We start from the raw sequence: 56,962 nt of genomic DNA, 5'->3' as shown, positions 1-56,962 counted from the left end.
GCGGATCGAGCAGCGCCGCCGCACCCAGGCCCAGGCGCGGGCCCAGGGGCAGACGCAGCCCCAGGCACGGGCACAGGCGCAGACGCACGGGCAGGTCCAGGCGCAGACCCGGGGGCAGACCCCAGCGCGGGCGCAGGCGCAGACGCAGGCGCAGGGCAAGCGAGCGGAAGGGCAGAGCACGTGAGCAAGCCTGTGCGGGCGGCCGTGATGGGCACCGGTTCGTGGGGGACCGCCTTCGGCATGGTCCTCGCCGACGCGGGCTGCGAGGTGACCCTGTGGGCCCGCCGCCCGGAGCTGGCCGAGGCGGTCAACTCCACGCGGACCAACCCCGACTACCTGCCCGGAGTGGAACTCCCGGAAAACCTGCGCGCCACCGCCGACGCGGCCCGGGCCCTCGGGGACGCGGACTTCACCGTCCTCGCCGTCCCCTCCCAGACCCTGCGCGCCAACCTCGCCGAGTGGACCCCGCTGCTCGCGCCGGACACCGTCCTCGTCTCCCTGATGAAGGGCGTCGAACTCGGTTCCACCATGCGGATGAGCGAGGTCGTCGAGGACGTCGCCAAGGTCGGCACCGACCGGATCGCGGTCGTCACCGGGCCCAACCTGGCCCGCGAGATCGCCGCCCGGATGCCCGCCCTGGCCGTCGTGGCCTGCACCGACGAGCAGGTCGCCCAGCGGCTCCAGGCCGCCTGCCACACCCCGTACTTCCGGCCGTACACCAACACCGACGTGGTCGGCTGCGAACTCGCCGGCGCCGTCAAGAACGTCATCGGGCTCGCGGTCGGCATCGCCGACGGCATGGGACTCGGCGACAACGCCAAGGGCTCGCTCATCACGCGCGGCCTCGCCGAGACCACCCGGCTGGGCCTCGCCATGGGCGCCGACCCGCTGACGTTCTCCGGACTCGCGGGCCTGGGAGACCTGGTGGCCACCTGTTCCTCGCCGCTGTCCCGCAACCACACTTTCGGCACCAACCTCGGCAAGGGCATGACCCTCCAGGAGACCATCGCGGTCACCCGGCAGACCGCCGAGGGCGTCAAGTCCTGCGAGTCCGTGCTGGATCTGGCCCACCGGCACGACGTCGACATGCCCATCACCGAGACGGTCGTCAGCATCGTGCACGAGGGCAAGCCGCCGGTCGTCGCCCTCAAGGAGCTGATGGCCCGCAGCGCCAAGCCCGAACGGCGCTGAACCGCCCCCCACCCGGCTCCCGAAGGCCTCCCGCGCGACGCTGCGCGACCGTCCGTGCGACGCTGAGCGACGGCCCGGAGGCGCGCGCTGACGTTGCCGCCGCCTCCGGGTACTCTCAACCCGATATGAGCACCGAGAACCTTCCCCAGAGCCCTGAGCAGCCGTCGCGCAAGCCGCGCGTGGCGGTCGTGTTCGGCGGGCGCAGTTCCGAACACGGAATCTCCGTGGTCACCGCCGGCGCCGTCCTCAAGGCCATCGACCGGACGAAGTACGACGTCCTGCCGATCGGCATCACCTCGGACGGCCGTTGGGCCCTGACGGCCGACGAGCCGGAGCGGATGGCCATCACCGACCGCCGCACGCCCACCGTGGACGAGCTGGCGGAGTCCCACGAGGGCGGCGTGGTGCTCCCCGTCGACCCGGCGAACCGCGAGGTCGTCTACAGCGAGCCGGGCTCCGTGCCCAAGGCGCTCGGCGAGGTCGACGTGGTCTTCCCGGTGCTCCACGGCCCCTACGGCGAGGACGGCACCCTTCAGGGACTGCTGGAGCTGTCCGGGGTGCCGTACGTGGGAGCGGGGGTGCTCGCCTCGGCCGTCGGCCAGGACAAGGAGTACATGAAGCGGGTGTTCACCTCCTTCGGGCTCGCGGTGGGCCCGTACGTGGTGATCCGGCCCCGTGAGTGGGCGCAGGACGAGTCCGCCGCCCGCAAGAAGATCGTCGACTTCGCCGGCGAGCACGGCTGGCCGCTGTTCGTGAAGCCCGCGCGCGCGGGTTCGTCCATCGGCATCACCAAGGTCGACGACCTGTCCGGCCTGGACGAGGCCATCGCCGAGGCGCAGGCGCACGACCCTAAGATCCTGGTCGAGGCCGCGCTGCGCGGACGCGAGATCGAGTGCGGCGTCCTGGAGTTCGAGGACGGTCCGCGGGCCTCCGTCCCGGCCGAGATCCCGCCGCCGGACGCGCACGCCTACTACGACTTCGAAGCGAAGTACATCGACTCCACGCCCGGCATCGTCCCGGCCCCGCTCACCGGGGAGCAGACCGCCGAGGTGCGCCGGCTGGCGGTCGAGGCGTTCGAGGCGGCCTCCTGCGAGGGCCTGGTGCGCGCGGACTTCTTCCTCACCGAGGACGGCGAGTTCGTGATCAACGAGATCAACACCATGCCCGGCTTCACGCCGATCTCGATGTACCCGAAGATGTGGGAGGCCACGGGCGTGAGCTACCCCGAGCTGATCGACCGGCTGGTGGGGGCCGCGCTGCGCCGCCCGACCGGTCTGCGCTGATCCCGGGCCGGCTCAGCCCCGCATGGAGGCGAGTCCCTTCGGGATCGCCTTCTTCACCGCCGGCGCCAGATCCATGAGGACCTGCGCGCTGTCGTCGGGCCCGGACCACTTCTTCGGCAGTGTCACCTGCACGTAGGCACGGCGCTCGGACGTGGTGAACCGCCAGGTGCCGTCGCTCTCCTTCTCCATCAGCCAGTCGACGCCGTTGACCCCGCCGCCCATCGCGTCGGGGTCGTCGCCCAGCGCCACCTTCGGGTCCACCATCTTCGGCGGCCGGACGATGCCGCAGCGCAGTATGATCGCCGGGCTTCCCCAGCCCGCCGTGTAGACGGACCGGGGCTCGGGATCGGCGCGGGTCTGCCCGTTCACCTTCCGGGGCAGCACCCGGTCCAGGTCTCGGCACGCCGGCGCGGTCTTCGCGTCGGGGGTGGGAACCGCGACCGTGGTGCTGTCGTCCGCCGGGGAACAGGCCGCGGCCGCGAGCAGCAGGGCGGGCGCGAGCAGGGCGAGGGTCCGGTGACGGAAGATGTTCACCGGCCAAGCGTAGACGGGGGCTACAGATGCACGACCGGACAGGTCAGGGTGCGCGTGATGCCGTCCACCTGCTGGATCTTGGCGACCACCATGCGTCCGAGGTCGTCGACCGTCTCGGACCGGGCGCGCACGATGACGTCGTACGGTCCGGTCACGTCCTCGGCCTGGATCACTCCGGGGATCTTGCTGATCGTCTCGGCGACGGTCGACGCCTTGCCGACCTCCGTCTGGATCAGGATGTACGCCTGTACCACGGAACCTCCAGGGCGGCCACGAGGATCATGTGGGGGAAAGGAACGCCACGGTATCGCGTCGCCGCTCCCCGCGGGGAGACCCGCGGGAGCCGGGCTTGCGCGCCAGGGTGCAGGCACGACGGACGTTGACGGTCATCCGGACCGCGGATCGACGGTCACCACGGCCGTTCCCGGCGGCCGTGCCGATCGCGACGGCGGTCACCTCGACCGTATCGGGGACACTGAAGACGCGCGACCGGGCACGGCCAGGGAGAGAAGGGGAGCAAGGGACATGAAGGGCACTGTTGGTGAGCTCGGGGAGTTCGGGCTCATCAGGGAGCTCACCTCCCGTCTCACCACCACCCCGGCGGTCCGGGTCGGCCCCGGCGACGACGCCGCGGTGGTCGCCGCACCGGACCGCCGGGTCGTGGCGAGCACCGACGTCCTGCTGGAGGGGCGGCACTTCCGCCGCGACTGGTCCACGGCCTACGACGTCGGCCGCAAGGCCGCCGCGCAGAACCTGGCGGACATCGCCGCGATGGGCGCCGTACCGACCGCGCTGCTCCTCGGCCTGGTCGTCCCGGCCGAACTGCCGGTCACCTGGCCCAGCGAGCTGATGGACGGCCTGCGCGACGAGTGCCAGGTCGCCGGCGCCGCCGTGGTCGGCGGGGACGTCGTACGCGGCGACACGATCACGGTGGCGATCACCGCGCTCGGTGATCTGCGCAACCATGAGCCGGTCACCCGCGCGGGTGCCCAGCCCGGCGACCTCGTGGCCGTCACGGGCTGGCTGGGCTGGTCCGCGGCCGGCTACGCGGTGCTCTCCCGGGGCTTCCGCTCGCCGCGCGCCTTCGTGGAGGCCCACCGGCGGCCCGAGCCGCCGTACCACGCGGGCCCGGCCGCCGCCGGGCTCGGCGCCACCGCGATGTGCGACGTCAGCGACGGCCTGATCGCCGACCTCGGGCACATCGCCGAGGCCAGCAAGGTCCGGATCGACATCCGTTCCGGCGCCATCGACATCCCGACGCAGATGAACGACATCGGGCAGGCCGTCGGCGTCGACCCGCTCCAGTGGGTGCTGAGCGGGGGAGAGGATCACGCGATCGTGGCGACCTTCCCGGCGGACACCAAGCTCCCGGCCCGCTGGAAGGTGATCGGCGAGGTCCTCAACCCCTCCGCGCTGCCCCAGGTGACCGTCGACGGGGCACCCTGGACCAGCAAGGGCGGCTGGGACCACTTCGGGGACATCGAGTCATGATCCCCCGTGTGCTGACGGTGGCGGGGTCGGACTCCGGCGGGGGCGCGGGCATCCAGGCCGACCTGAAGACGATGCTGGCGCTCGGCGCGCACGGGATGAGCGTGCTCACCGCGGTGACCGCGCAGAACTCCCTGGGCGTGCAGGGCGCCTGGGAGCTGCCCGTGGCGGCGGTACGGGCCCAGTACCGCAGTGTCGTGGACGACATCGGCGTCCAGGCGGTCAAGACGGGCATGCTGTCCTCGGCCGAACTGGTCGAGGCGGTCGCCGAGTTGATCACCGGTACGGACGCGCCGGCCGTGGTGGACCCGGTCGGCGTCTCCAAGCACGGCGACCCGCTGCTGGCCGCTTCCGCACTGGACGCCGTACGGACGAAGCTGCTGCCGGCGGCGACCGTGGCCACCCCGAACCTGGACGAGGTCACGCAGCTCACCGGCGTGCGGGTCGAGTCGGAGGCCGACCTGCGGCGGGCCGCGGCGGCCGTGCTCGAGTACGGGCCGCGGTGGGTACTGATCAAGGGCGGGCACCTGGCGGACACGGACCAGGCGGTGGACCTGCTGACCGACGGCCGTGCCGAACACCTGCTCCGGGCACCGCGCCACGACAACCGGCACACCCACGGCACCGGCTGCACCCTCGCCTCCGCCATCGCGTGCGGCCTGGCGAAGGGGCGGTCCGTGCCGGAGGCGGTCGCGGCGGCCAAGGAGTACGTCACCGGCGCGATCGCCGCCGGGTTCTCCCTCGGCGCCGGGATCGGGCCCGTGGACCACGGGTGGGCCCTCGCGCGGGACACTCCCTGAGACCGGGCGGACGGCGCCGTCCCCGGCGGGCACCGGCGTCACCCGCGGGTACGGCAAAAAGCCGGCCCACCCGGAGGTGGACCGGCTCAGTGCACGAACCAGGCAGTGGCCGCGCGCTCAGCTGTAGCGTCAGCGCGAGACCTTGCCGGCCTTGATGCACGAGGTGCAAGCGTTCACGCGCTTCGGCGTCCCGCCGACCACGGTACGCACGCGCTGGATGTTGGGGTTCCAGCGACGGGGCGTACGGCGGTGCGAATGCGAGATGTTGTTGCCGAAGCCCGGGCCCTTGCCGCAGACGTCGCAGTTGGCAGCCACGGGTCACTCCAAAGACTTCAGATGCACTTACGGTTGATCCCGGCATGCCGGGATCGAGATCGTACGACCTGTGATCTGAGTGGCGCTGCCAGGGGGAATGGCCCGATCGGATCGGGCAACCGGAGCAGCATACAACGACTGCGTCCGTACAGCGAAACTACCATGGCAGCTCAGGCTCCCGCTCCCGGCCTCCCGCCGCAGGCCACCGCCGCGGGGTCTACGCTGCGTCCACGTCCAGCCAGCTCAGGGAGGCGCAGGTGGCGCAGGTGCCGCAGACGTTCTTCGATGCTCTCGCGGTGCGCACCTGGTGCGGTCTGGCGCTGCGCGCGCTCGGGCGGGCCCGCGAGGAGATCGACGCGATCAACGTCTACCCGGTGGCCGACGGCGACACGGGGACCAACCTGTATCTGACGCTGGAGTCGGCGGCGACGGCCGTGGAGGCCGTGTTCGCCGGGTATGCGACCGGCTCCGGGGAGCCCTCGCTGGCCGACGCCGTCCACGCGATGGCCCACGGGGCCCTCATCGGGGCCCGCGGCAACTCCGGGACGATCCTCGCGCAGCTGCTGCGGGGCATGGCACAGGTGCTCGCCGGGAACGGGGCCCCGTCCCGCGGCGACGGCAGGGAACTGCGGCTCGCCCTGCGCCGGGCCGCCGACTCCGCCCGCCAGGCCGTGGCCCACCCCGTGGAGGGCACGGTGCTCACGGTCGCCTCGGCCGCCGCCGACGCCGCGGCGGGGGCCGAGGGCGACTGCGGGAGCGTCGCGCGCGCCGCCTACGAGGGCGCGCGGGCGGCCCTGGCGGCCACTCCGGGCCAGCTGGCCGTGCTGGAGCGGGCCGGTGTGGTCGACGCGGGCGGCCGGGGTCTCGTGGCGGTGCTGGGAGCCCTGGTGGAGGCGTGCACCGGGGAGCCGGTACGAGAAATCCCCAAGCAGCCCGAAGCCGCCCCCCACGCGCGCGTGGCGGTCGTTTCCGGTGCGGGCCCGTGCGCGGAAGAGGCCGAAGCCGGTGCACACGCGTGCGCGGACGGTGTTCCCGGTGCCGGGCTGTGCGCCGACGCGGGCGCAGGGGGCGGCCCGGGGCCGGTGTCCGGGCCCGCGTTCGAGGTGATCTATCTGCTGGAGGCCGGCGACGCGGCCGTGGCCCGGCTGCGCGCCCGGCTCGACGCCCTCGGGGACTCCCTGGTCGTGGTCGGCGGCGACGGGCTGTGGAACGTCCATGTGCACGTGGACGACGCGGGCGCCGCCGTGGAGGCCGGCGTGGAGGCCGGGCGGCCCCACCGGATCCGGATCACCCACTTCGGGGCCGCCGACGTGCACACCGGCCGCGGGCGCCCGCCGCGTGAGCGCGCCCAGCGGGCCGTCGTCGCCGTCGTACCGGGCGAGGGACTGGCCGGGCTGTACGCCGAGGCCGGCGCCACCACCGTCCTCGCGCGCCCCGGGGAGCCACCCGCCAGCGGCGAGCTGGTGCAGGCGGTACGGCGGGCCCACGCGCGCGAGGTGGTGCTGCTGCCCAACGACGCCGAGCTGCGCCACACCGCCGCCGCGGCGGCCGAGCAGGCCCGCACCGAGGGCATCCGGGTGGCCCTGATCCCGACCCGCTCCGCGGTCCAGGGCATCGCCGCGCTCGCGGTGCACGCACCGGAGCGCCGTTTCGACGAGGACGTGGTCCAGATGACCTCCGCCGCGGGCGCCACCCGGTACGCGGAGGTCGTCGTCGCCGAGCACCGGTCGTGGACGACGGCCGGGATCTGCCAGGCCGGCGACGTGCTGGGCCTGATCGACGGTGACGTGGCGGTGATCGGCGACGACGTCACGGCCACCGCCGGGACCGTCCTGGACCGCATGCTCCAGGCCGGCGGCGAACTGGTCACCCTGGTCATCGGCGACGAGGCGTCCGAGACGGTCGCCGCCCACCTGGAGGCCCGGGTGCGGGACTCCTACCTGGCCGTGGACACGGTGGTGTACCGGGGCGGCCGACAGGGCGCACTGCTGCTCATCGGCGTGGAGTGACGCACCCCCGCGACGGGCTCCTCGCCCCCTTCGCCCGGGGCGGCTCGGCCCCGCGGTCCGGGTGGTGTGCCGGTGGGCTGCTCGCCGCCCTTCGCCCGGGGCGGCGCGGTCACACGATGCGTCGGGTGCGTCCGGTGGGATCCTTGCCGCCCTCGTGTCGAGTGACGCACCCCTGCGGTCCGGCCGGTGCGTCCCCCGTCTCCTCGGTCCCTTCATGCGGGGCCTCTCGGCCCCGGGGTGCGGCCGGTGCGCCCGTCGGGTCCTTGCCGCCTCCGCATGGGATCGCCCGGCCCGCTGCCCGGGCGGGTGCGGCCGTCGGTGCCTGCTCCTCCGGCGTGCAGTGACGCACCCCCGCGGCCCGGCCGGTGCCCCCGTCGGCGCTCCGCGGCCCCTTCGCGCGGGGGCGGCTGCCCGGCGGGGCGGGTCCGTGGGATCCCTGCCGCCCCTCGCCTCGCGCGACGCACCCCCCGCTGCCCGGCGGGTGCGCACGTCGGTTTCTTGCTCCTCCTGCGTGGAGTGGCTCAGGCCCGCGGGACGGTTGGCTGGTCCGGCGGCTCCTCGCCGCCCTCGTCCCGGGCCGCCTCCAGCATCTGTGCCGCCTCCGCCCGCCGGGCCCGGACGGTCTCGTCGGCGTCGTCGGCGCCCTCGTACATCGCGAGCACGGCACGCGCGTGCGCCGCCGCCCGCGCCGGACGGTTGAGGTCCGCCTCCAGCCAGCCGGCGCCCAGTTCCGCGCCGGTACGGCTGTGCAGCCCGGCCGCGCCGAGCGCGCCGAACACCGCCGCGGCCCGGGTCATCTGCTCCAGCGCCGCCTCGAAAGCGGCCCGGATCGCCGGATCCTCGGCTTCCTCGGACGCCGAGCGGGCCAGCAGCTCCGCGAACTGCCGGTGGGTCGCGCCGAGTTCGTCGATCAGCTCCTCCCGGTCCGCCGGGCCGGCCGCCGCCAGTGCCGCCTCGCACTCCCGCACCGCCCGCGCCATCAGCGCGCGGGCGTCCTGCGCACCGGACTCGCCGCGCAGCGCCAGCCAGGCGCGGGCGCGCAGCGCGCGGACCAGGAACGGCGCGTTGCCGAGCGCCCGCCACAGGTCACCCGCGCGTACGTAGGCCCGGTCCGCCTCGTCCGCCAGGCCGGCGGCGCCCAGCGACTCCGCGGCGAGGTGGGCGAGCGTGGCGTGGTCCTGCTGCTCGGGCCAGTGCCGGGCGATGTCGGCCGCCTTCAGCCGGTGTTCCGCCGCGGCCCGGTGTTCGCCCAGCTCGCCCAGGCAGTCCCCGAGCCACCACCGGGTCTGGACGACCGCCCCGTCGCCGTGCGTCTCGGCGCTCAGGTCGGCCAGCGCGGACTCCAGCACCTCGGCGGCCTCCGCGTACCGGGCCTCGCGCAGCAGGAAGCCGCCCAGCTGCTGCCGTGCCCAGGCGCCCAGCGTGCCGCTCTCGCCGGCCTCGTCGGCCCAGTGTGCGGCCTCCAGCGCGTGCTCGGCCGCCTCACCGGCCGCGTCCCGGCCGCCGAGCACCTCGGCGAGCTGGAGGTGCAGCCGAGCCCGGCCGACCGGCTCCACGTACGGCCCGCCGTGCTCCAGGGCCGCCCGCAGCGCCCGTTCGGTCTCGTCCAGGTCACCGGCATGGTGGGCCAGCGCGGCGACCTGCGCCTCGTACTCCACCGCGAACCACGGGAGCCCGGCGGCCACGTACGCGCCGGCGGCCCGCCGGAACAGCTCCGCCGCCCGCCCGGCGTCCCCGCGGAGCCCGGCGAGTTCGGCGAGCATCGCCCGTGCTTCCGCGGCCCGCGCGGCCGGCCGCACGTCGTCACCGCCGTGCCCCTCGACGAGCGCCAGAACCTCCCCCGCGGCCGCCTCGGCGTCCGCGACGGCGTCCTCACCGGTGCCCGCACCGACACCTCCGGCGCATCCGTGCACCCGCCGCATCAGGATCCGCGCCCGGCTCATCACCACCGACGCGGTCTGCCGTACGCCGGTGCCCTCGTCGGCGTACAGCGCGAGCACCTCGTCGTACAGACCCGTGACGGTGTCCAGGGCCGCGTCGACCTCGCCCGCCAGCGCGCGGACGTACGCCCCGCGCGCGCGTGCCGCCAGCGCCTCGCCGGGGTCGCCCGCCTCGGCGTACAGCTCCGCCGCCCGCTCGAACAGGGCGATGCCCTCGGCGCCGAGGGCCATCGCCTCGTGGTCGGCGATCTCCGCGCGGTCGCGCGGTTCCAGCGCGGCGCCGTCCCGAGCGGCCCGTGCCACCGCCGCCCACGCCTCGAGCGCGTGCGGCCGCAGGGTGTCCGACAGCCGCCGCGCCTCGGCGAGCAGAGCGGGCAGCCCGGCAGCCGTGGTCTCCTCGGTGGTCCGCTCACCGGTCCGCTCGGCCGCCTCCCCGGTGGTCCCTCCGGGGGGCGGGGGAGAGGCGGTCACCGGTGCCGTCGCGGGCCGTGCCGCCCGTACCCCGAGCGGCAGCCGCTCCACCAGCGGGGGCTGCGCCATACGCGCGCGGATCCGGTCGCCGACGCACGAGGTGCCGTTGCGCCGGTCGAACCGGCCGGCCAGCTCCGTCGCCTCCACGCGCGCGTGCCCGGCGAGTTCCCGGGCGGTCCAGGTCCGCCCGGCCGGCCCCGGCACCTGCCGCTCGCCCAGGCCCAGCCCGGTCAGCCGGTCCATGAGCAGGGTCACCACGGCCAGGAAGTCCAGCCGGCTGCGCGGATGCCCGGTGTCCGTGAAGTACGCCGGCCGCTCGGCCAGCAGCTCCAGAGCGCGGGCCTCGTTGCCGGTCAGCGCGCAGAACTCCACATGGTCGGCGTACGCGCCGCGCATGCTCTCCATGGGCCGCACCAGCCGGAAGCCGCGCAGATGGTGCGCGCGGGCCTCCTCGACGCGGCCGAGGCGCAGCAGCGGGCCCAGCGAGGCGGCGAGCACGGAGTGCGGCTCGTGCGCACAGGAGAACTCGCCGTCCAGCACCGGCCGCCACAGCTCCAGTGCTTGCGCGTCCCGGCCGCACCGCACCTGCCAGGCGCCCTGCGCGCCCAGCTCGCAGGCGTGGCAGTCGGCCATCTCGTCCCGGTCGGCGGCCAGCCACGCGGCGTACGCCCGCTGCGCGCGCGCGAGGTCCCCGACGTGCGCGGCCACACGGAACTCGGCGCTGCGCACGGCCCGTTCGGAGTGCCCGGCGAGCCGGTAGCGGTGCTCCATCTCGCCGAGCCACTTCTCGACCGAGGCGAGCGGGATGTGCGGCTGGTCCAGCATCCCTGCCGACATCCACTTGAAGAACCAGTGCAGCGAGTGCGTCTCGTCCTCGTCGAAGTCCCCGGGCCGTTCGTCCCACATGCGCAGCAGCCGCGCGAACGGGACGAACATCCGGTCCTTCTCGGAGCTGTAGTTGTAGACCCTCAGCAGGTGCCCGAGCGCCTCGATCACGGCGAGCGGGACGTCCAGCCGCTCGGCCTCGGCGAGCAGCTGCTCCGCGCGCGCGTTGCGGGCCGGGCCCTCCGGTTGCCCGGAGTTCTCCGCCAGTTCCCGGCGCAGCGCGTCGAGGTCCGTGACACCGCTCATCGTCCGTCACCCTCTCCACGGGTCGCCCACGCGAGCAGCCCGATGAACGCCCGGTTCAGCAGCGCCGAGTCCGCCGGCCGCAGCGGACGCTGCGCCATCAGCAGCGCCTGCCCGTACAGCGACTCGGTGGCGGTGCCGATCAGTTCCCGGTCCCCGAGCGCGGCGATCCGCCGGACCAGCGGGTTGAGATGGTTGAGCACCAGACGCGCGCGCGGGGCGCTGCCGCGCAGCGAGCCCAGGATGCCCGCCCACAGGTCGTCGGCCCGGTCCTCGGCCGCCGCGCGGGCCTGCTCGTGCCGGGCGTCCCGGTCGTCCAGGTGCAGCGCGGGCACGGACAGCGGATGGAACGACCGGAGCACGACGTCGCAGCCCAGCGGATCCAGCGTGGCCCGCGCGGCGGCCAGGAACCCGGACAGCGCCAGCTCCTCACCCGGGTCGACCGCGTCCAGGTGCGCGGTCACGGTCTCCGCGTCCAGTTCGGCGACCACCGCCCCCGGCAGCACCTGCGGCAGCGCCTGCACCAGCTCGGCGTCGTACGTGTAGCCGCCGTTGACGACCCCGACGCCCTGCGCCGAGGCGATCGGCGCGACCTGCCGGAACTCCTCCACCGTCCGCGTGAAGTGCACCACCGGGTGCCGGCGCGCGAACTCCGCCAGGGACAGCTGCCCGTCGGTCGTCTCGAACGGCAGCCACGGCAGCATCGTGCGCAGCATGTCCCGGTCGTGCCGGGCCAGCGACTTCACGCCCAGGTGGTGCACGGCCAGGAACGCCGCCAGCCGCTCCGGGTCACCGGCGGCGAGCCCGGTCAGCCAGGACCGGATCCGTTCACCGAGCGCCTCCCGTACGGCGGCGAGGGTCTCGTCCTCGTACAGCGACTCGCGCGAGGCGGTGGGCCGCAGACTGTCGGTGTCCAGCACACAGCGCACGAAGAACGCCCAGTCCGGCAGCAGCTGTTCGGCCCGCTCGGTGAGCAGCATGCCCTTCAGGTGCACGCGGTGCGTCGCCCGCTGGGCCGGGCTGACCGCCGACGGCAGCACGTACGCCACCCCGCGGATCCCGGCCAGCGGCACGTCCAGGTCGATCGAGTCCAGCGGGGTGAAACCGAACAGCTCGCGGCAGTGCCGGGCCAGCGCCGCCCGCCGGCCGGCGGGACTCGGATACGCGCGGTCCCAGGGCGCGGGCAGCTCCGTGACCGGCTCGTCGCCGACCCGGACGTCGTACGGCAGCAGCGCGCCGAAGTCCCGGGCCAGGGCGAGGACCCGCTCGGGCGCCAGCCACTCGGCCGCCCCGGCCCGCGCCGTCAGGTACACCGTCGTGCCCGGCTCGCTCCGCTCGGTCCCGGGCAGGGTGCGCACGGTGTACGAGCCGTCGTCGCTCGCCGTCCACTCCACCGGCGGCGCCTGCGGCGTGCGGGCGCTGCGGCTGACCACCCGGATCCGTTCGGCGACCACGAAGCAGGCCAGCAGGCCGATGCCGAACTGGCCGAGGAACTCCGAGCGCGTCTCCTGGAGGCCCTCGGCCCGCTTGGAGCTGCGGCCGATGGTCGCCAGCAGGCTGTGCACGTCCGACTCGGTGAGCCCGACGCCGCTGTCCTCGACCCGCAGTGTGCCGTCCGCCGCGTACAGCCGGACCCGCGCCGGGGCGTCCGGTTCCGCGACCCGCCGGGCGGTGATGGCGTCCACGGCGTTCTGGAGCAGCTCGCGCAGATAGACCTTCGGACCGGAGTACAGGTGATGGGAGAGCAGGTCCACCAGGCCGCGCAGGTCGACCTGGAAGGTGTGAGGTGGGTGGGGCGACTGGGATGCCGGGGAGGGCTGCGAGGTCTGGGAGTCCATCGTCACTGCGCCGGAGGGGGAGGGTGTGCGGCGCGGGGTCGGGCGGTCCCGGAGGGGTCGGTGACCGCGAAGGATGGCCGGAGCGGGCCATCCTAGAGCCGAACAGCCCACCTGACCAGGGGTTTCCCGGACGAGTGCGACCTGTCGGGAGGAATCCCCGGGGCAGCGGCTCGGCATTGTCAGTGCCGTGGTGTGCAATGGATCTCGTGCCCGCACTGGAAGAACCACTGAAGCAGCCCCTGAAGTCAGTGCTCGGCCCCGCCACCGCGAAGGTGATGGCCGAGCACCTCGGCCTGCACACCGTCGGCGACCTCCTCCACCACTACCCGCGCAGATACGAGGAGCGCGGTCAGCTCACGCACCTCGCCGACCTCCCCATGGACGAGCACGTCACGGTGGTCGCCCAGGTCGCCGACGCCCGCCTGCACACCTTCGCCTCCGCCAGGGCGCCCCGTGGCAAGGGCCAGCGCCTGGAGGTCACGATCACCGACGGCAGCGGCCGGCTCCAGCTGGTCTTCTTCGGCAACGGCGTCCACAAGCCCCACAAGGAACTGCTGCCGGGCACCCGCGCGCTGTTCGCCGGCAAGGTCTCCGTCTTCAACCGCCGCCTCCAGCTCGCCCACCCCGCCTACGAGTTGCTCCGGGGCGACGGCGAGGAAGGCGAGGAAGCGGTCGAGACCTGGGCCGGCGCCCTCATCCCGCTGTATCCGGCCACCGCCAAACTGGAGTCCTGGAAGATCGGCAAGGCGGTGCAGACGGTCCTGCCCAGCGCCCAGGAGGCCCTCGACCCGCTCCCGGACACCCTGCGCGCCGGCCGAGGTCTGCTGCCGCTGCCCGAGGCCCTGCTCAAGATCCACCGCCCGCACACCAGGGCCGACGTCGCCGACGCCCGCGCCCGCCTGAAATGGGACGAGGCCTTCGTCCTCCAGGTCGCCCTGGCCCGCCGCCGCCACGCCGACAGCCAGCTCGCCGCCGTGCCCCGTCTCCCCCGGCCGGACGGCATCCTCGCCGCCTTCGACGACCGCCTGCCCTTCACCCTCACCGAGGGCCAGCTGAAGGTCTCCCAGGAGATCTTCGCCGACCTCGCCACCGACCACCCGATGCACCGGCTGCTGCAAGGCGAGGTCGGCAGCGGCAAGACGATGGTCGCCCTGCGGGCCATGCTCGCGGTGGTCGACGCCGGCGGCCAGGCGGCCCTGCTCGCGCCCACCGAGGTCCTGGCCCAGCAGCACCACCGCTCGATCACCGAGATGATGGGCGAGCTGGCCGAGGGCGGCATGCTGGGCGGCTCCGACCAGGCCACCAAGGTGGTCGTGCTCACCGGCTCCATGGGCACGGCGGCCCGCCGCCGGGCCCTGCTCGACCTGGCCACCGGTGAGGCCGGCATCGTCATCGGCACGCACGCCCTCATCGAGGACCGGGTCCAGTTCCACGACCTCGGCCTGGTCGTGGTGGACGAACAGCACCGCTTCGGCGTGGAACAGCGCGACGCCCTGCGCGGCAAGGGCAAGCAGCCCCCGCACCTCCTCGTCATGACGGCCACCCCCATCCCCCGCACGGTCGCCATGACGGTCTTCGGCGACCTGGAGACCTCGGTCCTCGACCAGCTCCCGGCCGGCCGCTCCCCGATCGCCACCCATGTCGTCCCCGCCGCCGACAAGCCCCATTTCCTGTCCCGCGCCTGGGAACGCGTCCGCGAGGAGGTGGCGGGCGGCCACCAGGCCTACGTCGTCTGCCCCCGCATCGGCGACGACGAGGAGGCGGCGGGCAGCAAGAAGGGCGGCGGGAAGAAGTCCCCCGAGGACGAGGCCGACAAGCGCCCGCCGCTCGCCGTCCTGGACGTGGCCGGCGAGCTGGCCCGCGGTCCCCTCCAGGGCCTGGCCGTGGAGGTCCTGCACGGCCGTATGCACCCGGACGACAAGGATGCGGTGATGCGCCGCTTCGCCGCCGGCGAGACGGACGTCCTGGTCGCCACCACCGTCATCGAGGTCGGCGTCAACGTCCCCAACGCCACGGCCATGGTGATCATGGACGCCGACCGCTTCGGCGTCTCCCAGCTGCACCAGCTGCGCGGCCGGGTCGGCCGCGGCTCCGCGCCGGGCCTGTGCCTCCTGGTCACCGAGATGCCCGAGGCCGCCGCCGCCCGCCAGCGCCTCGACGCGGTCGCCTCCACCCTCGACGGCTTCGAGCTCTCCCGTATCGACCTCGAACAGCGCCGGGAGGGCGACGTCCTCGGCCAGGCCCAGTCCGGCGCCCGCTCCAGCCTCCGGGTCCTGGCGGTCATCGAGGACGAGGAGGTCATCGCCGAGGCGCGGCAGGAGGCCACGGCACTCGTGGCGGCCGACCCCGGCCTCGAACGCCTGCCCGGCCTCCGCACGGCCCTCGACGCCCTCCTGGACGAGGAGCGGGAACAGTACCTGGAGAAGGGCTAGGCGCACCCGGCCCGCGAGGGTGCCGTACCGGTGCCGGGCCCGCGCCGCCGCCGTACCGCCCGTGCCGCCGCACCGGACCGGCTCGCGGTGGCGCCGTACCCGTGCCGGCCCGCGGCGGCGCGGTACCCGCACCGCCGCGATGGCGCCGCACGCGTACCGACCCGCGGCGGCGCCGACGGCGGTCGGCGGGCGCTCGCGGGGCCTGCCAGACTGATCCCGAAAGCCGCCGACGACGAAGGACTCCCGACATGACCCGCGTGATCGCCGGCGCGGCCGGCGGCCGTCGCCTCTCGGTACCGCCCGGCACCGGCACCCGGCCGACCTCGGACCGGGCGCGCGAGGGCCTCTTCTCCACCTGGCAGTCACTCCTCGGCGGCCCCCTGGACGGCGAACGCGTCCTCGACCTCTACGCCGGCTCGGGCGCCGTGGGCCTGGAGGCCCTCTCCCGGGGCGCGAGCCACACCCTCCTGGTCGAGGCGGACGCCCGCGCCGCGAGAACGGTCCGCGAGAACGTGCGGAGCCTGGGACTTCCCGGCGCCGAGGTGCGTGCGGGCAAGGCCGAACAGGTCATCCGGACCGCGCCCCCCGCCGAGCCGTACGACCTGGTCTTCCTCGACCCCCCGTACGCCGTCACGGACGACGATCTTCGCGAGATCCTGCTCACACTCCGCTCGGAGGGCTGGCTCACCGCCGAAGCCCTCGTCACCGTGGAGCGCAGCACCAGAGGCGGCGAATTCCACTGGCCGGACGGCTTCGAGGCGCTCCGGTCCCGTCGCTACGGCGAGGGAACGTTTTGGTACGGTCGCGCCGCCTCTACGTGCGAAGACGCACGATGACCGGACCGGAGAGCGAGGGATCACAAGTGCGCCGCGCCGTCTGTCCCGGGTCGTTCGACCCGATCACCAACGGACACCTCGACATCATCGCCCGGGCCTCCCGTCTCTACGACGAGGTCTACGTCGCGGTGATGATCAACAAGTCCAAGAAAGGCCTGTTCGAGATCGAGGAGCGGATCGAACTGATCCGCGAGGTCACCTCCGAGTACGCCAACGTCCGTGTGGAGGCCTTCCACGGCCTCCTCGTCGACTTCTGCAAGCAGCGCGACATCCCCGCCATCGTCAAGGGCCTGCGTGCCGTCAGCGACTTCGACTACGAACTCCAGATGGCGCAGATGAACATCGGCCTCACCGGCGTCGAAACGCTCTTCGTGCCCACCAACCCCACCTACAGCTTCCTCTCCTCCTCCCTCGTCAAGGAGGTCGCGGCCTGGGGCGGCGACGTCTCCCACCTGGTGCCGCCCCCGGTCCTGGCGGCCCTGAACCAGCGCCTCGCCAAGGGCTGATGGGGCTACAGTCGTCCCGTCCGTCTCCAACCCGGCTGTAGAGAGTGGCGAGCACAGGTGGACGTGCAGAAGAAGCTCGACGAGATCGTCTCCACGGTCTCCGGCGCCCGGGGCATGCCCATGTCGGCGTCCTGCGTGGTCAACCGCGCCGAACTGCTCGCGCTGCTCGAAGAGGTGCGCCAGGCGCTGCCCGGTTCCCTCGCGCAGGCGCAGGAGCTGATCGGCGACCGTGAGCAGATGGTCGAGCAGGCCCGGCTGGAGGCCGAGCGGATCATCGGGAACGCGCACGCCGAGCGGGGCTCGCTGATCTCCGACACCGAGATCGCCCGCCGCTCCCAGGCCGAGGCCGACCGGATCCTCGCCGAGGCCCGCCAGGAGGCCGAGGAGATCCGCGCCGAGGCCGACGACTACGTCGACTCCAAGCTCGCCAACTTCGAGGTCGTCCTCACCAAGACGCTCGGCTCGGTCGGCCGGGGCCGCGAGAAGCTGCTCGGCACCGGACCCGGCGTGGACGAGAACGGCTACGAGGACGAGGACGCCCCGGAGCGCAGCCAGGACCCGCAGACCCTGCGCCACGACGCGGACGCCTACGTCGACGCCAAGCTGGGCGCCTTCGAGGCGGTCCTCGCCAAGACCCTGGAGGCCGTCGGCCGCGGCCGGCAGAAGCTGCACGGCCGGATCGCCACCGACGACCTCGGTGCCCTCGCCGACGACACCACGACCTTCCAGCACTCCAGCGACGCGGACTACCTCGCCGACCTCACGGCCCTCGCGGACAGCGACCGCGCGGCCCAGCGGCAGCACGAGCCGTCGTACGCGCAGCAGCCCGCCCACCCCACGTCGACCGGCTACGTGCCCGCGGCGGCGGCCCCCGCCGAGCAGCAGCAGGACCCGTACGCCGGTTTCCCGCACCAGCCGGACTACGCGCCGCAGCCCGACCCCTACGGCTACCGGCAGGCCGACCCCTACGCCTACCAGGGCTCCTACGACCCCCAGCAGGCCGGCTACGACCCGCAACAGCCCCAGCAGGCCCAGCAATCCCAGCAGCAACAGGGCCAGCAGGGCTACGCGCTCGACGAGACCAGCCTCTTCGACACCGGCATGATCAGCGCCGAGCAGCTGAGGGCGTACGAGCAGGGCCGGGGGCTGTAGCCGGACCGGATTGGGTCCTGAGCGCAAGGTCCAGTATCCTGGCTCTTCGGTCGTGTGTATGTCCGCGATCAGCGCTGCCCGCCACACCTGCGGGCGGCGTCCCTCCGAGTTCACAGATCGAAAGCAGGAATGGCTCCTCACGCCCGCCTCGACCACCGCAACCCCCTCGTGATCGACACGCACGAGCTGGGTCGGCGTCCTGGCGCGCTCAAGCGCCTCACCCGCCAGATCGACGCCCCCAGGGATCTCGGCATCCAGGGGGTCATCGGAGTGCCGCAGGGCGCCCCGGTGGAACTCGAACTCCGACTTGAGTCGGTCATGGAAGGTGTGCTTGTCACAGGCACCGCCCGTGCAACCGCCGAGGGGGAGTGCGTAAGGTGTCTGGAGCCGGTCGAGCTGGAGCTCGAAGCGGACTTCCAGGAGATGTTCTCGTACCCTGACGCCGATGACCGGGGCCGCGTGATCGCGGAACCGGGCGACGACGCCGAGGACGACGAGGACAGGCTCTACATCGAGGACGGTCTGATCGACCTCGAGGCCGTGCTGCGCGATGCGGTGGTGCTCGCACTGCCGATGCAGCCGGTGTGCCAGGACGACTGCCCGGGCCTGTGCTCCGAATGCGGAGTGCGGCTCGCGGACGACCCGGAACACCACCATGACGCCGTCGACATCCGTTGGGCGGCTTTGCAGGGACTCGCCGGTTCGACGACGGACGGCGAGAAGGACGAGATGAGCGGCGCCGAAGCGGGCGTCGACGAGAAGCAGGAGAAGTAGCCGTGGCTGTTCCGAAGCGGAAGATGTCGCGCAGCAACACGCGCCACCGCCGGTCGCAGTGGAAGGCTGCGGTCCCCACCCTGGTTGCGTGCGAGCGCTGCCACGAGCCCAAGCAGCAGCACATCGCGTGCCCGTCTTGCGGCACCTACAACAAGCGCCAGGTCCTCGAAGTCTGAGCGGGCTGGTGAGAGGCACTGTGTCCAGTCCCAAGAAGGACGCCAAGGCGGACGGTTCCGCCAGGAAAAAAATGGACAACCAGGCCTCGTCCCACGCGCTTCTGGAAGGGCGGCTCGGCTACCGGCTCGAGTCCGCCCTTCTGGTGCGCGCGCTGACCCACCGTTCCTATGCGTACGAGAACGGCGGTCTGCCGACGAACGAGCGGCTGGAGTTCCTCGGGGACTCCGTGCTCGGCCTCGTCGTCACGGACACGCTGTACCGCATCCACCCCGACCTGCCCGAAGGCCAGCTGGCCAAGTTGCGGGCCGCGGTGGTCAACTCTCGTGCGCTGGCGGAGGTGGGGCGCGGCCTCGACCTGGGCGCCTTCATCCGGCTCGGCCGTGGTGAAGAGGGCACAGGCGGCCGGGACAAGGCGTCCATTCTCGCCGACACCCTGGAAGCGGTGATCGGCGCGGTCTATCTCGATCAGGGCCTCGACGCGGCGTCCGAGCTGGTGCACCGGCTCTTCGACCCGCTGATCGAGAAGTCGTCCAATCTCGGCGCAGGCCTGGACTGGAAGACGTCCCTACAGGAGCTCACCGCGATCGAGGGGCTCGGCGTGCCCGAGTACCTGGTCACGGAGACCGGCCCCGACCACGAGAAGATCTTCACTGCTGCTGCCCGCGTCGGAGGCGTCTCGTACGGCACCGGCACCGGCCGCAGCAAGAAGGAGGCGGAGCAGCAGGCCGCCGAGTCCGCCTGGCGGTCCATCCGGGCCGCGGCGGACGAGCGCGCCAAGGCGGCCGAGGAGGCCGCCGGGAACGCTGTGAAGAACGGCGACACGTCGTCCGCCACCGCCTGACAGAGCACCACCCGAGCGCCCGTCCCGTCTGTACGGGGCGGGCGCTCGGTCCGTATCCGGCGTTACGCTGCCGCTGCCCGCAGATCTGCCCGAGGAGCCCCGTGCCCGAGCTGCCCGAAGTAGAGGTCGTCCGGCGTGGCCTGGAACGCTGGGTCGCCCACCGCACCGTCGCCGAGACCGAGGTGCTGCACCCGCGCGCGGTCCGCCGGCACGTGGCCGGCCCCGGCGACTTCGCGCACCGGCTCAAGGGCCACCACATCGGCGTCCCGCGCCGGCGCGGCAAGTACCTGTGGCTGCCGCTGGAGGAGACGCACCAGTCGGTCCTCGCCCACCTCGGCATGAGCGGCCAGCTGCTGGTCCAGCCGCACACGGCGCCCGACGAGAAGCACCTGCGCGTCCGCGTCCGGTTCGCCGACTCCCTCGGCACCGAACTCCGCTTCGTCGACCAGCGCACCTTCGGCGGGCTGTCGTTGCACGACAACACCTCAGAGGGCCTGCCCGACGTCATCGCGCACATCGCCCGCGACCCCCTGGACCCGCTCTTCGACGACGAGGCCTTCCACCAGGCGCTGCGCCGCAAGCGGACCACGATCAAACGGGCTCTGCTGGACCAGTCGCTGATCAGCGGGGTCGGCAACATCTACGCGGACGAGGCGCTGTGGCGCGCCCGCATCCACTACGAACGCCCGACGGCCCGCCTCACCCGCCCGGTCACCGCCGAACTGCTCGGCCACGTCCGGGAGGTGATGAACGCGGCCCTGGCGGTCGGCGGCACCAGCTTCGACAGCCTGTACGTCAACGTCAACGGCGAGTCGGGCTACTTCGACCGCTCCCTGGACGCGTACGGCCGCGAGGGCGAGCCCTGCCGCCGCTGCGGTACCCCCATCCGCCGCCGCCCCTGGATGAACCGCTCCAGCTACTTCTGCCCCACCTGTCAGCGAGCCCCCCGCGCCGACGCGCCCGGCCGCAGCTGAGAGCCCCGGACGGGACGGGCGGCTCCGGCGGGCGGAGGGGTTCCGCGGCTACGCCGGCCGCCGGCCGTCGTACGCCGTGCGCGCCGCGAGTACGTCGTCCATCGCGCCCTCCACGCACTGGATGAGCGCGAGCAGCCGCTCGGCGACCCGGCGGCCCAGGGGAGTCAGTTCGTAGTCCACGCGGGGCGGGTTGGTCGGCTGGGCCTCGCGGTGCACCAGGCCGTCGCGCTCCAGCGCGTGCAGCGTCTGGGACAGCATCTTCTCGCTCACCCCGTCGACGCGGCGGCGCAACTCGTTGAAGCGCAGCGAGCTCTCGTACAGCGCGCCGAGCGTCAGCCCGCCCCAGCGGCCTGTGACGTGCTCCAGCGTGCCGCGCGACGGGCAGGCCCTGGCGAAGACGTCATAGGCGGGGTCCTCGCGGTCCGGGGCGGTGTCCCCGGCGGTATGCCCCGTCGTGTCCCCGGTGGTGGCGCTCGTACCGCTCATCCGACCAGCCTACGCGAGCACAGCGCCCACCGACAGGTCGCGCTAACCGGAAGTTAGCTGCAGTTCAGGCCGGCTCAGTAGCCGAAGTCCTGGGTCCACCACGGGCCGCCCGTGCCGAAATGCACGCCGACGCCGAGGGTCTTGAAGTCGGGGTTCAGTATGTTGGCGCGGTGGCCGGGGCTGTCCATCCACGCCCGCACCACGGCCGCCGCGTCGGCCTGGCCGCGGGCTATGTTCTCGCCGCCGAGGTCGGTGATACCGGCCCGCGCGGCCCGGTCCCACGGTGTACGGCCGTCGGGGTCGGTGTGGTCGAAGAAGCCGCGCGCGGCCATGTCGTCGCTGAACACCCCGGCCAGCGAGGTCAGCGAGGAGTTCGCCGACAGCGGGCTGAAACCGGCCTTCGCCCGCTCGTCGTTGACCAGCTTCAGCACCTCGGCCGCGGCGGCGGCCTCCGCCGACACGGTCACCGGCGCGGCGGTCGGCGTCGGCGCCTTGGTGGCCGTATGCGACGGGGTGCCGCCGGGCTCGGCCGGCGTGGACGGTGTCGCCCTGGGTGTCGTGCGCGGCGCCGGCTTCCTGGCGGCCGTCTCCGACGGGGCCGGCGCGTGGGAGGCGGCCGGCTTCGACGCGGAGGCCGATGCGGAGGTGGAGGGGGAGGCGGAGGCGGAGGGGGAGACGGAGGCCGATGCGGAGGCCGACGAGCTCGGCGACCGGGTGCGTCCGGTGCCCGGGGCGGCGGTGCCGGGGTTGCGGTTCTCGGCGGTGCCCGAGGTGCCCCCCTGCTCGCTCGCCGTGTTGCTGGGCGTGTCAACGGCCTGCACCCGGTCCCCGCCGGTGGTGTGCGTGCTACCGCCGAGCTGGTAGTGCTCCAGGCCCGGCACCACACCCGTGGCCACCGCGACCGTGCCGAGGGCGACGGCCGCGGACACTCCCAGCAGGCCTGCACGTACCGGCCGCGCGGCCTTCCTGCCGCGGCGCCGGCCGCCGAGCAGAGTGGATCCGCCGGGCGGGGTGTATCCGCCGCCGGGGTGACCCGGCGGGGACGCCGGTCCGGCCGGTGCCTGGCCGGCGTCCGTGGAGAACAGGTAGGCCTGCGCCCTGGCGGTGGCCTCGGCGTAGGCCTCCGGGTTCAGATAGGGGGCGATGCCCATGGGTGCCGGACGTTCCCCCGCGGACGAGTGCCGGGCGTCGCCGCCCCCGGTGCCGGAGGGCTGCGTGCGGGGCACCCCGGTGGCGCGGCCTGTGGCGGCGCGGCCGGCGGCTGAGCGTCGGTGGCGTCCCATGTCCTTGCCCTCTTCCTCGTGCTCGCGGTCGGCCGGTGCCCGCACGGCGCGCGCCTGTCCGGCCGCGACCTCCGTGGCGAGTGACTCCCTCTGACCCACCAGACTCACCCGATCGAGTGAGTTTCATATGCGATTCATTGGGTCCGGACGGTACCCCATGCCGCCGGGGGACGACGTGTCCCGCACGGCACCGGCCGGTTAGGTTGCAGCCATGAGTGAGGAAGTACGACTGGTCGCCTGGGTCCGTGGACACGTGCAGGGTGTGGGTTTCCGCTGGTTCACGCGTGCCAGGGCGCTGGAGATCGGCGGCCTGAGTGGTTTTGCTCTCAATCTGGCCGACGGCCGGGTCCAGGTGGTCGCGGAGGGTGCCCGGGAGCGCTGCGAGGGACTGCTGGACTGGCTCCGAGGTGACGACACGCCCGGGAGCGTGGACGGCGTCACCGAGATCTGGGACACACCGCGAGGCGGGTACGAGGGCTTCGCGATCCGCTGAGCCCGCTCCTGCGGACCCGCGGACGGGGGCGCACCGCGCCCCCGCAGGCGCCAGCAGAGAGCAGAAACGGCCTGGTGGTTGCCAAGAACGGCCCGGCGTGGCAGGCTCCGCAGGTACTGCTGGTCGCCACGCCCCGAGGGTCCGGAGGAGTCGCCGCGCCGCCGGTTTCCCGCGCCGCGCGCCCCGGTTCGCCCGCCAATACAGGGCGTGATCGTGTTGACCGTCAAACTTTTTGGTGAGACGCTGAAAGCCCCGCGCACCTTAGCTGTTTGGCATGGAGCAATACCAGGGCAACACTCGGATGTGCCAAGCACCGCGGGTGCGAATCCCTCACGACCCACACCGCATCGGTCGGTCACTCAGTGTGGAGGACCATCCATCATGGCAAAGGCGCTTCTCGGTTACGTCGGCGGCTCCGACCCTCGACTCCTCGCCGAGATGCGACGGTTGCAGCAGCGCGTCCAGGACCTGGAGTCCGAGTTGGTACGGATTCAGGCCGAGAACGAAGCGCTGTCGGCTGCCGCCTCTCAGGACAGGATCATGGAGAGCATCGACGCACACCAGGCGGAGCCTGCGCTCACCTGACAGCTGCATCGCTCCACGACAGCGGTAGCAGCGAACGGGCTGCCCCGTATCAACCGATCAGTTGATCGGACGGCTGCGACCCAGCCGTCAGAACTGCAAGGGACGCCTCGGCGTCCCTTCTTTCTTTGTCTCCCCCGTGCATCCTTTCACCCTCTTAACGTCTGGTGTGCCCTGTCCGTTCAATGGCGAAACCGGGGGGTTGCGAGTGTTCGTGGAGTGAGATAGCGGCGGCGGGTAAAGTCCAGCGGCGTGCACCTCAAGGCCCTGACCCTCCGTGGGTTCAAGTCGTTCGCCTCCGCCACCACGCTCCGGTTCGAACCCGGGATCACGTGCGTCGTCGGTCCGAACGGCTCGGGCAAGTCCAACGTCGTGGACGCGCTCAGCTGGGTCATGGGCGAGCAGGGCGCCAAGTCGTTGCGCGGCGGCAAGATGGAGGACGTCATCTTCGCCGGCACCACGGGGCGCCCGCCGCTGGGCCGCGCCGAAGTGGCCCTGACCATCGACAACTCCGACGGCGCCCTGCCCATCGAGTACGCCGAGGTCACCATCACGCGGATCATGTTCCGCAACGGCGGCAGCGAGTACCAGATCAACGGCGACACCTGCCGCCTCCTGGACATCCAGGAACTCCTCTCCGACTCCGGCATCGGCCGCGAGATGCACGTCATCGTCGGCCAGGGCCAGCTCGACTCCGTCCTGCACGCCGATCCGATGGGCCGCCGCGCCTTCATCGAGGAGGCGGCCGGCGTCCTCAAACACCGCAAGCGCAAGGAGAAGGCGCTCCGCAAACTGGACGCGATGCAGGCCAACCTCGCGCGGGTGCAGGACCTGACGGACGAGCTGCGCCGCCAGCTCAAGCCCCTGGGGCGGCAGGCGGCGGTCGCGCGCAGAGCCGCGGTCATCCAGGCCGACCTCCGCGACGCGCGCCTGCGCCTGCTCGCCGACGACCTCGTCCGCCTGCGCGAAGCCCTGCGAGCCGAGATCGCCGACGAGGCGGCCCTGAAGGAACGCAAGGACAGGGCGGAGCAGGAACTGAAGAAGGCCCTGCACCGCGAGGCGCTGCTGGAGGACGAGGTGCGGCGGCTCACCCCCCGCCTCCAGCGCGCCCAGCAGACCTGGTACGAGCTGTCCCAGCTGGCCGAGCGCGTACGCGGCACCATCTCGCTGGCCGACGCCCGTGTGCACAGCGCCACCTCCGTGCCCGCCGAGGAGCGGCGCGGCCGGGACCCCGAGGACCTGGAACGCGAGGCCGCCCGCGTCCGTGAGCAGGAGGCCGAACTGGAGGCGGCCCTGGAGGCGGCGCAGCGGGCTCTGGACGACACGGTCGCCCACCGCGCGGAACTGGAGCGCGAGCTGGCCGTGGAGGAGCGCCGGCTGAAGGACGTCGCCCGCGCCATCGCCGACCGCCGCGAGGGACTGGCCCGGCTGTCCGGTCAGGTCAACGCCGCACGCTCACGTGCCGCCTCCGCGCAGGCCGAGATCGACCGGCTGGCCACGGCCCGCGACGAGGCGCGGGAGCGCGCGGTCCGGGCGCAGGAGGAGTACGAGGCCCTGAAGGCCGAGGTCGACGGCCTCGACGCCGGCGACGCGGACCTCGCCGAGCGGCACGAAGCGGCCAGGCGGCGGCTCGCGGAGGCGGAGGCCGCCCTCGGCGCGGCCCGCGAGGCGGCCACCGCGGCCGAACGCCGGCGCGCCGCGACCCAGGCCCGCCACGAGGCGCTGGCGCTCGGCCTCCGGCGCAAGGACGGCACCGGCATACTGCTCGGGGCACGGGACCGGCTGACCGGAGTGCTGGGTCCGGCGGCGGAACTGCTGACGGTGACCCCCGGCTACGAGGCCGCGCTCGCCGCCGCCTTCGGTGCGGCGGCGGACGCGATCGCCGTGACCACCCCGGCTTCGGCGGCCGAGGCGCTCCGCCTCCTGCGCAAGCAGGACGGAGGCCGCGCGGCCCTCCTGCTGGCCGGCCCCCCGGAGCAGTCACCGCCACCGCCCACCCCGGCGGACCACATCCCGCAGGCCGCCCCGGCAGACCGGACCTCCCGGGAGACCGGTCCGGTGCGCCGGCCCGGCGCCCGGGACGCGGACGCACCCGCTGCCCCGGCTGACACGCTGGGCCGTACCGGCATGGAGGGCGCCGGCGCGCCGGTCACTGCGGAGGGGGACGCACCCGTTGCCGGGCCCGGCGCCCCGGGCCGCACCGCCGCCGACGGGCCCGCTCCCGGCGTGCTCCTGCCTGGCGCCGCCCCCGCCGGCCGTGATGCCGAGCTCGCTGCCTCAGCCGGCCGTGATCCCGGGCCCGCCGCCTCCGCCGGCCCTGGCGGCCGGCCCGTCACCCCTGTCGCGGAGCCCGTCGACCACAGTGCCGGGTCCCCTACCTCCCACGCCGAGTCCGTCCGCCGTACTGCCCGCGGGGTCCCGGTCCGGTCCGGTGCGCTGCTTCATGCCGCCGATCTCGTCCGCGGGCCCGGTGAACTCATGCCGGCCGTACGCCGGCTGCTGCGGGAGATCGTCGTCGTGGACGGCCTGGAGGACGCCGAGGCCCTCGTCCACGCGTGTCCGGAGCTGACCGCCGTCACGGCCGAGGGCGACCTGCTCGGGGCGTACTTCGCGCACGGTGGTTCGGCCGGTGCGCCCAGTCTGCTGGAGGTGCAGGCCTCCGTGGACGAGGCCGCCGCCGAGCTGGCGGAGCTGGCGGTGCGCTGCGCGGAGCTGGCCGAGGAGCAGCGGATCGCGGCCGAGCGGCGTGCGGAGGCGGCGGCCCTCGTCGAGGAGCTGGGGGAGTGGCGCCGGGCCGCCGACCGGGAGAAGTCGGGGGTCGCCCAGCAGCTGGGCCGCCTCGCCGGGCAGGCGCGCGGCGCCGCCGGGGAGGCGGAACGGTCCGCCGCGGCGGCCGCACGCGCGCAGGAGGCGTCGGAGAAGGCGGTGCAGGAGGCCGAGGAGCTGGCCGAACGGCTGGCGGTGGCCGAGGAGATGCCGGTCGAGGAGGAGCCGGACACCGCCGTGCGGGACCGGCTCGCCGCCGACGGCGCCAACGCGCGGCAGACCGAGATGGAGGCCCGGCTCCAGGTGCGTACGCACGAGGAGCGGGTGAAGGGGCTCGCGGGACGGGCCGACTCGCTGGACCGGGCGGCCCGGGCGGAACGCGAGGCACGCGCGCGTGCCGAGCAGCGCCGCGCCCGGCTGCGGCACGAGGCGGCCGTCGCGGGAGCGGTCGCCTCCGGGGCCCGCCAGCTGCTCGCGCACGTCGAGGTGTCCCTGACCCGTGCCGAGGCGGAGCGTGCCGCGGCGGGGACCGCCAGGGACGGGCACGAGGAGGAGCTGACCGCCGCCCGCACCGCGGGACGCGACCTGAAGGCCGAACTCGACAAGCTGACGGACTCGGTCCACCGCGGCGAGGTGCTCGGGGCCGAGAAGCGGCTGCGCATCGAGCAACTGGAGAGCAGGGCGCTGGAGGAGCTGGGCGTGGAGCCGGAGGGGCTGGTGACGGATTACGGGCCGCACCAGCCCGTGCCGCCCTCGCCGCCCGTCGACGGCGAGGAGCTGCCGGACGACCCCGAGCACCCTCGCAACCGGCCTCGCCCCTTCGTGCGCGCCGAGCAGGAGAAGCGGCTGAAGGCGGCCGAGCGGGCGTACCAGCAGCTGGGCAAGGTCAACCCGCTGGCGCTGGAGGAGTTCGCGGCGCTGGAGGAGCGGCACCAGTTCCTCGGCGAGCAGCTGGAGGACCTGAAGAAGACCCGCGCCGACCTGCTCCAGGTGGTGAAGGAGGTCGACGAGCGTGTCGAGCAGGTCTTCACCGAGGCCTACCGGGACACCGCCCGGGAGTTCGAGGGCGTCTTCGGCCGGCTGTTCCCCGGCGGCGAGGGCCGCCTGGTGCTGACCGACCCCGGCAACATGCTCGCCACGGGCGTGGACGTCGAGGCGCGTCCGCCGGGCAAGAAGGTGAAGCGGCTGTCCCTGCTGTCGGGCGGTGAACGGTCACTGACGGCCGTCGCGCTACTCGTGTCGATCTTCAAGGCCCGGCCGAGCCCGTTCTACGTGATGGACGAGGTCGAGGCCGCGCTGGACGACACCAACCTCCAGCGGCTGATCGGCATCATGCGGGAGCTGCAGGAGGCCTCGCAGCTCATCGTGATCACGCACCAGAAGCGCACGATGGAGGTCGCCGACGCGCTGTACGGCGTGTCCATGCAGGGCGATGGCGTGTCGAAGGTCATCTCCCAGCGCCTCCGGTAGCTCGTGCTCTCAAGATCCACTGACTCGACGTTCACTTCTTGAACGTGAAGTGTCGATCTGTATCTCAAAGCTCACAGTCGTCGGACTATTGACTTCGAAACTTGAAGGCATAGTCTCTGCAACGTTGCTTTTACCTTCAGGTGTGAGTGGTGTGAAGTTGTGCCCCACTGGATACCTGGAAGGGATCTACCCCACCCCGGCAGCGTTGCCGCGGCCCGAGGAGTTTTCCGTGACCAGCACAGCGCAGGCACCTCAGTCAGGAGCCAGGACGGCTCATCCCGATCACCTCGGGCACGTCATCTTCATCGCGGCGGCTGCCGCCATGGGCGGTTTCCTGTTCGGTTACGACAGCTCCGTCATCAACGGCGCCGTCGAGGCCATCCGCAGCCGCTACGACGTCGGTTCGGCGGCCCTCGCCCAGGTCATCGCGATCGCTCTGATCGGCTGCGCCATCGGCGCCGCCACCGCCGGCCGCATAGCGGACCGGATCGGCCGCATCCGGTGCATGCAGATCGCCGCCGTCCTCTTCACCATCAGCGCCGTCGGCTCCGCGCTGCCCTTCGCGCTGTGGGACCTCGCCTTCTGGCGCATCGTCGGCGGATTCGCCATCGGCATGGCCTCCGTCATCGGCCCGGCCTACATCGCCGAGGTCGCCCCGCCCGCCTACCGCGGCCGGCTCGGCTCCTTCCAGCAGGCCGCGATCGTCATCGGCATCGCCATCTCCCAGCTGGTCAACTGGGGCCTGCTGAACGCCGCCGGCGGCGACCAGCGCGGCAAGCTGATGGGCCTGGAGGCCTGGCAGGTCATGCTCGGCGTGATGGTCGTCCCGGCCGTCCTGTACGGTCTGCTGTCCTTCGCGATCCCCGAGTCCCCCCGCTTCCTGCTGTCCGTCGGCAAGCGTGAGCGCGCCCGCGAGATCCTCGCCGAGGTCGAGGGCAAGGGCATCGACCTGAACGCCCGCGTCGCCGAGATCGAGCACGCGATGAAGAGCGAGCACAAGTCCACGTTCAAGGACCTGCTCGGCGGTGGTTTCTTCTTCAAGCCGATCGTCTGGATCGGTATCGGCCTGTCGGTCTTCCAGCAGTTCGTCGGTATCAACGTCGCGTTCTACTACTCCTCGACGCTGTGGCAGTCGGTCGGCGTCGACCCGACGGACTCGTTCCTCTACTCGTTCACGACATCGATCATCAACATCGTCGGCACCGTGATCGCGATGATCTTCGTCGACCGCGTCGGCCGCAAGCCGCTCGCCCTCATCGGTTCGGTCGGCATGGTCGTGGGTCTGGCGCTGGAGGCCTGGGCGTTCTCCTACGACCTCGTCGGCGGCAAGCTGCCCGCCACCCAGGGCTGGGTCGCCCTGATCGCCGCCCACGTGTTCGTCCTCTTCTTCGCCCTCTCCTGGGGCGTGGTGGTCTGGGTCTTCCTCGGTGAGATGTTCCCGAACCGGATCCGCGCCGCCGCCCTCGGTGTGGCCGCCGCCGCGCAGTGGCTCGCCAACTGGGCCATCACCGCGAGCTTCCCGTCCCTGGCCGACTGGAACCTCTCCGGCACGTACGTGATCTACACGGTCTTCGCTGCGCTCTCCATCCCGTTCGTCCTCAAGTTCGTCAAGGAGACGAAGGGCAAGACCCTGGAGGAGATGGGCTGAGCCTCGTAGCGAGGCATCCCCGAACTCGGGGAGAAGGGCCAAGTCCCCGCTGCCCCTCTCCTCGTACCGTCCGCCGCCCCCGGCCCGGCCACTGCCCGGACCGGGGGCGGCGGTGCGCTGTCCGGCCTCACGGCCGCCGAAGCTGCCGTAGCCGAAGCGCGTGGGAACTGAAGTCGCCGCGGCGGGGCGAGCCGGAGCCGCGGGCGCCGGCCTCCCGGATGCGGCGCGCGGCCGCCGCCTTCCCGTCGGCGGCCCCGGGCGCCACCGGGTGCGCAGGCGCGGGCCGCAGGTCGCCGGCGTCGGTCACCGAGCCGGGACAACAGCACCCGCTCCGCGAAGGGCGGCAATCCCCCTCACCGGCAATCCCCTCTCACCTTCCGTCCCCCCAGCGGCTCGGTCCGGGCGCCCGGCAGGAACGGCGGCCGGGGAGTCGGGAGCCGGGCGGGCCGAAGCCGCCGAAGTCGCGCAAGCCGACGGAGCGAAGCCGCGGGCGCGGGCCTGCGGGGTGGGACGCGCGGTCGACCTGCCCCCTCACCGGATGCGGAGGCGCCGGGCACCGGCTGCCGGCGTAGGTCACCGAGCCGGGCCGGCGCCCGCTCCGCGAACAGCGGCGGACCCCGCCACCTTCCCCCCGGCGCCGGTACGGGCGCCCAGCGCCGCCGCACTCGGCGGACGGCGGCCCAGGGGTCCGGAGCCGGGCGAGCCGGAGCCGCGGGCGCCGGTCCTCCGGATGCGGCGCCCGCGGCTCCGCGTTCTCGTCGCGGCCCCGGGCGCCACCGGGTGCGCAGGCGCGGGCCGCAGGTCGCCTGCGTCGGTCACCGAGCCGGGCCGGCGCCCGCTCCGTGAACAGGGCGGCCGCCCCCGCGGCGGTCCGGGCGCCCGGTACGGGCGGCAGCCCGGGATCGCGTCGTGCCGCCGCCGCGGACACGCGAAGTCCCCCTCCCCGAGTGGCTCGGGAAGGGGGACGGTGGCCGGTGTGGGGTCAGACGGTGAGGGGCTCGGGCTCGGGCTCCGGCGCGGTCGTGGCGGTCGCCGGGCGCACGACCGCGGGCTTCGGCAGCACCAGGTACAGCACACCGGAGATCACGACCGTCGCCACCCAGCCGAGGCCGTACTCGCCGATCACGTTGTTCTTCGCGAGCGGGCCGGTGAACCAGTCGGACGTGGTGAACATCAGCCCCGACAGCAGACCGATCGCCCACGCGGCCACGGCCGCGGGGGAGAAGCCGCCCCGGTACCAGTAGGCGCTGGTGCGCGTGGTGTCGGCCATGGCCCGGCCGTCGTACTCCGTGCGGCGCAGCATGTCCGCGCCGAAGACGCCGACCCACGCGGAGAAGGCGACCGCGAGCAGGGACAGGAAGGCGATGAAGGAGCCCATGAAGCTCGTCGCCACCAGCATCAGCACGCCACCGAAGACCAGCGAGATCACGGCGTTGACCGAGACCGCCCAGTGCCGGGGCACCCGGAAACCGAGGGTCTGTGCGGTGAAGCCCGCCGAGTACATCGACATCGAGTTGATCAGCAGCATGCCGATCAGCGCGATGACCAGGTACGGCACCGCGATCCACGTCGGCAGGATCTCGCCGAGGAAGGACACCGGGTCGGTGGCCGAGGCCAGGTCCGGCGTGGACACCGCCATGACCGCGCCCATCAGGACCATCGGCAGGACGACGACACCGGCGCCGCCCACCGCCGTCCCCACGATCGCCTTGGAGGACGCCGTACGCGGCAGGTAGCGGGTGAAGTCCGGCGCGGACGGGATCCAGCTGACGCCGCCCGCCGCGATCATGCCGACGCCGGTGATCACCGAGGCCGTGGAGCCGGCACCGTGGTGCATGACCTTCGACCAGTCGGTGTTCGCCACCAGGTAGCCCAGGACCAGCACGGAGAAGACACCGAAGAGGTACGTCGCGTACTTGTTGCACTTCTGCACGGCGTTGATGCCGAGCCCGGAGATCACGAAGGTCGCTACGACGAACGCCAGCAGCATCACCATGTCGAGGACGCTGTCGGCCCTGATGCCGAACAGGATGTCCAGGATGGTGAGCATCGCGTAGGCGCCGGTCACCGCGTTGATCGTCTCCCAGCCCCAGCGCGCGACCCAGATCAGCGAACCGGGCAGCAGGTTGCCGCGCTGTCCGAAGACCGCGCGCGACAGTGCCATGCCGGGCGCGCCGCCCCGCTTGCCCGCGATGCCGATCAGCCCGACCAGGCCGTACGAGACGACCGGCGCGGCCACGGCGACGACCAGCGCCTGCCAGATGTTCAGGTGGTAGGCCACGACCAGGCTGGCGCCCATCGTCAGCAGCAGCACGCTGATGTTCGCGCCGACCCAGGTGGGGAACAGCTCGCGGGTCCGCGCGGTGCGCTCGTGGTCGGGGACCTGCTCGATGCCGCGGGTCTCGAGAGCGCCTTCGGTCTCGACGGTTTTGCTCATGAAAGAGGTGCCAGACATGGGGGGACAGGGGGACGAGGGGACTCTACGCGCGTGGACAGCGGTGTCACCATCGTACTTTGCTCCGAGTCCTTGTGTTAAGTGGCGTTTGTCTCTCGGAGGAAGCGACAAACACGGTCCCCGAGAGGCCCATGGCCGATACTGGTCGGGTTATGGAAACCGTCATCCTTGCTGTAGTCATCGCCGTGGTCGTGCTCGGTGCGCTCGGCGGGCTGATCGTGGGCAGCCGGCGTCGCAAGCCGCTGCCTCCGCCGCCCCCGAGGACGCCCGACATCACCGCGCCACCGGCCGAGCCGCATGTCGGCGACGAGGCCGAGACGCCGCGCGACGAACCGCGCCGGACGATCGAGGAGGTGGATCTCCCGGGCGGCCCCGCGCCGGTCGCCGTCGAGGAACCCCCCGTAGTCGAGGCTCCTGTCGGGATCGAGATCCCGGAGCCCACCGCAGGCCGGCTGATCCGGCTGCGCGCCCGCCTGTCCCGCTCGCAGAACGCCCTCGGCAAGGGGCTGCTCACGCTGCTCTCCCGTGAGCACCTCGACGAGGACACCTGGGAGGAGGTCGAGGACACGCTGCTCACCGCCGACGTCGGCGTGCAGCCCACCCAGGAACTGGTCGAGCGGCTGCGCGAACGCGTGCGGGTGCTCGGCACCCGCACCCCCGTGGAGCTGCGCGGCCTGCTGCGCGAGGAGCTGCTCCACCTGGTCGGCACCGACGTCGACCGCGCGGTCAGGACCGAACCCGAGGGCCGCAGGCCGGGCATCGTGATGGTCGTCGGGGTCAACGGCACCGGCAAGACCACCACCACCGGCAAGCTCGCCCGGGTCCTGGTCGCCGACGGCCGCACCGTCGTCCTGGGTGCCGCCGACACCTTCCGGGCCGCCGCCGCCGACCAGCTCCAGACCTGGGGCGAGCGTGTCGGCGCCCACACCGTGCGCGGCCCCGAGGGCGGCGACCCCGCCTCCGTGGCCTTCGACGCGGTCAAGGAAGGCAAGGAGATGGGGGTCGACGTCGTCCTCATCGACACCGCCGGCCGCCTGCACACCAAGACCGGCCTCATGGACGAGCTGGGCAAGGTCAAGCGCGTGGTGGAGAAGCACGCGCCGCTGGACGAGGTGCTGCTCGTCCTGGACGCCACCACCGGCCAGAACGGCCTGGTGCAGGCCCGGGTGTTCGCCGAGGTCGTGAACATCACCGGCATCGTGCTGACCAAGCTGGACGGCACGGCCAAGGGCGGCATCGTCGTCGCGGTCCAGCGCGAGCTGGGCGTGCCCGTGAAACTGATCGGGCTCGGTGAGGGTGCGGACGACCTCGCGCCGTTCGAGCCGGAGGCATTCGTGGACGCGCTCATCGGCGAGTAGGGGAGCAGCCGCGGCCAAGGAGGTGTCCTGCGCCGCGCGAGAGACGAGAAGCGCCCGCCCCGAGGTGCAGTCGGGGACGGGCGCTTCGCCTTGTGTGCCCGCCGGTCAGTCCCGGGAGCGGTGCGCCACATAGGCCAGCGCGCCCAGCAGCAGCCGGGCCGCCGGCGGACGTGTCGCCGCGTCCAGCGCGGGCGGGCGCAGCCATCGCACCGGGCCCAGCCCGCCCCGGTCGGACGGCGGCGCGGTGATGTACGTCCCCGGTCCGAGCCCGCGCAGGTCCAGCGCGCCGGGGTCGTCCCAGCCCATGCGGTAGAGCAGCCGGGGGAGGTCCGCGGCACAGCCGGGTGCCACGAAGAAGCGGGCGCGGCCGTCCGGGCCGGCGGTGACCGGGCCGAGGGGGAGGCCCATGCGCTCCAGGCGGACCAGGGCCCGGCGGCCGGCGGCCTCGGAAACCTCGAGGACATCGAACGCCCGGCCGACCGGCAGCATCACCGAGGCGCCCGGGAACTCGGCCCAGGCCTTGCCGACCTCTTCCAGCGTGGCCCCGGCAGGCACGGGCGGCGCGAATCCCAGGGGGTGCGCGCCCGGCGCCGGGCAGTCGGGCCGTTCGCACGAACAGGCGCCCGCCGCGGCCCGCGCTCCCGGCACCACGTCCCAGCCCCACAGCCCGGTGAACTCGGCGACGGCGGTGCACTCGGCGGACCGGCCGCGCCGGCGCGTGCCGGAACGGATCTCACGGATGCCGCCGATCGTGAAGCCCATGCCCCCTCCAACGGGTGCTGCGCGCCGGTGGTCACGCCACGGAACGAGACGGAAGCGGAACGTAACGTTACGGCGCGCCCGTCCCTGGCGCTGCGGGGACGAAGCGGCGCTTGGAAGCACACCGGGTGGCGCATCGCGGGATACGCGCCCCCACGTGCATCACTTCGCCCGCTCCCGTTCGTCTTGTGTCAAGTCAATCGTGTGCAGCCGGCCGTGAGTTCATACGAAGGGGTGGCGAATGGTGGCGATTCCGGGATTCCCGTGGCTGGGAGCGTGATCGGGGGATTACTGTCAGTGTGCGAGTCCTGGGGCGCAAGTACCCGTGGGTATGCCGGAGGCAAGGCGCCAGCTCGTTCGAAGGGTGAGAAGCGGCGGACGGCGGACCGTCCTCACCGGCATTCTGATAGGGCTTGGCGCACTCGGCGGCAAGTGGTCTCAGGGATGGGGGCTTTCCAGTGGGCGGCAACGGCGGTGGCGGGACGAACGCTGACAAGCGCCCCAACGAGCTGCTCGGCTCGTGGTTCGTGCGCAGCGGCTGGTCCAAGGGCGAGCTGGCCCGCCAAGTGAACCGCAGGGCACGTCAGTTGGGCGCCAACCACATCTCCACCGACACCTCGCGCGTGCGGCGCTGGCTGGACGGGGAGAACCCGCGCGAACCGATCCCGCGCATCCTCTCGGAGCTGTTCTCCGAGCGCTTCGGCTGCGTGGTCTCCATCGAGGACCTCGGCCTGCGCGCCGCCCGCCAGTCACCCGCCGCCTCCGGCGTCGACCTGCCGTGGACGGGCCCGCAGGCGGTCGCCCTGCTCAGCGAGTTCTCCCGCAGCGATCTGATGCTCGCCCGGCGCGGCTTCCTCGGCACCTCCCTCGCGCTGTCCGCGGGGCCCTCCCTCATCGAGCCCATGCAGCGCTGGCTCGTGCCGGCCCCGGGCGTCACGGACCCGTCCGAACCGCGGTCCGCCCTCGACTCCCGCCGGCCGGGCCGGCTCTCCCGGCCCGAGCTGGACCTGCTGGAGTCCACCACGCGCATGTTCCGCCAGTGGGACGCCCAGTGCGGCGGCGGCTTGCGCCGCAAGGCGGTCGTCGGCCAGCTGCACGAGGTCACCGACCTGCTCCAGGAACCCCAGCCCGAGGGCACCACCCGCAAGTTGTTCCAGGTCGCCGCCGAACTGGCCGAACTGGCCGGCTGGATGTCGTACGACGTCGGCCTCCAGCCCACCGCGCAGAAGTACTTCGTCCTCGCCCTGCACGCCGCCAAGGAGGCCGGGGACAAGCCGCTCGGCTCGTACATCCTCTCCAGCATGAGCCGCCAGATGATCCATCTCGGCCGGCCGGAGGACGCCCTGGAGCTGATCCACCTCGCCCAGTACGGCAGCCGCGACTGCGCGAGCCCGCGCACCCAGTCCATGCTGTATGCGATGGAGGCCCGCGCCTACGCGAACATGGGCCAGCCCGGCAGGACCAAGCGCGCGGTCCGCATGGCCGAGGACACCTTCGCCGAGGCCGACGAGTGGGACGAGCCGGACCCCGACTGGATCCGCTTCTTCTCCGAGGCCGAGCTGTACGCAGAGAACTCCCACTCCTACCGCGACCTCGCCTATGTCGCCGGCCGCAGCCCCACCTACGCCTCCCTCGCCGAGCCGCTCATGCGGCGGGCGGTGGAGCTGTTCGCCGAGGACTCCGAGCACCAGCGGTCCTACGCGCTCAACCTCATCGGCGTGGCCACCGTGCACCTGCTCCAGCGCGAGCCAGAGGAGAGCACGGTCTACGCCGCACGGGCCATGGACATCGCCAAGAAGGTCCGCTCCGAGCGTGTGAACACTCGTATCCGAAAGACGGTCGACACGGCCGTACGCGACTTCGGCGACCTCGGCGCCGTGGTCGACCTCGCCGGCAAGCTCGCCGTCGATCTCCCCGAGAGCGCCGAGGCCGTCTGACCCGGCGAGAACACATGCCCCGGCCGCGGCCGGTCCTCCCGAACTGCCCGACTCGGCTCCCCCATGCCAGGTCATCGAGAGGCCGGCCGCGGCCGGCTCTCTCTCCGCCGGAGCAGGTCGCGCCACGATAACGATCCCGCGACCGGGCATCCCGCACTTCACCGGCGCGTAACACGCACGGCGTCTTCGTCACCCCGGCGAAACAACGAGGGGCTTCCACGGAAACCGCGCTGCGCCAGTCTCAGGGCGCATAACCGGCCACCCCTCAACCGACCGGACCGCTCAGGCACCGCCCGCACGGGGCCGTACCAACCGACGAGGAGACGCCGATGGCACCAGCCATCATGCTTGCGGCGGACGCACCCAGACTGTCGTCCGCCAACACCGGCTTCATGCTCATCTGTTCCGCCCTGGTGATGCTCATGACGCCGGGCCTGGCCTTCTTCTACGGAGGCATGGTCCGCGTCAAGAGCACCCTGAACATGCTGATGATGAGCTTCATCAGCCTCGGGATCGTCACCATTCTCTGGGTGCTCTACGGCTTCTCCCTCGCCTTCGGCACGGGCAACAAGCTGATCGGCTGGAACACCGACTGGTTCGGGCTCAGCAACATCGGGCTGACGGAGCTCTGGGACGGCTACACCATCCCGGTCTACGTCTTCATGGTCTTCCAGCTGATGTTCGCGATCATCACACCGGCCCTGATCAGCGGCGCCCTCGCGGACCGCGTCAAGTTCTCCGCCTGGGCGCTCTTCATCACCCTGTGGGTCACGATCGTCTACGTGCCGGTCGCCCACTGGGTCTGGGGCGCCGACGGCTGGGCCTACAAGCTGGGCGTGATCGACTTCGCGGGCGGTACGGCGGTCCACATCAACGCCGGTGCGGCGGCCCTCGGCGTCATCCTCGTCATCGGCAGGCGCGTCGGCTTCAAGCGGGACCCGATGCGCCCGCACAGCCTCCCGCTGGTCATGCTCGGCGCCGGTCTCCTCTGGTTCGGCTGGTTCGGCTTCAACGCCGGCTCCTGGCTCGGCAACGACGACGGCGTCGGCGCGCTGATGTTCGTCAACACGCAGGTCGCCACCGCCGCCGCCATGCTGGCCTGGCTCGCCTACGAGAAGATCCGCCACGGCGCCTTCACCACGCTCGGCGCCGCCTCCGGCGCGGTCGCCGGCCTCGTCGCCATCACGCCCTCCGGCGGCGCGGTCTCCCCGCTCGGCGCGATCGCCGTGGGTGCCATAGCCGGTGTGGCCTGCGCCGCGGCCGTCGGCCTGAAGTTCCGGTTCGGCTTCGACGACTCCCTCGACGTCGTCGGCGTCCACATGGTCGGCGGCATCATCGGCTCGCTGCTCATCGGCTTCTTCGCCACCGGCAAGGGCCAGTCCGCCGCCACGGGCGTCCTCTACGGCGACCACACGTTCACCCAGCTGTGGAAGCAGTGCGCCGGTGTCTTCGCGGTCCTCGCCTACTCCCTGATCGTCTCCGCCGTCCTCGCCTTCCTCCTCGACCGGACCCTCGGCATGCGGGTCACCGAGGACGAGGAGGTCTCCGGCATCGACCAGGCGGAGCACGCCGAGACCGCATACGACTTCAGCGGCGCCGGCGGCGGGGTCACCGCGACCACCGCCCACGCCCCGGGCGCCACGCAGACCAGGAAGGTGGACGCATGAAGCTCATCACGGCCGTCGTCAAGCCCCACCGGCTCGACGAGATCAAGGAAGCCCTCCAGGCATTCGGCGTCCACGGACTGACGGTCACCGAGGCCAGCGGTTACGGTCGGCAGCGGGGCCACACCGAGGTCTACCGCGGCGCCGAGTACACCGTCGACCTCGTCCCCAAGATCCGCATCGAGGTCCTGGCCGAGGACGACGACGCCGAACAGCTGATCGAGGTCGTCGTCAAGGCCGCCCGTACGGGCAAGATCGGTGACGGCAAGGTGTGGTCGCTGCCGGTCGAGACGGCGGTACGGGTCCGCACGGGCGAGCGCGGGCCGGACGCGCTCTGACACGGACGCGCTTGGACACGACGGAAGAACGGAGTCGCCGGGTGACGGGTACGGATGTGCGCGACGAAGCGGAAGACTCGGGACCCAGCGGCTACGCGGCGGCCCGGCTGCGCCTCCTCGGTGAGGGGGCGCAGCCCGGGCCGCCGCGCCGTGGCGCCCTCGCGGAACTGACCGACGACTGGCTCGCCGGACTGTTCGGCGCGGCGGCCGGCGGCCTCGGCGGCGTCTCGCTCGTCGCCGTCGGCGGCTACGGCCGCGGGGAACTCTCCCCGCGCAGCGACCTCGACCTCGTGCTGCTGCACGACGGCTCGGACCCCGGCGCGGTCGCCGCCCTCGCCGACCGGCTCTGGTACCCGGTGTGGGACCTCGGCATCGCCCTGGACCACTCGGTGCGCACCCCGGTCGAGGCCCGCAGGACGGCCGGCGAGGACCTGAAGGTGCACCTCGGCCTCCTGGACGCCCGCCACCTCGCCGGTGACCTCGGCCTCACCGCCGGTCTGCGCACCGCCGTCCTCACCGAATGGCGCAATCAGGCGCCCAAGCGCCTGCCCGAACTCCGGGAACTGTGTGCCGAGCGGGCCGAACGGCAGGGCGAGCTGCGCTACCTGCTGGAACCCGACCTCAAGGAGGCCCGCGGCGGCCTCCGCGACGCCACCGCCCTGCGCGCCGTCGCCGCGTCCTGGCTGGCCGACGCCCCGCGCGAGGGCCTGGCCGACGCCCGCCGCCGCCTCCTCGACGTCCGTGACGCCCTCCACCTGTCCACCGGCCGCGCCACCGACCGGCTCGCCCTTCAGGAGCAGGACCAGGTGGCCGCCGCGCTGGGGCTGCTGGATGCCGACGCCCTGTTGCGGCAGGTCTACGAGGCGGCCCGTGTGATCGCGTACGCCAGCGATGTCACCTGGCGCGAGGTGGGGCGCGTGCTGCGCGCCCGCGCCGTCCGGCCGCGCCTGCGGAAACTGGCGAAGGACCGGGGTGACTTCCTCCGCAGGGCGGTGGCGGGTGACGGCGGCAAACCCGTCACCGAGCGCTCCCCGCTCGCCGAGGGCGTCGTCGAGCAGGACGGCGAGGTGGTGCTCGCCCGCGCCGCACGCCCCGAACGCGACCCCGTGCTGCCGTTGCGCGCCGCGGCCGCCGCCGCGCAGGCCGGCCTCCCCCTCTCCCCGCACGCCGTACGGCGCATGGCCGCCACCGCGCGCCCCCTGCCCGCGCCCTGGCCCGCCGAGGCCCGCGAACAACTGGTCACCCTGCTCGGCTCCGGCCGCCCGACGGTCGACGTCTGGGAGGCACTGGAGGCCGACGGCCTGATCACCCGCCTGCTCCCCGACTGGGAACGGGTCCGCTGCCGCCCCCAGCGCAACGCCGTGCACGTGTGGACCGTCGACCGGCACCTGATCGAGACCGCCGTCCGCGCCTCCGAGCTCACCCGCCGCGTCAGCCGCCCCGACCTGCTCCTCGTCGCCGCCCTGCTGCACGACATCGGCAAGGGCTGGCCCGGTGACCACTCGGTGGCCGGCGAGATCATCGCCAGGGACGTCGCCGCGCGGATCGGCTTCGACCGCGCGGACGTGGAGGCACTGTCCACGCTCGTGCGGCACCACCTGCTGCTGGTGGAGACGGCCACCCGCCGCGACCTGGACGATCCGGCCACGGTCCGCTCGGTCGCCGAGGCGGTCGGCACCCAGGGCATCCTGGAGCTGCTGCACGCCCTCACCGAGGCGGACGCCCTCGCCACCGGCCCGGCCGCCTGGTCGTCCTGGCGCGCCTCCCTCGTCACCGACCTGGTCCGCCGGGTCCGTGCCGTCCTCGCCGGGGACGCCCCCGACGAGCCCGAGCCGGCCGCGCCCACCGCCGAGCAGGAACGCCTCGGCATCGAGGCCTTCCGCACCGGCGGCCCGGCCCTCGCCCTGCGCGCCCAGAGCGAACCCGTCCCAGACGAGGAACCGTCCGGTGACCCCGAACCTCTGGGCGTCGAACTCCTGGTCGCCGTACCCGACCAGCCCGGCGTGCTGCCCGCGGTCGCCGGTGTCCTCGCCGTCCACCGCCTGACCGTGCGCACCGCGGAACTGCGCGCCCTGCGCCTGCCCGCGGACGTGGACGACGCCGGCTCGGTCCTCCTGCTGAACTGGCGGGTCGCCGCCGAGTACGGCTCCCTGCCGCAGGCGGCCCGCCTGCGCGCCGACCTGGTCCGCGCCCTGGACGGCACCCTGGACATCGCCGGCCGCCTCGCCGAACGCGACGCGGCCTATCCCCGCCGCCGCGGCCGGACCGCCCCGCCGCCCCGCGTGACCGTGGCCCCGGCCGCCTCCCACCACGCCACGGTGATCGAGGTCCGCGCCCAGGACGCGCCGGGCCTGCTGTACCGCATCGGCATGGCCCTGGAGAAGGCGGGCGTACGGGTGCGGAGCATGCACGTGAGTACGCTCGGCTCCAACGCGGTGGACGCGTTCTACGTCACCACGGGCACGGGCGCGCCGCTGCCCGGCCAGGACGCCACGTCGACGGCCGGGGCACTGGAGGAGACGCTGCGCGGGTGACCCTGCCCCGGTGCACCCGGCGCCGGGATACCCTGGAGGGCGATTCCCAGAAGACCGTCACCGACCCCGAGGACCGCGAGCGCCGTGTTCGACACTCTCTCCGATCGCCTGTCAGCGACTTTCAAGAACCTGCGCGGCAAGGGACGGCTCTCCGAGGCGGACATCGACGCCACGGCACGTGAGATCCGTATCGCGCTGCTCGAAGCGGACGTGGCGCTGCCCGTCGTGCGGTCGTTCATCAAGAACCTCAAGGAGCGCGCGCTCGGTGCCGATGTCTCCCGGGCGCTGAACCCCGCCCAGCAGGTCCTCAAGATCGTCAACGAGGAACTGGTCACCATCCTCGGCGGTGAGACCCGCCGCCTGCGCTTCGCCAAGCAGCCGCCCACCGTGATCATGCTCGCCGGTCTCCAGGGCGCCGGTAAGACCACCCTCGCGGGCAAGCTCGGCCGGTGGCTCAAGGAGCAGGGCCACTCCCCGCTGCTGGTCGCCTGTGACCTCCAGCGTCCCAACGCCGTCAACCAGCTGAGCGTCGTCGCCGAGCGCGCCGGCGTCGCGGTGTACGCCCCCGAGCCGGGCAACGGCGTCGGTGACCCGGTGAAGGTCGCCAAGGACTCCATCGAGTTCGCGAAGTCCAAGGTCCACGACATCGTGATCGTCGACACCGCCGGCCGCCTCGGCATCGACGCCGACATGATGCAGCAGGCCGCGGACATCCGGGACGCGGTCTCCCCGGACGAGATCCTGTTCGTGGTCGACGCCATGATCGGTCAGGACGCCGTCAACACCGCCGAGGCCTTCCGTGACGGCGTCGGCTTCGACGGTGTGGTGCTCTCCAAGCTCGACGGCGACGCCCGTGGTGGCGCGGCCCTGTCGATCCGGCAGATCACCGGCAAGCCGATCATGTTCGCGTCCAACGGCGAGAAGCTGGACGAGTTCGACGCGTTCCACCCGGACCGGATGGCCTCCCGCATCCTCGACATGGGTGACCTGCTCACCCTGATCGAGCAGGCGGAGAAGACGTTCAGTCAGGAAGAGGCCCAGAAGATGGCCTCGAAGCTGGCGTCCAGGAAGGGCCAGGACTTCACCCTGGACGACTTCCTGTCCCAGATGGAGCAGGTCAGGAAGATGGGCAGCATCAGCAAGCTGCTCGGCATGCTCCCCGGCATGGGCCAGATCAAGGACCAGATCAACAACCTGGACGAGCGGGACGTCGACCGCACGGCCGCGATCATCAAGTCGATGACCCCGGCCGAGCGCCAGGAGCCGACGATCATCAACGGCTCCCGCCGCGCCCGTATCGCCAAGGGTTCCGGTGTCGAGGTCAGCGCGGTGAAGAACCTGGTCGAGCGGTTCTTCGAGGCCCGCAAGATGATGTCCCGCATGGCCCAGGGCGGCGGCATGCCGGGCATGCCGGGGATCCCGGGCATGGGCGGCGGCCCCGGCCGGCAGAAGAAGCAGCAGAAGAAGACCAAGGGCAAGCAGCGCTCCGGCAACCCGATGAAGCGCAAGCAGCAGGAGCTGGAGGCGGCCCAGCGCCGCGAGGCCGCCGCGCAGAACGGGGGCGCGCTCGGGCTGCCCGGCCAGCAGGTCCCCCAGGACTTCGAACTGCCGGACGAGTTCAAGAAGTTCATGGGCTGACCGCGCCCATGGACCGACCGGGTCCGTACGTCGCCGGGGGCGCCCCTTGTGTACGGGGGCGCCCCCGGCGCATGCCGGTGACGGCCCGGTGCCGTACCGCCCCGGTACGGCTCACCCCGCGCCGCCGCGCAAGCCGCCGGACCGGCCCGGGCGCATCGAGGCGTAACGCCCACCGGATCGCCGGCATCGCCCGTTCCGGCGCGGACGGTACCGGTCAGGGCACGCGGGCGACGAGGTAGCGGAAGACGTTCGGCATCCACACCGTGCCGTCCGGGCGGCGGTGCGGATGCAGGGCCTCCGTCAGTTCCTTGGCCACCTGCCCGGCGTCGGTCGCCGCGATCGCCGCGTCGAACAGACCGGTGGAGAGCAGCCCGCGGACGGCGCTGCCGAGATCGGCGTACCCGAACGGGCAGGCGACCCGGCCCGAGCCGTCCGGCCGGAGCCCGGCCCGCTGGGCGGCCTCCTCCAGGTCGTCCCGCCGGGCCGGCCGCCAGCGGTCCGCGCCGCGCGGCGGGCCGGCCGGTTCCGCGGCCACCCGCAGCACCGAGGCGGTGGCGCAGCGCTCCGGCGGTCCCCAGCCGGCCAGCACCACGGCGGCCCCCCGCCCGGCCAGCGGCACCGCCGCGGCGAGGAGGTCGCCGAGCCCTTCGGGGTCGCCCGCGAGGCCGCCGACCGGCTCCAGGACGGTGACCACGGTGTACCCGCCCTTCTCGGCGCCGGCCGCGCACAAGGGCGGGCCGTCGAGGAGGCGCGCGGGCGTACGCGCGCGCGTGCCGGGCGGGAGAGCCCGTCCGCCGGGCGGGAGGGCCGGCCCCAGACGTTCACGTGCCAGGGCCAGCCGTTCGGGGGACGCGGAGTCGGCGCCCGTGACCGCGGCCCCTCGTGAGGCCGCCATCAGCAGGGCCAGTCCGGCCCCGCAGCGCAGGCCCAGCAGCCGGGTACCGGGACCCACGTCGAGTCGGTCGTACACGGTTTCGTACAGAGGTACGAGCATCCGCTCCTGGATCTCGGACCAGTCACGCGCGCGTGCGCTCCGGTCCACGCGCGGTGCGCAGACCGCGCGGGACACGTGCTGCCGCACGAGCGTAGGTGTCATAGGTAAGCGCCCCAATCCGCCGACAGTTCGCCGCCGCGCCCGGTCGCATGGCCCCCGTGTGCCGTGCGCGCGCCCTTCCCACGTATGCCAGGTAACTCCCGCCTCGCGGCGCCGTCCAGGGGTCGAGGACCCCGGCTTGGTGCCGGGACACCGGTGTGGCGAGAATTCACGCCCCGGCAATGCGGCCGGCCGTACGGTGTCCGTTCCGCCGGGACGGGCCGGTGCCGGGGGGCCGGGCGGCTCGGGGTAACGTCACGAGCGCCGTGGACGCTGACCGAGGTGAGGCCGAGCGCGGGAAGCGGCCGAAACACCTCTTGCGGATCCGCCGCCCACGGTTGTGCCAGGGCGTACGGGCTCGGGCGTAGCGCGGACTACGCACCAGCTTGGTAGGAGCTGCGAGGCTTCTCCGCAGATCAGCGCACCCGCCCTCGTCTCCCCGCATCAGCGGCAACTGACGGGTACGTGCAAATTATTTGGGATGCCCCGGAATAGGAACACAGCGGCACCCCCGCTCGTTGTCATTACGTGAGCACGACACAGACACCACCTGTTCTCGCCGCGGAGCTGGCGCAGGCGTGGGCCGACATTCAGCGGTACCACCCCGAGCTGCCGGATCTCGCCGCGCCGGAGTCCCTGATCGGAGAGTCGTCGTCCGCGTGCGGACCCGCACTCTCCTTCGAGCGACTGCTCCATGAGGCAGTCCACGGCATCGCCGCCGCCCGGGGGGTCCGCGACACCTCCCGGGCCGGCCGTTACCACAACCGTCGTTTCCTCGCGATCGCCGAGGAGCTGGGCCTGGACCACCCCGATGAGCCGCACCCGAGCAGCGGCTTCTCGCTGGTGACGCTCAACCCCGAGGCGAAGCGGCGTTACCGCCCGACCATCGAGCGGCTCCAGCGCGCGCTGAAGGCCCACACGGCGGCCACCTCGGCCGACACCTCCCGGACCTTCCGCGGCCCGGCCGCCCGGCACGGCTCCTCCGGCGGCGGCGTCCGGGTCAAGGCGGTGTGCGACTGCGGCCGCAACGTCCGGGTCGTCCCCTCGGTCCTGGCCCAGGCCCCCATCGTCTGCGGCGGCTGCGGCAAGCCGTTCCGGATCCCGGAGGTCGTGGGGGCGGCGTAGTCACGAACCGCGGTCACCGGCATCTCGTGGGTGCCGGACGAGGGCAATCGCACCCCGCGGACGGTTCGTGCCTCCCCCCGGCTCCTTCCGGCCGGGGGGACCCCGCCCCGCACGGCGGGCGCGGACGGCACCCGCGCGGTCACGTCCACGCCGGGTGCCGCGCCGTGCTGCCCGGCCCCGGCTCGCGCACCCCGGCAGAGGGCGACCCGCCGGGTATGGCACAATGGCTAGCTGTACTCGACAGCCGCACAGGACCCCTCTCTCCTCCGGCTGACGCGTCCGTCGGGCACTCGGGTACCGCAACCCCACGCGGCGTCCCGTCGTACCCAACTCACGTCAAATCCAGGAGAACCCACTCCCGTGGCAGTCAAGATCAAGCTGAAGCGTCTGGGCAAGATCCGTTCGCCTCACTACCGCATCGTCGTCGCCGACTCCCGTACCCGCCGTGACGGCCGGGCCATCGAGGAGATCGGCAAGTACCACCCGACCTACCACCCCTCGATCATCGAGGTGGACGCCGACCGCGTGGCGTACTGGCTCGGTGTCGGCGCTCAGCCGACCGAGCCCGTTCTCGCCATCCTGAAGAAGACCGGCGACTGGCAGAAGTTCAAGGGCGAGCCGGCTCCCGCGCCGCTCCTCGTCGCCGAGCCGAAGGCCGCTCGTCCGACGTTCGAGGCTCTCGGCGGAGACGACGAGGGCAAGGGTGAGGCCATCACCCAGAAGAAGAAGGCTGAGAAGAAGGACGAGGCCGCTGCCGAGTCCTCCGAGTCGACCGAGGCCTGAGCAGCATGCTCGAAGAGGCGCTTGAGCACCTCGTGAAGGGCATCGTCGACAACCCTGACGATGTGCAGGTCGCCTCGCGTGATCTGCGTCGCGGTCGTGTGCTCGAGGTCCGGGTCCACCCGGACGACCTCGGCAAGGTCATCGGCCGCAACGGCCGTACCGCGCGCGCCCTGCGCACCGTCGTGGGCGCCATCGGCGGTCGCGGTGTCCGCGTCGACCTCGTCGACGCGGACCACGTCCGCTGACGCTTCATCGCAACCGGCTCGGGCCGGGGACGGCCATTGGGCCGTCCCCGGCCCGCAGTCGTGTGAGGCAGAAGATGACAGGAGAATTGGACACGTGCAGCTGGTAGTCGGACGGATCGGCCGCGCCCACGGCATCAAGGGCGAGGTCACCGTCGAGGTACGTACCGACGAGCCCGAACTGCGGCTCGCCCCGGGCGCCGTCCTGGCCACCGACCCGGCCTCCGCCGGGCCGCTCGCCATCGCCACCGGGCGCGTCCACAGCGGCCGTCTGCTCCTGCGCTTCGAGGGCGTCACCGACCGCACCGCCGCCGAGGCCCTGCGCAACACCCTGCTGATCGCCGAGATCGACCCCGAGGAACTCCCCGAGGGCGAGGACGAGTACTACGACCATCAGCTGATCGACCTGGACGTGGTCACCGAGGACGGCACCGAGGTGGGCCGGATCACCGAGGTCTCGCACCTGCCCTCCCAGGACCTGTTCATCGTGGAACGCCCGGACGGCAGCGAGGTGATGATCCCCTTCGTGGAGGAGATCGTCACCGAGATCGACCTGGAGGAGCAGAAGGCGGTCATCGCGCCTCCGCCGGGCCTGATCGACGACCGCGCCGAGATCGCCTCCGCCAGGGACGAAGAGGCATGAGGCTCGACGTCGTCACGATCTTCCCCGAGTACCTGGAACCGCTGAACGTCTCCCTCGTCGGCAAGGCACGCGCGCGCGGGCAGCTCGACGTCCACGTGCACGACCTGCGCGCCTGGACGTACGACCGGCACAACACCGTCGACGACACCCCCTACGGCGGCGGCCCCGGCATGGTCATGAAGACCGACCCCTGGGGCGACGCCCTGGACACGGTCCTCGCCGACGGCTACGAGACGGGCGCCAGCTCCCCCGCACTCATCGTGCCCACCCCCAGCGGCCGGCCCTTCACCCAGGACCTGGCCGTCGAGCTGTCCGAGCGGCCCTGGCTGGTCTTCACCCCGGCCCGCTACGAGGGCATCGACCGGCGGGTCATCGACGAGTACGCGACCCGCGTGCCGGTCCACGAGATCTCCATCGGCGACTACGTCCTCGCCGGCGGCGAGGCGGCCGTCCTCGTCATCACGGAGGCCGTGGCCCGGCTGCTGCCCGGCGTCCTCGGCAACGCCGAGTCCCACCGCGACGACTCCTTCGCGCCCGGCGCGATGGCGAGCCTCCTCGAAGGCCCCGTCTACACCAAGCCGCCCGTCTGGCGCGACCGGGACATCCCCGAGGTCCTGCTCAGCGGCCACCACGGCAGGATCGCCCGCTGGCGCCGCGACGAGGCCCTGCGGCGTACGACGGCGAACCGGCCGGACCTGATCGAACGCTGCGCCCCCGGGGCCTTCGACAAGAAGGACCGCGAGATGCTCTCCGTCCTCGGCTGGGAACCGGACCCGGCGGGCGACCCGTACGGCCGATTTTGGCGCCGGGCGGGCGGCATGGAAGAATAGGCCGATGTTGTGCGTCCGTCCGGCGCGCGCCCCTGCCACAGGGGGAGACGACGCCCGCCCGACCGCACGACAGACCTCTTGTACACCTATCTCCCGTTGATGACCTGTGGCATCAGCGAAGAAAGCAGACGAAATGTCTCACCTGCTCGACATCGTCGACGGCGCGTCGCTGCGCACCGACATCCCGGCCTTCCGCCCGGGTGACACCGTCAACGTGCACGTCCGCGTCATCGAGGGCAACCGCTCCCGTGTGCAGCAGTTCAAGGGCGTGGTGATCCGCCGCCAGGGCTCCGGCGTCCGCGAGACCTTCACGGTCCGCAAGGTCTCGTTCTCCGTCGGCGTCGAGCGCACCTTCCCGGTGCACACCCCGATCGTCGAGAAGATCGAGCTGGTCACCCGTGGTGACGTGCGCCGCGCCAAGCTGTACTACCTCCGTGAGCTGCGCGGCAAGGCCGCGAAGATCAAGGAGAAGCGCGACAACTGAGTGCTTCCCCGGCGTCATAGCGGGGCCGGATAGCATCTGGCCCCGATGGACACCGAAGCTCAGCCCACGGAACGCGACCGCCCCTCCCGCCCGGAGTCCCCGGGTACGGAGGGCCGGTCGCGTTTCGCGTTGGCGGCACGTGCCGCGGACCGGGTCCCGGGCGGCCGGATGACCCTCGGCCTCTTCGCCTGCCTGGCCTTCCTGCTGCTCCTCAACGCCTTCGTGATGCAGCCGTTCCAGATCCCGAGCGGATCCATGGAGCAGGGGTTGAGGATCGGGGACCGCGTTCTCGTAAACAAGTTGGCGTACCGTTTCGGTGCCCAGCCGCGCCGCGGCGACGTGATCGTGTTCGACGGGACCGGGTACTTCGGGAACGCGGACTACGTCAAACGCGTGGTCGGGGTGGGCGGGGACCACGTGGTCTGCTGCGACCAGAAGGGAAGGCTCGAGGTGAACGGCCGGCCGGTCGACGAGACGGCGATCCTCTATCCGGGGGACGCCCCCTCCGGCGTGCCCTTCGACGTCGCCGTGCCCGCCGGGCGCCTGTTCGTCCTCGGCGACCACCGCGGCGACTCCAGCGACTCCCGCGACCATCTCGGCTCACCCGGCGGTGGCATGATCCCCGTGGGCGACGTCATCGGCCGCGCCGACTGGATCGTGTGGCCCTACCGCCACTGGACTCATCTGACCCGGCCGTCCGCCTACGCGCGCGTGTCCGCCGCGGCAGGCGCCCATGGGTAACCGCGGCAAACGGCGCGGCCCGCCCGGCACGCCCGCCGACGACCTGCTGCCCACCGGCGCCCGCCGCACCTCCGCGTCCGGCGGTGGCCGCGCCTCGGCGTCCGGCGGTGGCCGCACGCGCGCGGAGCGGCGGAAACTCCAGCGCAAGGTCAAGCGCAAGCGCAGGCGTTCCGCCGTCCGGGAGATCCCCCTGCTGGTCGGTGTCGCCGTCCTCATAGCGCTCGTCCTGAAGACGTTCCTCGTCCAGGCGTTCGTGATCCCCTCCGGATCCATGGAGGAGACGATCCGGATCGGCGACCGGGTCCTGGTCGACAAGTTCACCCCGTGGTTCGGCGCCCGGCCCGAGCGCGGCGACGTCGTCGTGTTCCACGACCCGGGCGGCTGGCTGCAGGACGAGCAGACCGCCAAGAAGAACGACCCCGTGGTCGTCAAGCAGCTCAAGGAAGGCCTGACATTCATCGGCCTGCTGCCCTCCGACAACGAGAAGGACCTGATCAAACGGGTCATCGGAGTCGGCGGCGACCACGTCAAGTGCTGTGACGCACAGGGCCGCGTCACCGTCAACGGCGTACCGCTCACCGAGGGCGCCTACGTGTACCCGGGGGACGCGCCCTCCGCCACGCCCTTCGACATCACCGTCCCCAAGGGCCGGCTGTGGGTGATGGGCGACCACCGGGGCAACTCCGCGGACTCCCGCTTCCACCAGAACACGCCCTACGGCGGCACGGTCTCCGAGGACTCGGTCGTCGGCCGGGCCATGGTCATCGGCTGGCCGCTGGGCCACTGGACGCGCCTGGAGGAACCTAAAACCTTTGCAAGTGTCACCGAGTCCGTGTCGGGGACGACCGCGGCTCACCGGCCGTCGCATAGGGTTGCCCAGGAGAATCCGAACGGAACGACCCGGCTCCCGACCCCTGCGGAACTCCCGCTCGTTATGGGAGTGGTGGGCCTGCGGCGTATGCGGGGCAGGCAGCGGCAGAGAGTGAGGAGTTGGCGTGGGGGATGTGGCGGTTGGCGCACGGTCGGGACACGACGGCGAGGAGAACCGCGGGCGTCCCGTGGAGTCGGACGGCCCCGGCCGGGACGGCGCCATGACCTCCGGGGACGAGGCGGTGACCGGCGGCGAGGGCGCCCGGGAAGGTGAGCGGCCGAGCGGCTCCGGGGACGCGGGCACGGACGGAACGGGCCGCCGGCCGGCGAAGCCGCGCTCGTTCTGGAAGGAACTCCCGCTCCTGATCGGCATCGCGCTGGTCCTGGCGCTGCTGATCAAGACCTTCCTGGTGCAGGCGTTCTCGATCCCGTCGGACTCGATGCAGAACACCCTCCAGCAGGGTGACCGCGTCCTCGTCGACAAGCTCACCCCGTGGTTCGGTTCCGAGCCCGAGCGCGGCGAGGTCGTCGTCTTCCACGACCCGGACAACTGGCTGGCGGGCGAGCCGACACCCAACCCGAACCCGGTGCAGAAGGTCCTCAGCTGGGTCGGCCTGATGCCGTCGGCCGAGGAGAAGGACCTCATCAAGCGCGTGATCGGGGTCGGCGGCGACACGGTCGAGTGCAAGGGCAGCGGCCCGCTGAAGGTCAACGGCAAGGCGCTGAACGAGCCGTACGTCTACCCGGGCAACACCCCGTGCACCGTGGACGAGCTGGGCGGCCAGTTCAAGGTGAAGGTCCCCAAGGGTTACATCTGGGTGATGGGCGACCACCGCCAGAACTCCCGTGACTCGCGCTACAACCAGTCGGACAAGAACCACGGCATGGTCCCCGTCGACAAGGCCGTCGGCCGCGCCATCGTCAAGGCCTGGCCGATCAACCGCTGGGGCACCCTGCCGGTCCCGGACACCTTCGGCCAGCCCGGCCTGGACCGGCAGTCCTCCGCCGCCGCGTGGCTGACGGTGGCCCCGCAGGGCGCGGCCGTCGCCGCGGTCCTGCCGGTGGCCGTGTGGCGGCGCCGGCGTGCGAACCGGCCGGAGACCTGCGCCGCACGGAAGGCCGCGTCCGGGCGACGCTGACCCCCGCCGGAGAACAGGGGCTCCCCCCGCTCGGTACCGCCGGGTAGGGTGCGGGTCCATGGGTGGCGAGAGCATGACGCGTACGGCCCCGCAACGCGGCGGCACCGGTACGGCACGGGCCGGCGCCGGCCGGGTCGGGCAGCGGCTGTCCGGGCTGGCCGTGGCGCTGGGCGTGGTGCTGTTCCTCGGCGGCTTCGCGTGGGGCGCCGTGGTCTACCGGCCGTACACCGTGCCCACCAGCTCCATGACCCCCACCATCGACGCCGGTGACCGGGTCATGGCCCAGCGCGTCGACGGGGACGAGGTGCGGCGCGGTGACGTGGTCGTCTTCGAGGACAAGAGCTGGGTCGACAACGCGAAAGTGGTCAAGCGCGTGGTCGCCGTCGGCGGCGACACCGTCTCCTGCTGCACCGACGGCAAGCTGACGGTCAACGGCAAGCAGATCGACGAGCCCTATCTGCCCAAGGGCAGCCTGGCCGAGAACAAGGACGTTCCCGAGGTGACCGTGCCCAAGGGCCGGCTGTTCCTCCTCGGCGACGAACGCCAGGGCTCCCTGGACTCCACCGCCCACCTCACGGACACGGCCCGGGGCACCGTCTCCCGCGACGCCGTCTCGGCCCGCGTGGACGCCGTCGTCTGGCCCTGGAGGGGCATGCTCGCGCGCCCCACCGGCTTCGAAGCACTCGGCGCCCTCTCCCGACCCGGCCCGCTGCGCACGATCGAGCTGCTGATCGCCGCCGGCGCCGTCCTGATCCTCGGCGGCGGCGCCTACGGCCCGATAGCTGGCCTGTTCGGCCGCTCCCGCGCCCGCACCGCCCACCCGGGGACGACCGGTGCCGGCTGAGACCGCGCGGCCGGCCGGGGACCCCCACGACGGCGAGCAGCCGTACGGGGGCGCGGCACCCTCCGGGAGCGAGCGCGACCTGCGCAAGGTGGCCCGGGTGGTGCTGCTCGACCCGCAGGACCGCATCCTGCTGCTGCACGGCCACGAGCCGGACGACCCGGCCGACGACTGGTGGTTCACGCCCGGCGGCGGTCTGGAGGGCGCCGAGACACGCGAGGAGGCCGCGCTGCGGGAACTCGCCGAGGAGACCGGCATCACCGACGTCGACCTCGGTCCCGTGCTCTGGCGGCGCCGCTGCTCGTTCCCGTTCGCGGGCCGCCGCTGGGACCAGGACGAGTGGTACTACCTGGCACGTACCGCCCGGACGGACGTCGCGGCGACGGGGCTGACGGAGCTGGAACGGCGCACTGTCGCCGGAGCGCGCTGGTGGACGTGCCGGGAACTGACCCGGGCACATGAGACGGTGTATCCGACCAGACTCGCCGAGCTGCTGCGCACGCTGCTCGTCGAAGGTCCCCCGGCCAGGCCCGTGACCCTCGACACGGAAATCGTCTGAGGGAATGCCGGACTGGCGCACAATGGGTGGATCGCACGGCTGAAGGGGAACATGCCATGAGCGCCGAGGACCTCGAGAAGTACGAGACCGAGATGGAGCTGAAGCTCTACCGGGAGTACCGAGATGTCGTCGGTCTGTTCAAATACGTGATCGAGACCGAGCGGCGTTTCTATCTCACCAATGACTACGAGATGCAGGTGCACTCGGTCCAGGGCGAGGTGTTCTTCGAGGTGAGCATGGCGGACGCCTGGGTCTGGGACATGTACCGACCGGCGCGCTTCGTCAAGCAGGTCCGCGTCCTTACGTTCAAGGACGTGAACATCGAAGAGCTGAACAAGAGCGACCTGGAACTCCCGGGCGGCTGATGACCTGGGTTTTCCCCGTTCCCCGCCCGTTCGGGTGACGGAGTTCTCCACAACCGCCGATCCATCCACCAAGATCAACACTTGGGGACGGGGCGCGTGACGGTTGGCGCCGGAGGTGGTGCCGACATGAACGCACGAGAAGCAATCGGCAGGTACGGCGAGGACCTGGCCGCCCGGCGGCTCGCCGAGACCGGCATGACGATCCTGGAGCGCAACTGGCGCTGCGGACGGACCGGCGAGATCGACATCGTGGCGCGGGACGCCGACGCACTGGTCGTCTGCGAGGTGAAGACCCGCAGGGGCGGTGGCTACGAACATCCGATGGCCGCCGTCACCCCCGAGAAGGCCGCCAGGCTGCGCCGGCTCGCCGAACACTGGATCCAGGCCCACGGCGGAGCACCGCCGGGCGGCGTCCGCATCGACCTGATCGGCGTGGTGCTGCCCCGCCGGGGCGCCCCGTCCGTCGAGCACGCACGGGGGGTGGCCTGAATGGCGTTCGCCCGTACGTGCTCGGTGGCCCTCGTCGGCGTCGACGGCGTGGTCGTCGAGGTCCAGGCCGACCTCGAACCCGGCGTCGCCGCGTTCACCCTGGTCGGCCTCCCGGACAAGAGCCTGACGGAAAGCCGGGACCGGGTCCGGGCGGCGGTGGTGAACTCGGGAGCCGAGTGGCCGCAGAAGAAGCTCACCGTCGGACTCAGCCCGGCCTCGGTACCCAAGGCCGGCTCCGGCTTCGACCTCGCCGTCGCGTGTGCGGTGCTCGGTGCCGCCGAGCGCATCGACCCCCGGGTACTCGCCGACATCGTCATGATCGGAGAGCTGGGCCTGGACGGCCGCGTCCGGCCGGTCCGGGGCATCCTGCCCGCCGTGCTGGCCGCGGCCGACGCCGGGTACGAGCAGGTGGTCGTACCCGAGTGCGCCGCCGCCGAGGCCGCGCTCGTCCCCGGTGTGTCCGTACTGGGCGTGCGCAGCCTGCGACAGCTCATCGCGGTCCTCACCGACGAACCCGTCCCCGACGAGGTGCCCGACGATCACGGCCGCCCCGACCCGCTCCTGGCCGGCCTGCGGGTACCGGGCACGGGTGCCGCCACCGGCATGCACAGAAGCGGCGCCGCTCAGCACGACCAGGAACACGATCTGGCGGACGTCGTGGGGCAGATCTCCGCCCGCACCGCCGTGGAGGTGTCCGCCGCCGGAGGCCACCACCTCTTCCTGGAGGGACCACCCGGCGCGGGCAAGACCATGCTCGCCGAACGCCTGCCCGCCGTCCTTCCCCGGCTCACCCGGGAGGAGTCGCTGGAGGTGACGGCGGTGCACTCGGTCGCGGGACTGCTGCCACCGGGCAAGCCGCTCATCGACGCCGCGCCCTACTGCGCACCGCACCATTCGGCCACGATGCAGTCACTCGTCGGCGGCGGAGCGGGCTTCGCGCGCCCGGGAGCGGTGTCCCTCGCCCACCGAGGGGTGTTGTTCCTGGACGAGGCGCCCGAGTTCCGCAGCCAGACCCTGGACGCGCTGCGCCAGCCACTGGAGTCGGGGCACGTCGTCATCGCGCGCAGCGCCGGCGTGGTCCGGTTCCCGGCGAGATTCCTCATGGTGCTGGCGGCCAACCCCTGTCCCTGCGGACGGTTCTCGCCCCGCGACTCGCTGTGCGAATGCCCCCCGTCGGTGATCCGCCGCTACCAGTCCCGGCTGTCCGGACCGCTCCTGGACAGGGTGGACCTGCGCGTCGAGGTCGATCCGGTCACCCGGGCCCAGCTCACCGAGCCCGGCGCGCGAGGCGAGTCCACGGCGACCGTGGCGCACCGGGTCCAGCAGGCCCGTGAGCGGGCCGCGGCCCGCTTCGCCGGCACCCCGTGGCACACCAACAGCGAGGTGCCCGGCCGGGAGCTGCGCAGCCGGTACCAGGCCGTTTCCGGGGCGATGGACGAGGCCGAACGCAGCCTGGAGCGGGGCGTGCTCACCGCCCGTGGCATCGACCGGGTCCTGCGCGTCGCCTGGACGGTGGCCGACCTCGTCGGGCACGACCGGCCGGACGCGACCGACGTAACCCTGGCCCTGCAACTGCGCACCGGTGTCTCCCGAGGGGTACCGATGGCGATCGGAGCCCTTACATGACCGCGGCCGGCGACCCTGGCGACGAACGGCTCGGGCGGGTCTTTCTCGGGCGGGTGATCGAGCCGGGGGACGAGGTCGGCGGACGGTGGGTGCGGGAGCTCGGGGTGGGGGAGGTGGTGCGGCGGCTGCGGTGCCGCGGGGAGCCGCTGCCGGGGGTGAGCGGCACCCGGTGGGCGGGGCTCCTCGCCCGGGCCGGACGTGCCGAGCCGGAGCGGGACCTCGGCCTGGCGCGGGCCGCGGGGGCGCGGTTCCTGTGCCCGGGGGACAGCGAGTGGCCCCGGCAGCTCGACGACCTCGGTGACGCCCGGCCGGTCGGGCTGTGGGTGCGGGGCCGGCCGAGCCTGCGGATGTGGGCGCTGCGGTCGGTCGCCGTGGTGGGAGCCCGCGCGTGCACCGCATACGGCACCCACGTGGCGGCCACCCTCGCCTCGGACCTCGCCGAGCGCGGCTGGGTGGTGGTGTCGGGTGGCGCGTACGGCATCGACGGCGCCGCCCATCGCGGCGCCCTCGCCGCCCGCGGTGCCACCGTCGCCGTCCTGGCCTGCGGCCTCGACCGGCCCTACCCGCGCGGCCACACCGCGTTGCTCGACCGGATCGCGGAGCAGGGACTGATGGTAGGCGAGCTGCCGCCCGGGGACCATCCGACCCCGAGCCGGTTCATCCTGCGCAACCGGGTGATCGCCGCCCTGACCCGGGGAACGGTCGTCGTGGAGGCCGCCCGCCGCAGCGGCTCGCTGGCCACCGCGCGGGCCGCGCAGCGCCTCGGCCGGTTCACCATGGGCGTGCCCGGCCCGGTCAGCAGCGCCCTCTCCGCCGGCGTGCACGAGTTGCTGCGCGAGGAGGCCACCCTGGTCACCGATGCCGCGGACGTCGTGGAGCTCGTGGGCGACATGGGTGACCTCGCACCGGCCCGGCGGGGCCCGGTCCTCCCGCGCGACCTGCTGGAACCGGCCGCCCGGACCGTCCTCGCCGCCCTGCCCGGCAACCGCGCCGCCCCCGCCGGGGAGATCGCGCTCGGCGCCGGTACGACACCGGATGAGGCGATCGCGAGACTGTACGAACTCCGAGCACTTGGTTACGTCGAACGACACGGCGATGGCTGGAAGTTGACACGCCAGGCGATGACATCGGTCCAGGGTGGTCACCGCCCCCGCTGACCGAGCGTGTTCGGCCGTCCGGGGGAACTCCCGACGCCCTTGGGGTTTCCCGGAGTTGGCCCCTGCGGCCGGTCACGCACAGCGAACCGCCGACCGTGGCCGCCCGCCGGGCGGGAGCGCCCCGCGCACGGGTGGTGCCTCACTGTTCGCACACCGCGACTCCTCAGTCACGCTACGCTCACGAAAGCGGCGGTGCAGACCGCGCCAACGCGCCACCAGACCGACACCTCACCCAGTCAGCCCACTTCGGCCCCCCGCTCCCACCTCGCAGCAAGTCACGGCACTCCACGGCAGAACGGCACAAGGCGACGAATGCCCCAGCACACCTCCGGGTCCGACCGGGCGGCGATCCCCCCAGCCGCCCGCGACGGTGGCAACGTGCGGCCGCCCGCTCCCTCGACGCTCGACGAGCTGTGGCGGTCGTACAAGGCGACGGGGGACGACCGGCTGCGGGAGCAGCTGATCCTGCACTACTCGCCGCTCGTGAAATACGTCGCGGGCCGGGTCAGCGTCGGCCTGCCGCCCAACGTGGAGCAGGCGGACTTCGTGTCCTCCGGCGTCTTCGGGCTGATCGACGCGATCGAGAAGTTCGACATCGACCGGGAGATCAAGTTCGAGACGTACGCGATCACCCGGATCCGCGGCGCGATGATCGACGAACTGCGGGCGCTGGACTGGATCCCCCGCTCGGTCCGGCAGAAGGCGCGCAACGTCGAGCGCGCCTACGCCACCCTGGAGGCGCGGCTGCGGCGGACGCCGACGGAGAGCGAGGTCGCCGCCGAGCTGGACATGGAGGTCGAGGAACTGCACGCGGTGTTCAGCCAGCTGTCGCTGGCCAACGTCGTCGCCCTGGAGGAGCTGCTGCACGTCGGCGGCGAGGGCGGGGACCGGCTCAGTCTGATGGACACGCTGGAGGACACCGCCGCCGACAACCCGGTGGAGGTGGCCGAGGACCGGGAGCTGCGGCGGTTCCTCGCGCGGGCCATCAACACACTGCCGGAGCGGGAGAAGACCGTGGTCACGCTGTACTACTACGAGGGACTCACCCTCGCCGAGATCGGCAACGTGCTGGGCGTCACCGAGAGCCGGGTCAGCCAGATCCACACCAAGTCGGTGCTCCAGCTGCGGGCGAAGCTGGCGAGCTTCGGGCGTTGAGTCGCTCCCGTTCGCCCGGGGCGCGTCCGTAAAGTGGTCGGCGTGCCAAGGATTCGAGCGGCCTCCGTGGCCGAGCACCGGTCGATGCAGCGAGCCGCCCTGCTGGACGCGGCCCGGACCCTGCTGTCCGAGGGCGGGACGGAGGCGCTGACCTTTCCCGCGCTGGCCGAGCGGACCGGGCTCGCCCGGTCGTCGGTGTACGAGTACTTCCGGTCCCGGGCGGCCGTGGTCGAGGAGTTGTGCGAGGCCGACTTCCCCGTGTGGGCGGCGGAGGTCGCGGCGGCGATGGGGTGCGCCGAGTCACCCGAGGGCAAGGTCGAGGCCTATGTCCGGCGGCAGCTGGCCCTGGTGGGCGACCGGCGGCACCGGGCGGTCGTGGCCATCTCCGCAAGTGAGCTGGACGCCGGGGCCCGGGAGAAGATCCGCGCGGCCCACGGGGGGCTCGTCGCGATGGTCGTCGAGGCGCTGGGGCAGCTGGGGCACGGCGAGCCCCGGCTGGCGGCGATGCTGTTGCAGGGGGTCGTGGACGCGGCGGTCCGGCGGATCGAGCTGGGCGCGGCCGAGGACCCGGCCGTGGTGACGGAGGCCGCGGTGACCATGGCCCTGCACGGCGTCCGAGGCTGACCGCCCCCGCCCCCCGCCCCCCCGCCGCCCCCGACCGCCACGACGGCAACCGCCACAACCGGCTGGATCCCCCGCACCCCTTCCCCCGGACCATGC

General features: G+C 72.8%; 51 protein-coding genes (1 of these 51 cut by a window edge). 41 read left to right on the top strand and 10 right to left on the bottom strand.

The annotated features are described in order from the left end of the window. The 3 genes from ACGFT1_RS19130 to ACGFT1_RS19120 all read left to right on the top strand — a co-directional run. Nucleotides 1-184, top strand: partial view of a lysophospholipid acyltransferase family protein gene (locus ACGFT1_RS19130; protein WP_373910145.1) — the end only. It extends 701 nt beyond the left edge of the window; 184 of the gene's 885 nt are visible here — the last part of the coding sequence; the start codon falls outside the window, past its left edge; it ends in the stop codon at nt 182-184. Further along, nucleotides 181-1,191, top strand: coding sequence for an NAD(P)H-dependent glycerol-3-phosphate dehydrogenase (locus ACGFT1_RS19125; protein ID WP_373910144.1), 1,011 nt, complete (start codon nt 181-183; stop codon nt 1,189-1,191). Before ACGFT1_RS19130 ends, ACGFT1_RS19125 begins: the two co-directional genes overlap by 4 nt. A 125-nt stretch (nt 1,192-1,316) precedes the next feature. Next, on the top strand, nt 1,317-2,474 hold the full coding sequence (locus ACGFT1_RS19120; RefSeq protein ID WP_373910143.1) for a D-alanine--D-alanine ligase family protein: 1,158 nt from the start codon (nt 1,317-1,319) through the stop codon (nt 2,472-2,474). Between the two features lie 12 nt (nt 2,475-2,486). Here ACGFT1_RS19120 and ACGFT1_RS19115 read toward each other — a convergent pair whose 3' ends face one another. After that, nucleotides 2,487-3,008 (bottom strand): DUF3515 domain-containing protein, encoded by a 522-nt coding sequence (locus ACGFT1_RS19115; protein ID WP_373910142.1) that lies wholly within the window; start codon nt 3,006-3,008, stop codon nt 2,487-2,489. 20 nt (nt 3,009-3,028) lie between these two features. Then, complete coding sequence (locus ACGFT1_RS19110) at nt 3,029-3,262, bottom strand: Lrp/AsnC family transcriptional regulator (protein WP_121786712.1); 234 nt, start codon at nt 3,260-3,262, stop codon at nt 3,029-3,031. A 271-nt stretch (nt 3,263-3,533) separates the two neighbouring features. On the opposite strand from ACGFT1_RS19110, the gene ACGFT1_RS19105 reads away from it, so the two are divergent. Continuing rightward, nucleotides 3,534-4,499 (top strand): thiamine-phosphate kinase, encoded by a 966-nt coding sequence (locus ACGFT1_RS19105; RefSeq protein WP_373910141.1) that lies wholly within the window; start codon nt 3,534-3,536, stop codon nt 4,497-4,499. After that, nucleotides 4,496-5,296, top strand: coding sequence for a bifunctional hydroxymethylpyrimidine kinase/phosphomethylpyrimidine kinase (gene thiD, locus ACGFT1_RS19100; RefSeq protein WP_373910140.1), 801 nt, complete (start codon nt 4,496-4,498; stop codon nt 5,294-5,296). The genes ACGFT1_RS19105 and thiD overlap by 4 nt, the downstream gene beginning before the upstream one ends. A gap of 129 nt (nt 5,297-5,425) precedes the next feature. Here thiD and rpmB read toward each other — a convergent pair whose 3' ends face one another. Continuing rightward, nucleotides 5,426-5,611 carry a 50S ribosomal protein L28 gene (gene rpmB / locus ACGFT1_RS19095; protein WP_004924906.1) on the bottom strand — a complete coding sequence of 62 codons (186 nt, stop codon included), beginning with the start codon at nt 5,609-5,611 and terminating at the stop codon, nt 5,426-5,428. A 257-nt stretch (nt 5,612-5,868) separates the two neighbouring features. On the opposite strand from rpmB, the gene ACGFT1_RS19090 reads away from it, so the two are divergent. Then, nucleotides 5,869-7,620 (top strand): DAK2 domain-containing protein, encoded by a 1,752-nt coding sequence (locus ACGFT1_RS19090; protein ID WP_373910139.1) that lies wholly within the window; start codon nt 5,869-5,871, stop codon nt 7,618-7,620. 521 nt (nt 7,621-8,141) lie between these two features. Here the strand turns inward: ACGFT1_RS19090 and ACGFT1_RS19085 are convergent. Both ACGFT1_RS19085 and ACGFT1_RS19080 read right to left on the bottom strand, forming a co-directional pair. Beyond that, a complete protein-coding gene (locus ACGFT1_RS19085) occupies nt 8,142-11,162 on the bottom strand; it encodes a tetratricopeptide repeat protein (RefSeq protein ID WP_373910138.1) in 3,021 nt (1,006 codons plus the stop codon). Further along, entirely contained in the window at nt 11,159-12,997 is a 1,839-nt protein-coding gene (locus ACGFT1_RS19080) for an HSP90 family protein (protein WP_373910438.1), read from the bottom strand. Before ACGFT1_RS19080 ends, ACGFT1_RS19085 begins: the two co-directional genes overlap by 4 nt. Before the next feature lie 197 nt (nt 12,998-13,194). Here ACGFT1_RS19080 and recG point away from each other — a divergent pair, with 197 nt between their 5' ends. The 8 genes from recG to mutM all read left to right on the top strand — a co-directional run bounded on the left by recG (nt 13,195) and on the right by mutM (nt 20,689). Continuing rightward, nucleotides 13,195-15,429 carry an ATP-dependent DNA helicase RecG gene (recG, locus tag ACGFT1_RS19075; RefSeq protein WP_373910137.1) on the top strand — a complete coding sequence of 745 codons (2,235 nt, stop codon included), beginning with the start codon at nt 13,195-13,197 and terminating at the stop codon, nt 15,427-15,429. Between the two features lie 248 nt (nt 15,430-15,677). Then, nucleotides 15,678-16,265 carry a 16S rRNA (guanine(966)-N(2))-methyltransferase RsmD gene (gene rsmD / locus ACGFT1_RS19070; RefSeq protein WP_373910136.1) on the top strand — a complete coding sequence of 196 codons (588 nt, stop codon included), beginning with the start codon at nt 15,678-15,680 and terminating at the stop codon, nt 16,263-16,265. Nucleotides 16,266-16,291: 26 nt separating this feature from the next. Then, complete coding sequence (gene coaD / locus ACGFT1_RS19065) at nt 16,292-16,771, top strand: pantetheine-phosphate adenylyltransferase (RefSeq protein WP_373910437.1); 480 nt, start codon at nt 16,292-16,294, stop codon at nt 16,769-16,771. A 57-nt stretch (nt 16,772-16,828) separates the two neighbouring features. Then, nucleotides 16,829-17,923, top strand: coding sequence for an ATP synthase F0 subunit B (locus tag ACGFT1_RS19060; RefSeq protein ID WP_373910135.1), 1,095 nt, complete (start codon nt 16,829-16,831; stop codon nt 17,921-17,923). 129 nt (nt 17,924-18,052) lie between these two features. Further along, entirely contained in the window at nt 18,053-18,697 is a 645-nt protein-coding gene (locus ACGFT1_RS19055; protein WP_373910134.1) for a DUF177 domain-containing protein, read from the top strand. Between the two features lie 2 nt (nt 18,698-18,699). Next, complete coding sequence (gene rpmF, locus ACGFT1_RS19050; RefSeq protein WP_003951102.1) at nt 18,700-18,873, top strand: 50S ribosomal protein L32; 174 nt, start codon at nt 18,700-18,702, stop codon at nt 18,871-18,873. An 8-nt stretch (nt 18,874-18,881) separates the two neighbouring features. Beyond that, a complete protein-coding gene (gene rnc, locus ACGFT1_RS19045; protein WP_373910133.1) occupies nt 18,882-19,715 on the top strand; it encodes a ribonuclease III in 834 nt (277 codons plus the stop codon). Nucleotides 19,716-19,816: 101 nt separating this feature from the next. Next, nucleotides 19,817-20,689: a bifunctional DNA-formamidopyrimidine glycosylase/DNA-(apurinic or apyrimidinic site) lyase gene (gene mutM / locus ACGFT1_RS19040; protein WP_373910132.1), complete on the top strand. Its 873-nt coding sequence runs from the start codon at nt 19,817-19,819 to the stop codon at nt 20,687-20,689. A gap of 48 nt (nt 20,690-20,737) precedes the next feature. Here mutM and ACGFT1_RS19035 read toward each other — a convergent pair whose 3' ends face one another. Together ACGFT1_RS19035 and ACGFT1_RS19030 are read right to left on the bottom strand one after the other, a co-directional pair. Beyond that, the gene (locus ACGFT1_RS19035) at nt 20,738-21,175 is read right to left on the bottom strand and encodes a winged helix-turn-helix transcriptional regulator (protein ID WP_373910131.1); all 438 of its coding nucleotides are present in this window, start codon (nt 21,173-21,175) and stop codon (nt 20,738-20,740) included. Between the two features lie 74 nt (nt 21,176-21,249). Further along, on the bottom strand, nt 21,250-22,458 hold the full coding sequence (locus tag ACGFT1_RS19030; protein ID WP_373910436.1) for a CAP domain-containing protein: 1,209 nt from the start codon (nt 22,456-22,458) through the stop codon (nt 21,250-21,252). Nucleotides 22,459-22,669: 211 nt separating this feature from the next. Here ACGFT1_RS19030 and ACGFT1_RS19025 point away from each other — a divergent pair, with 211 nt between their 5' ends. The 4 genes from ACGFT1_RS19025 (at nt 22,670) to ACGFT1_RS19010 (ending at nt 29,417) form a co-directional block, all read left to right on the top strand. Next, a complete protein-coding gene (locus ACGFT1_RS19025; protein WP_373910130.1) occupies nt 22,670-22,951 on the top strand; it encodes an acylphosphatase in 282 nt (93 codons plus the stop codon). A gap of 381 nt (nt 22,952-23,332) precedes the next feature. After that, the gene (locus ACGFT1_RS19020; protein ID WP_031167290.1) at nt 23,333-23,536 is read left to right on the top strand and encodes a hypothetical protein; all 204 of its coding nucleotides are present in this window, start codon (nt 23,333-23,335) and stop codon (nt 23,534-23,536) included. Between the two features lie 249 nt (nt 23,537-23,785). Continuing rightward, entirely contained in the window at nt 23,786-27,769 is a 3,984-nt protein-coding gene (locus tag ACGFT1_RS19015; RefSeq protein WP_373910129.1) for an AAA family ATPase, read from the top strand. A 229-nt stretch (nt 27,770-27,998) separates the two neighbouring features. Beyond that, complete coding sequence (locus ACGFT1_RS19010) at nt 27,999-29,417, top strand: sugar porter family MFS transporter (RefSeq protein WP_373910128.1); 1,419 nt, start codon at nt 27,999-28,001, stop codon at nt 29,415-29,417. Between the two features lie 982 nt (nt 29,418-30,399). Here the strand turns inward: ACGFT1_RS19010 and ACGFT1_RS19005 are convergent. Continuing rightward, entirely contained in the window at nt 30,400-31,854 is a 1,455-nt protein-coding gene (locus ACGFT1_RS19005) for a cytosine permease (RefSeq protein WP_373910127.1), read from the bottom strand. A gap of 170 nt (nt 31,855-32,024) precedes the next feature. Here ACGFT1_RS19005 and ftsY point away from each other — a divergent pair, with 170 nt between their 5' ends. Beyond that, the gene (ftsY, locus tag ACGFT1_RS19000; RefSeq protein WP_373910126.1) at nt 32,025-33,230 is read left to right on the top strand and encodes a signal recognition particle-docking protein FtsY; all 1,206 of its coding nucleotides are present in this window, start codon (nt 32,025-32,027) and stop codon (nt 33,228-33,230) included. A 105-nt stretch (nt 33,231-33,335) separates the two neighbouring features. Here ftsY and ACGFT1_RS18995 read toward each other — a convergent pair whose 3' ends face one another. Beyond that, nucleotides 33,336-33,992 (bottom strand): bifunctional DNA primase/polymerase, encoded by a 657-nt coding sequence (locus ACGFT1_RS18995; protein ID WP_373910125.1) that lies wholly within the window; start codon nt 33,990-33,992, stop codon nt 33,336-33,338. A gap of 455 nt (nt 33,993-34,447) precedes the next feature. On the opposite strand from ACGFT1_RS18995, the gene ACGFT1_RS18990 reads away from it, so the two are divergent. From ACGFT1_RS18990 to ffh, 5 genes are all read left to right on the top strand, one after another. Beyond that, nucleotides 34,448-35,926 carry a hypothetical protein gene (locus tag ACGFT1_RS18990; protein ID WP_373910124.1) on the top strand — a complete coding sequence of 493 codons (1,479 nt, stop codon included), beginning with the start codon at nt 34,448-34,450 and terminating at the stop codon, nt 35,924-35,926. 329 nt (nt 35,927-36,255) lie between these two features. After that, nucleotides 36,256-37,593, top strand: a complete 1,338-nt coding sequence (locus tag ACGFT1_RS18985) for an ammonium transporter (protein ID WP_373910123.1) — start codon at nt 36,256-36,258, stop codon at nt 37,591-37,593. Continuing rightward, complete coding sequence (locus ACGFT1_RS18980) at nt 37,590-37,928, top strand: P-II family nitrogen regulator (RefSeq protein ID WP_039656487.1); 339 nt, start codon at nt 37,590-37,592, stop codon at nt 37,926-37,928. Before ACGFT1_RS18985 ends, ACGFT1_RS18980 begins: the two co-directional genes overlap by 4 nt. Nucleotides 37,929-37,969: 41 nt before the next feature. After that, entirely contained in the window at nt 37,970-40,462 is a 2,493-nt protein-coding gene (locus ACGFT1_RS18975) for a [protein-PII] uridylyltransferase (protein WP_373910122.1), read from the top strand. 84 nt (nt 40,463-40,546) lie between these two features. Then, entirely contained in the window at nt 40,547-42,100 is a 1,554-nt protein-coding gene (gene ffh, locus ACGFT1_RS18970; protein ID WP_361993930.1) for a signal recognition particle protein, read from the top strand. Between the two features lie 214 nt (nt 42,101-42,314). Here the strand turns inward: ffh and ACGFT1_RS18965 are convergent, their stop codons facing one another. Further along, complete coding sequence (locus tag ACGFT1_RS18965) at nt 42,315-43,196, bottom strand: class I SAM-dependent methyltransferase (protein ID WP_373910121.1); 882 nt, start codon at nt 43,194-43,196, stop codon at nt 42,315-42,317. Nucleotides 43,197-43,721: 525 nt separating this feature from the next. On the opposite strand from ACGFT1_RS18965, the gene ACGFT1_RS18960 reads away from it, so the two are divergent. The 17 genes from ACGFT1_RS18960 to ACGFT1_RS18880 all read left to right on the top strand — a co-directional run bounded on the left by ACGFT1_RS18960 (nt 43,722) and on the right by ACGFT1_RS18880 (nt 56,866). Beyond that, nucleotides 43,722-44,318 (top strand): hypothetical protein, encoded by a 597-nt coding sequence (locus ACGFT1_RS18960; protein WP_373910120.1) that lies wholly within the window; start codon nt 43,722-43,724, stop codon nt 44,316-44,318. 360 nt (nt 44,319-44,678) lie between these two features. Then, the gene (gene rpsP / locus ACGFT1_RS18955; protein ID WP_121786685.1) at nt 44,679-45,101 is read left to right on the top strand and encodes a 30S ribosomal protein S16; all 423 of its coding nucleotides are present in this window, start codon (nt 44,679-44,681) and stop codon (nt 45,099-45,101) included. Between the two features lie 5 nt (nt 45,102-45,106). Then, the gene (locus ACGFT1_RS18950; RefSeq protein ID WP_373910119.1) at nt 45,107-45,346 is read left to right on the top strand and encodes an RNA-binding protein; all 240 of its coding nucleotides are present in this window, start codon (nt 45,107-45,109) and stop codon (nt 45,344-45,346) included. A gap of 94 nt (nt 45,347-45,440) precedes the next feature. Beyond that, on the top strand, nt 45,441-45,986 hold the full coding sequence (gene rimM, locus ACGFT1_RS18945; RefSeq protein ID WP_373910118.1) for a ribosome maturation factor RimM: 546 nt from the start codon (nt 45,441-45,443) through the stop codon (nt 45,984-45,986). Continuing rightward, nucleotides 45,983-46,816 (top strand): tRNA (guanosine(37)-N1)-methyltransferase TrmD, encoded by an 834-nt coding sequence (trmD, locus tag ACGFT1_RS18940; protein WP_373910117.1) that lies wholly within the window; start codon nt 45,983-45,985, stop codon nt 46,814-46,816. The genes rimM and trmD overlap by 4 nt, the downstream gene beginning before the upstream one ends. 133 nt (nt 46,817-46,949) lie before the next feature. Beyond that, complete coding sequence (rplS, locus tag ACGFT1_RS18935) at nt 46,950-47,300, top strand: 50S ribosomal protein L19 (protein WP_373910116.1); 351 nt, start codon at nt 46,950-46,952, stop codon at nt 47,298-47,300. Nucleotides 47,301-47,345: 45 nt separating this feature from the next. Next, nucleotides 47,346-48,041 carry a signal peptidase I gene (lepB, locus tag ACGFT1_RS18930; protein ID WP_373910115.1) on the top strand — a complete coding sequence of 232 codons (696 nt, stop codon included), beginning with the start codon at nt 47,346-47,348 and terminating at the stop codon, nt 48,039-48,041. Continuing rightward, nucleotides 48,034-49,185, top strand: a complete 1,152-nt coding sequence (gene lepB / locus ACGFT1_RS18925; RefSeq protein ID WP_373910114.1) for a signal peptidase I — start codon at nt 48,034-48,036, stop codon at nt 49,183-49,185. Before lepB (ACGFT1_RS18930) ends, lepB (ACGFT1_RS18925) begins: the two co-directional genes overlap by 8 nt. Beyond that, the gene (gene lepB, locus ACGFT1_RS18920; protein ID WP_373910113.1) at nt 49,133-50,050 is read left to right on the top strand and encodes a signal peptidase I; all 918 of its coding nucleotides are present in this window, start codon (nt 49,133-49,135) and stop codon (nt 50,048-50,050) included. Before lepB (ACGFT1_RS18925) ends, lepB (ACGFT1_RS18920) begins: the two co-directional genes overlap by 53 nt. A 58-nt stretch (nt 50,051-50,108) precedes the next feature. Next, complete coding sequence (gene lepB, locus ACGFT1_RS18915; protein ID WP_373910112.1) at nt 50,109-50,894, top strand: signal peptidase I; 786 nt, start codon at nt 50,109-50,111, stop codon at nt 50,892-50,894. Continuing rightward, the gene (locus ACGFT1_RS18910; RefSeq protein WP_373910111.1) at nt 50,884-51,450 is read left to right on the top strand and encodes an NUDIX hydrolase; all 567 of its coding nucleotides are present in this window, start codon (nt 50,884-50,886) and stop codon (nt 51,448-51,450) included. Before lepB (ACGFT1_RS18915) ends, ACGFT1_RS18910 begins: the two co-directional genes overlap by 11 nt. A gap of 56 nt (nt 51,451-51,506) precedes the next feature. Continuing rightward, complete coding sequence (locus ACGFT1_RS18905; RefSeq protein ID WP_003965949.1) at nt 51,507-51,815, top strand: DUF2469 domain-containing protein; 309 nt, start codon at nt 51,507-51,509, stop codon at nt 51,813-51,815. 126 nt (nt 51,816-51,941) lie between these two features. Further along, nucleotides 51,942-52,304: a YraN family protein gene (locus ACGFT1_RS18900; RefSeq protein WP_373910110.1), complete on the top strand. Its 363-nt coding sequence runs from the start codon at nt 51,942-51,944 to the stop codon at nt 52,302-52,304. After that, nucleotides 52,305-53,930 carry a YifB family Mg chelatase-like AAA ATPase gene (locus tag ACGFT1_RS18895; protein WP_373910109.1) on the top strand — a complete coding sequence of 542 codons (1,626 nt, stop codon included), beginning with the start codon at nt 52,305-52,307 and terminating at the stop codon, nt 53,928-53,930. It abuts the gene before it with no gap. After that, nucleotides 53,927-55,087 carry a DNA-processing protein DprA gene (gene dprA, locus ACGFT1_RS18890; RefSeq protein ID WP_373910108.1) on the top strand — a complete coding sequence of 387 codons (1,161 nt, stop codon included), beginning with the start codon at nt 53,927-53,929 and terminating at the stop codon, nt 55,085-55,087. The genes ACGFT1_RS18895 and dprA overlap by 4 nt, the downstream gene beginning before the upstream one ends. Nucleotides 55,088-55,399: 312 nt before the next feature. Further along, on the top strand, nt 55,400-56,242 hold the full coding sequence (whiG, locus tag ACGFT1_RS18885; protein WP_361993966.1) for an RNA polymerase sigma factor WhiG: 843 nt from the start codon (nt 55,400-55,402) through the stop codon (nt 56,240-56,242). Nucleotides 56,243-56,308: 66 nt separating this feature from the next. Further along, on the top strand, nt 56,309-56,866 hold the full coding sequence (locus ACGFT1_RS18880) for a TetR/AcrR family transcriptional regulator (RefSeq protein ID WP_373910435.1): 558 nt from the start codon (nt 56,309-56,311) through the stop codon (nt 56,864-56,866). Nucleotides 56,867-56,962: the final 96 nt, after the last annotated feature.

The sequence above is a fragment of the Streptomyces sp. Y20 genome (genome assembly GCF_043195475.1).
Taxonomy (GTDB): Bacteria; Actinomycetota; Actinomycetes; order Streptomycetales; family Streptomycetaceae; genus Streptomyces.
The sequence above is the reverse complement of the archived record's forward strand: the minus strand, read 5'-3'. Positions and strand labels throughout refer to the sequence as shown.

Excerpts from the sequence above, each read along its gene's own strand:
- thiD (WP_373910140.1), top strand. The coding sequence starts at position 4,496 with ATGATCCCCCGTGTGCTGACGGTGGCGGGGTCGGACTCCGGCGGGGGC.
- ACGFT1_RS18995 (WP_373910125.1), bottom strand. The coding sequence starts at position 33,992 with ATGGGCTTCACGATCGGCGGCATCCGTGAGATCCGTTCCGGCACGCGC.
- lepB (WP_373910112.1), top strand. The coding sequence starts at position 50,109 with ATGGGTGGCGAGAGCATGACGCGTACGGCCCCGCAACGCGGCGGCACC.
- recG (WP_373910137.1), top strand. The coding sequence starts at position 13,195 with ATGGATCTCGTGCCCGCACTGGAAGAACCACTGAAGCAGCCCCTGAAG.
- lepB (WP_373910114.1), top strand. The coding sequence starts at position 48,034 with ATGGGTAACCGCGGCAAACGGCGCGGCCCGCCCGGCACGCCCGCCGAC.
- rplS (WP_373910116.1), top strand. The coding sequence starts at position 46,950 with ATGTCTCACCTGCTCGACATCGTCGACGGCGCGTCGCTGCGCACCGAC.
- lepB (WP_373910113.1), top strand. The coding sequence starts at position 49,133 with ATGACCTCCGGGGACGAGGCGGTGACCGGCGGCGAGGGCGCCCGGGAA.
- dprA (WP_373910108.1), top strand. The coding sequence starts at position 53,927 with ATGACCGCGGCCGGCGACCCTGGCGACGAACGGCTCGGGCGGGTCTTT.
- ACGFT1_RS19120 (WP_373910143.1), top strand. The coding sequence starts at position 1,317 with ATGAGCACCGAGAACCTTCCCCAGAGCCCTGAGCAGCCGTCGCGCAAG.
- ACGFT1_RS19080 (WP_373910438.1), bottom strand. The coding sequence starts at position 12,997 with ATGGACTCCCAGACCTCGCAGCCCTCCCCGGCATCCCAGTCGCCCCAC.
- ACGFT1_RS18950 (WP_373910119.1), top strand. The coding sequence starts at position 45,107 with ATGCTCGAAGAGGCGCTTGAGCACCTCGTGAAGGGCATCGTCGACAAC.
- ACGFT1_RS19055 (WP_373910134.1), top strand. The coding sequence starts at position 18,053 with ATGGCTCCTCACGCCCGCCTCGACCACCGCAACCCCCTCGTGATCGAC.
- rsmD (WP_373910136.1), top strand. The coding sequence starts at position 15,678 with ATGACCCGCGTGATCGCCGGCGCGGCCGGCGGCCGTCGCCTCTCGGTA.
- ACGFT1_RS18905 (WP_003965949.1), top strand. The coding sequence starts at position 51,507 with ATGAGCGCCGAGGACCTCGAGAAGTACGAGACCGAGATGGAGCTGAAG.
- ACGFT1_RS18895 (WP_373910109.1), top strand. The coding sequence starts at position 52,305 with ATGGCGTTCGCCCGTACGTGCTCGGTGGCCCTCGTCGGCGTCGACGGC.
- ACGFT1_RS19035 (WP_373910131.1), bottom strand. The coding sequence starts at position 21,175 with ATGAGCGGTACGAGCGCCACCACCGGGGACACGACGGGGCATACCGCC.
- ftsY (WP_373910126.1), top strand. The coding sequence starts at position 32,025 with ATGGAAACCGTCATCCTTGCTGTAGTCATCGCCGTGGTCGTGCTCGGT.
- ACGFT1_RS19005 (WP_373910127.1), bottom strand. The coding sequence starts at position 31,854 with ATGAGCAAAACCGTCGAGACCGAAGGCGCTCTCGAGACCCGCGGCATC.
- ACGFT1_RS19025 (WP_373910130.1), top strand. The coding sequence starts at position 22,670 with ATGAGTGAGGAAGTACGACTGGTCGCCTGGGTCCGTGGACACGTGCAG.
- ACGFT1_RS18965 (WP_373910121.1), bottom strand. The coding sequence starts at position 43,196 with ATGACACCTACGCTCGTGCGGCAGCACGTGTCCCGCGCGGTCTGCGCA.
- ACGFT1_RS19030 (WP_373910436.1), bottom strand. The coding sequence starts at position 22,458 with ATGGGACGCCACCGACGCTCAGCCGCCGGCCGCGCCGCCACAGGCCGC.
- ACGFT1_RS18980 (WP_039656487.1), top strand. The coding sequence starts at position 37,590 with ATGAAGCTCATCACGGCCGTCGTCAAGCCCCACCGGCTCGACGAGATC.
- ACGFT1_RS18900 (WP_373910110.1), top strand. The coding sequence starts at position 51,942 with ATGAACGCACGAGAAGCAATCGGCAGGTACGGCGAGGACCTGGCCGCC.
- ACGFT1_RS19085 (WP_373910138.1), bottom strand. The coding sequence starts at position 11,162 with ATGAGCGGTGTCACGGACCTCGACGCGCTGCGCCGGGAACTGGCGGAG.
- ACGFT1_RS19105 (WP_373910141.1), top strand. The coding sequence starts at position 3,534 with ATGAAGGGCACTGTTGGTGAGCTCGGGGAGTTCGGGCTCATCAGGGAG.
- ACGFT1_RS18985 (WP_373910123.1), top strand. The coding sequence starts at position 36,256 with ATGGCACCAGCCATCATGCTTGCGGCGGACGCACCCAGACTGTCGTCC.
- ACGFT1_RS19020 (WP_031167290.1), top strand. The coding sequence starts at position 23,333 with ATGGCAAAGGCGCTTCTCGGTTACGTCGGCGGCTCCGACCCTCGACTC.
- whiG (WP_361993966.1), top strand. The coding sequence starts at position 55,400 with ATGCCCCAGCACACCTCCGGGTCCGACCGGGCGGCGATCCCCCCAGCC.
- trmD (WP_373910117.1), top strand. The coding sequence starts at position 45,983 with ATGAGGCTCGACGTCGTCACGATCTTCCCCGAGTACCTGGAACCGCTG.
- lepB (WP_373910115.1), top strand. The coding sequence starts at position 47,346 with ATGGACACCGAAGCTCAGCCCACGGAACGCGACCGCCCCTCCCGCCCG.